The 57,163-nt window shown below is 52.4% G+C and carries 56 protein-coding genes, 1 other RNA gene and 3 pseudogenes; 34 read left to right on the top strand and 26 right to left on the bottom strand.

The window, feature by feature from the left end:
• The first annotated feature begins 66 nt into the window (after positions 1–66).
• From nlpI to mtr, 4 genes are all read left to right on the top strand, one after another.
• The gene (nlpI, locus tag C3432_RS24135) at positions 67–951 is read left to right on the top strand and encodes a lipoprotein NlpI (protein ID WP_103779692.1); all 885 of its coding nucleotides are present in this window, start codon (positions 67–69) and stop codon (positions 949–951) included.
• A gap of 105 nt (positions 952–1,056) precedes the next feature.
• Positions 1,057–1,137, top strand: a complete 81-nt coding sequence (gene yrbN, locus C3432_RS27570) for a protein YrbN (protein ID WP_010723222.1) — start codon at positions 1,057–1,059, stop codon at positions 1,135–1,137.
• Positions 1,130–3,043, top strand: coding sequence for an ATP-dependent RNA helicase DeaD (gene deaD, locus C3432_RS24130; protein WP_146050965.1), 1,914 nt, complete (start codon positions 1,130–1,132; stop codon positions 3,041–3,043). The genes yrbN and deaD overlap by 8 nt, the downstream gene beginning before the upstream one ends.
• 154 nt (positions 3,044–3,197) lie before the next feature.
• Positions 3,198–4,442 carry a tryptophan permease gene (gene mtr / locus C3432_RS24125; protein ID WP_103779688.1) on the top strand — a complete coding sequence of 415 codons (1,245 nt, stop codon included), beginning with the start codon at positions 3,198–3,200 and terminating at the stop codon, positions 4,440–4,442.
• 84 nt (positions 4,443–4,526) lie between these two features.
• Here mtr and C3432_RS24120 read toward each other — a convergent pair whose 3' ends face one another.
• The 3 genes from C3432_RS24120 to ubiU all read right to left on the bottom strand — a co-directional run bounded on the left by C3432_RS24120 (position 4,527) and on the right by ubiU (position 7,497).
• On the bottom strand, positions 4,527–5,534 hold the full coding sequence (locus C3432_RS24120; RefSeq protein ID WP_103779686.1) for a luciferase-like monooxygenase: 1,008 nt from the start codon (positions 5,532–5,534) through the stop codon (positions 4,527–4,529).
• A gap of 80 nt (positions 5,535–5,614) precedes the next feature.
• A complete protein-coding gene (locus C3432_RS24115; RefSeq protein ID WP_103779684.1) occupies positions 5,615–6,493 on the bottom strand; it encodes a U32 family peptidase in 879 nt (292 codons plus the stop codon).
• Between the two features lie 8 nt (positions 6,494–6,501).
• Entirely contained in the window at positions 6,502–7,497 is a 996-nt protein-coding gene (gene ubiU, locus C3432_RS24110; RefSeq protein ID WP_103779682.1) for a ubiquinone anaerobic biosynthesis protein UbiU, read from the bottom strand.
• 220 nt (positions 7,498–7,717) lie between these two features.
• Between ubiU and ubiT the strand changes: the two genes are divergently transcribed.
• Positions 7,718–8,242, top strand: coding sequence for a ubiquinone anaerobic biosynthesis accessory factor UbiT (gene ubiT / locus C3432_RS24105; protein WP_103779888.1), 525 nt, complete (start codon positions 7,718–7,720; stop codon positions 8,240–8,242).
• On the top strand, positions 8,236–8,739 hold the full coding sequence (locus C3432_RS24100) for a GNAT family N-acetyltransferase (protein ID WP_103779680.1): 504 nt from the start codon (positions 8,236–8,238) through the stop codon (positions 8,737–8,739). The genes ubiT and C3432_RS24100 overlap by 7 nt, the downstream gene beginning before the upstream one ends.
• Here the strand turns inward: C3432_RS24100 and C3432_RS24095 are convergent.
• Complete coding sequence (locus C3432_RS24095) at positions 8,726–9,028, bottom strand: GIY-YIG nuclease family protein (RefSeq protein WP_103779678.1); 303 nt, start codon at positions 9,026–9,028, stop codon at positions 8,726–8,728. The two genes, C3432_RS24100 and C3432_RS24095, sit on opposite strands and share 14 nt — an antisense overlap.
• A gap of 50 nt (positions 9,029–9,078) precedes the next feature.
• Between C3432_RS24095 and C3432_RS24090 the strand changes: the two genes are divergently transcribed.
• Positions 9,079–9,522, top strand: a complete 444-nt coding sequence (locus C3432_RS24090) for a YhbP family protein (RefSeq protein WP_103779676.1) — start codon at positions 9,079–9,081, stop codon at positions 9,520–9,522.
• Here C3432_RS24090 and C3432_RS24085 read toward each other — a convergent pair.
• The gene (locus C3432_RS24085; RefSeq protein ID WP_103779674.1) at positions 9,502–10,020 is read right to left on the bottom strand and encodes a type 1 glutamine amidotransferase domain-containing protein; all 519 of its coding nucleotides are present in this window, start codon (positions 10,018–10,020) and stop codon (positions 9,502–9,504) included. The genes C3432_RS24090 and C3432_RS24085 overlap by 21 nt on opposite strands.
• Positions 10,021–10,148: 128 nt before the next feature.
• Here C3432_RS24085 and C3432_RS24080 point away from each other — a divergent pair, with 128 nt between their 5' ends.
• Positions 10,149–10,796: an NAD-dependent epimerase/dehydratase family protein gene (locus tag C3432_RS24080; protein ID WP_103779671.1), complete on the top strand. Its 648-nt coding sequence runs from the start codon at positions 10,149–10,151 to the stop codon at positions 10,794–10,796.
• A 72-nt stretch (positions 10,797–10,868) separates the two neighbouring features.
• Entirely contained in the window at positions 10,869–11,906 is a 1,038-nt protein-coding gene (locus C3432_RS24075) for a permease (protein ID WP_103779669.1), read from the top strand.
• A 49-nt stretch (positions 11,907–11,955) separates the two neighbouring features.
• Here the strand turns inward: C3432_RS24075 and dolP are convergent, their stop codons facing one another.
• The 4 genes from dolP to C3432_RS24055 form a co-directional block, all read right to left on the bottom strand.
• Positions 11,956–12,531, bottom strand: coding sequence for a division/outer membrane stress-associated lipid-binding lipoprotein (dolP, locus tag C3432_RS24070; RefSeq protein WP_103779667.1), 576 nt, complete (start codon positions 12,529–12,531; stop codon positions 11,956–11,958).
• A 9-nt stretch (positions 12,532–12,540) separates the two neighbouring features.
• A complete protein-coding gene (diaA, locus tag C3432_RS24065) occupies positions 12,541–13,131 on the bottom strand; it encodes a DnaA initiator-associating protein DiaA (RefSeq protein WP_048213380.1) in 591 nt (196 codons plus the stop codon).
• Between the two features lie 215 nt (positions 13,132–13,346).
• The gene (locus tag C3432_RS24060) at positions 13,347–13,742 is read right to left on the bottom strand and encodes a YraN family protein (protein ID WP_103779665.1); all 396 of its coding nucleotides are present in this window, start codon (positions 13,740–13,742) and stop codon (positions 13,347–13,349) included.
• Positions 13,700–15,742, bottom strand: a complete 2,043-nt coding sequence (locus C3432_RS24055; protein WP_103779662.1) for a penicillin-binding protein activator — start codon at positions 15,740–15,742, stop codon at positions 13,700–13,702. The genes C3432_RS24060 and C3432_RS24055 overlap by 43 nt, the downstream gene beginning before the upstream one ends.
• 64 nt (positions 15,743–15,806) lie before the next feature.
• Here C3432_RS24055 and rsmI point away from each other — a divergent pair, with 64 nt between their 5' ends.
• A complete protein-coding gene (rsmI, locus tag C3432_RS24045; protein ID WP_103779660.1) occupies positions 15,807–16,667 on the top strand; it encodes a 16S rRNA (cytidine(1402)-2'-O)-methyltransferase in 861 nt (286 codons plus the stop codon).
• A 17-nt stretch (positions 16,668–16,684) separates the two neighbouring features.
• On the opposite strand, the gene agaD is transcribed toward rsmI, so the two are convergent.
• The 11 genes from agaD to kbaZ all read right to left on the bottom strand — a co-directional run bounded on the left by agaD (position 16,685) and on the right by kbaZ (position 26,509).
• The gene (gene agaD / locus C3432_RS24040; protein WP_103779658.1) at positions 16,685–17,476 is read right to left on the bottom strand and encodes a PTS galactosamine transporter subunit IID; all 792 of its coding nucleotides are present in this window, start codon (positions 17,474–17,476) and stop codon (positions 16,685–16,687) included.
• Positions 17,466–18,269 (bottom strand): PTS galactosamine transporter subunit IIC, encoded by an 804-nt coding sequence (gene agaC, locus C3432_RS24035; RefSeq protein ID WP_103779656.1) that lies wholly within the window; start codon positions 18,267–18,269, stop codon positions 17,466–17,468. Before agaC ends, agaD begins: the two co-directional genes overlap by 11 nt.
• A 54-nt stretch (positions 18,270–18,323) precedes the next feature.
• The gene (agaB, locus tag C3432_RS24030; protein WP_103779654.1) at positions 18,324–18,800 is read right to left on the bottom strand and encodes a PTS galactosamine transporter subunit IIB; all 477 of its coding nucleotides are present in this window, start codon (positions 18,798–18,800) and stop codon (positions 18,324–18,326) included.
• Positions 18,801–19,135: 335 nt separating this feature from the next.
• Complete coding sequence (gene kbaY, locus C3432_RS24020; protein WP_103779650.1) at positions 19,136–20,011, bottom strand: tagatose-bisphosphate aldolase subunit KbaY; 876 nt, start codon at positions 20,009–20,011, stop codon at positions 19,136–19,138.
• Between the two features lie 12 nt (positions 20,012–20,023).
• Positions 20,024–21,178, bottom strand: a complete 1,155-nt coding sequence (locus C3432_RS24015; protein ID WP_103779648.1) for an SIS domain-containing protein — start codon at positions 21,176–21,178, stop codon at positions 20,024–20,026.
• A 301-nt stretch (positions 21,179–21,479) separates the two neighbouring features.
• Positions 21,480–22,613 (bottom strand): N-acetylglucosamine-6-phosphate deacetylase, encoded by a 1,134-nt coding sequence (nagA, locus tag C3432_RS24010; RefSeq protein WP_103779646.1) that lies wholly within the window; start codon positions 22,611–22,613, stop codon positions 21,480–21,482.
• Entirely contained in the window at positions 22,610–23,044 is a 435-nt protein-coding gene (gene agaF, locus C3432_RS24005) for a PTS galactosamine/N-acetylgalactosamine transporter subunit IIA (RefSeq protein WP_103779644.1), read from the bottom strand. Before agaF ends, nagA begins: the two co-directional genes overlap by 4 nt.
• A gap of 17 nt (positions 23,045–23,061) precedes the next feature.
• Positions 23,062–23,940 (bottom strand): PTS N-acetylgalactosamine transporter subunit IID, encoded by an 879-nt coding sequence (gene agaE / locus C3432_RS24000; protein ID WP_103779642.1) that lies wholly within the window; start codon positions 23,938–23,940, stop codon positions 23,062–23,064.
• Positions 23,930–24,709: a PTS N-acetylgalactosamine transporter subunit IIC gene (gene agaW, locus C3432_RS23995; protein ID WP_103779640.1), complete on the bottom strand. Its 780-nt coding sequence runs from the start codon at positions 24,707–24,709 to the stop codon at positions 23,930–23,932. The genes agaE and agaW overlap by 11 nt, the downstream gene beginning before the upstream one ends.
• Before the next feature lie 10 nt (positions 24,710–24,719).
• Complete coding sequence (gene agaV, locus C3432_RS23990) at positions 24,720–25,193, bottom strand: PTS N-acetylgalactosamine transporter subunit IIB (RefSeq protein ID WP_103779638.1); 474 nt, start codon at positions 25,191–25,193, stop codon at positions 24,720–24,722.
• A gap of 20 nt (positions 25,194–25,213) precedes the next feature.
• Entirely contained in the window at positions 25,214–26,509 is a 1,296-nt protein-coding gene (kbaZ, locus tag C3432_RS23985) for a tagatose-bisphosphate aldolase subunit KbaZ (RefSeq protein WP_181012976.1), read from the bottom strand.
• Positions 26,510–26,759: 250 nt separating this feature from the next.
• Here kbaZ and C3432_RS23980 point away from each other — a divergent pair, with 250 nt between their 5' ends.
• Entirely contained in the window at positions 26,760–27,563 is an 804-nt protein-coding gene (locus C3432_RS23980; protein ID WP_103779634.1) for a DeoR family transcriptional regulator, read from the top strand.
• A 184-nt stretch (positions 27,564–27,747) separates the two neighbouring features.
• Here C3432_RS23980 and garD read toward each other — a convergent pair whose 3' ends face one another.
• Positions 27,748–29,319 (bottom strand): galactarate dehydratase, encoded by a 1,572-nt coding sequence (garD, locus tag C3432_RS23975; protein ID WP_103779632.1) that lies wholly within the window; start codon positions 29,317–29,319, stop codon positions 27,748–27,750.
• A 525-nt stretch (positions 29,320–29,844) separates the two neighbouring features.
• On the opposite strand from garD, the gene garP reads away from it, so the two are divergent.
• The 5 genes from garP to rnpB all read left to right on the top strand — a co-directional run bounded on the left by garP (position 29,845) and on the right by rnpB (position 34,536).
• Positions 29,845–31,179 carry a galactarate/glucarate/glycerate transporter GarP gene (garP, locus tag C3432_RS23965; RefSeq protein ID WP_103779628.1) on the top strand — a complete coding sequence of 445 codons (1,335 nt, stop codon included), beginning with the start codon at positions 29,845–29,847 and terminating at the stop codon, positions 31,177–31,179.
• 15 nt (positions 31,180–31,194) lie between these two features.
• Complete coding sequence (gene garL, locus C3432_RS23960; protein ID WP_103779626.1) at positions 31,195–31,965, top strand: 2-dehydro-3-deoxyglucarate aldolase; 771 nt, start codon at positions 31,195–31,197, stop codon at positions 31,963–31,965.
• 28 nt (positions 31,966–31,993) lie between these two features.
• Positions 31,994–32,884 carry a 2-hydroxy-3-oxopropionate reductase gene (gene garR, locus C3432_RS23955; protein ID WP_103779624.1) on the top strand — a complete coding sequence of 297 codons (891 nt, stop codon included), beginning with the start codon at positions 31,994–31,996 and terminating at the stop codon, positions 32,882–32,884.
• A gap of 97 nt (positions 32,885–32,981) precedes the next feature.
• A complete protein-coding gene (garK, locus tag C3432_RS23950) occupies positions 32,982–34,127 on the top strand; it encodes a glycerate 2-kinase (RefSeq protein ID WP_103779622.1) in 1,146 nt (381 codons plus the stop codon).
• A 32-nt stretch (positions 34,128–34,159) separates the two neighbouring features.
• Positions 34,160–34,536: RNase P RNA component class A (gene rnpB, locus C3432_RS23945), an RNA gene on the top strand.
• Positions 34,537–34,892: 356 nt separating this feature from the next.
• On the opposite strand, the gene C3432_RS23940 is transcribed toward rnpB, so the two are convergent.
• Entirely contained in the window at positions 34,893–35,888 is a 996-nt protein-coding gene (locus C3432_RS23940; protein ID WP_103779620.1) for a hypothetical protein, read from the bottom strand.
• Positions 35,889–36,212: 324 nt separating this feature from the next.
• On the opposite strand from C3432_RS23940, the gene C3432_RS23935 reads away from it, so the two are divergent.
• On the top strand, positions 36,213–36,854 hold the full coding sequence (locus C3432_RS23935; RefSeq protein WP_103779618.1) for a hypothetical protein: 642 nt from the start codon (positions 36,213–36,215) through the stop codon (positions 36,852–36,854).
• 122 nt (positions 36,855–36,976) lie between these two features.
• Here the strand turns inward: C3432_RS23935 and C3432_RS23930 are convergent.
• A pseudogene (locus C3432_RS23930) lies at positions 36,977–37,386 on the bottom strand (transposase); the annotation flags it as partial.
• A 100-nt stretch (positions 37,387–37,486) separates the two neighbouring features.
• Here C3432_RS23930 and C3432_RS28485 point away from each other — a divergent pair.
• From C3432_RS28485 to C3432_RS23855, 15 genes and pseudogenes are all read left to right on the top strand, one after another.
• Positions 37,487–37,573, top strand: a pseudogene (locus tag C3432_RS28485) (HNH endonuclease signature motif containing protein); the annotation flags it as partial.
• 1 nt (position 37,574) lies between these two features.
• A complete protein-coding gene (locus C3432_RS23920; RefSeq protein ID WP_103779616.1) occupies positions 37,575–37,832 on the top strand; it encodes a bacteriocin immunity protein in 258 nt (85 codons plus the stop codon).
• Positions 37,804–38,013 carry a bacteriocin immunity protein gene (locus tag C3432_RS28480; protein ID WP_103779614.1) on the top strand — a complete coding sequence of 70 codons (210 nt, stop codon included), beginning with the start codon at positions 37,804–37,806 and terminating at the stop codon, positions 38,011–38,013. Before C3432_RS23920 ends, C3432_RS28480 begins: the two co-directional genes overlap by 29 nt.
• A pseudogene (locus C3432_RS28475) lies at positions 38,007–38,109 on the top strand (recombinase family protein); the annotation flags it as partial. The gene C3432_RS28480 and the pseudogene C3432_RS28475, both read left to right, overlap by 7 nt.
• Positions 38,110–38,834: 725 nt before the next feature.
• A complete protein-coding gene (gene tdcA / locus C3432_RS23910) occupies positions 38,835–39,773 on the top strand; it encodes a transcriptional regulator TdcA (protein WP_103779886.1) in 939 nt (312 codons plus the stop codon).
• A gap of 151 nt (positions 39,774–39,924) precedes the next feature.
• Complete coding sequence (gene tdcB, locus C3432_RS23905; protein ID WP_103779612.1) at positions 39,925–40,914, top strand: bifunctional threonine ammonia-lyase/L-serine ammonia-lyase TdcB; 990 nt, start codon at positions 39,925–39,927, stop codon at positions 40,912–40,914.
• Between the two features lie 34 nt (positions 40,915–40,948).
• The gene (tdcC, locus tag C3432_RS23900; protein WP_103779610.1) at positions 40,949–42,280 is read left to right on the top strand and encodes a threonine/serine transporter TdcC; all 1,332 of its coding nucleotides are present in this window, start codon (positions 40,949–40,951) and stop codon (positions 42,278–42,280) included.
• 31 nt (positions 42,281–42,311) lie between these two features.
• The gene (gene tdcD, locus C3432_RS23895) at positions 42,312–43,520 is read left to right on the top strand and encodes a propionate kinase (RefSeq protein WP_103779608.1); all 1,209 of its coding nucleotides are present in this window, start codon (positions 42,312–42,314) and stop codon (positions 43,518–43,520) included.
• Between the two features lie 32 nt (positions 43,521–43,552).
• On the top strand, positions 43,553–45,847 hold the full coding sequence (gene pflB / locus C3432_RS23890) for a formate C-acetyltransferase (protein ID WP_103779606.1): 2,295 nt from the start codon (positions 43,553–43,555) through the stop codon (positions 45,845–45,847).
• Positions 45,848–45,860: 13 nt separating this feature from the next.
• A complete protein-coding gene (locus C3432_RS23885; protein WP_103779604.1) occupies positions 45,861–46,256 on the top strand; it encodes an enamine/imine deaminase in 396 nt (131 codons plus the stop codon).
• 88 nt (positions 46,257–46,344) lie between these two features.
• Positions 46,345–47,709 carry an L-serine ammonia-lyase gene (tdcG, locus tag C3432_RS23880; protein WP_103779602.1) on the top strand — a complete coding sequence of 455 codons (1,365 nt, stop codon included), beginning with the start codon at positions 46,345–46,347 and terminating at the stop codon, positions 47,707–47,709.
• Between the two features lie 637 nt (positions 47,710–48,346).
• Entirely contained in the window at positions 48,347–49,534 is a 1,188-nt protein-coding gene (locus C3432_RS23870; protein ID WP_103779598.1) for a trans-sulfuration enzyme family protein, read from the top strand.
• The gene (locus C3432_RS23865) at positions 49,527–50,945 is read left to right on the top strand and encodes a Na+/H+ antiporter NhaC family protein (protein WP_103779596.1); all 1,419 of its coding nucleotides are present in this window, start codon (positions 49,527–49,529) and stop codon (positions 50,943–50,945) included. Before C3432_RS23870 ends, C3432_RS23865 begins: the two co-directional genes overlap by 8 nt.
• A 25-nt stretch (positions 50,946–50,970) precedes the next feature.
• Positions 50,971–51,357 carry a RidA family protein gene (locus C3432_RS23860; RefSeq protein WP_103779594.1) on the top strand — a complete coding sequence of 129 codons (387 nt, stop codon included), beginning with the start codon at positions 50,971–50,973 and terminating at the stop codon, positions 51,355–51,357.
• A 63-nt stretch (positions 51,358–51,420) separates the two neighbouring features.
• Entirely contained in the window at positions 51,421–52,413 is a 993-nt protein-coding gene (locus tag C3432_RS23855) for a D-cysteine desulfhydrase (RefSeq protein ID WP_103779592.1), read from the top strand.
• A 170-nt stretch (positions 52,414–52,583) separates the two neighbouring features.
• Here C3432_RS23855 and C3432_RS23850 read toward each other — a convergent pair whose 3' ends face one another.
• The 3 genes from C3432_RS23850 to C3432_RS23840 all read right to left on the bottom strand — a co-directional run bounded on the left by C3432_RS23850 (position 52,584) and on the right by C3432_RS23840 (position 55,279).
• Positions 52,584–53,894: an L-cysteine desulfidase family protein gene (locus tag C3432_RS23850; protein WP_103779590.1), complete on the bottom strand. Its 1,311-nt coding sequence runs from the start codon at positions 53,892–53,894 to the stop codon at positions 52,584–52,586.
• A gap of 495 nt (positions 53,895–54,389) precedes the next feature.
• A complete protein-coding gene (locus C3432_RS23845; protein WP_103779588.1) occupies positions 54,390–54,554 on the bottom strand; it encodes a hypothetical protein in 165 nt (54 codons plus the stop codon).
• Positions 54,555–54,577: 23 nt separating this feature from the next.
• Positions 54,578–55,279 (bottom strand): pirin family protein, encoded by a 702-nt coding sequence (locus tag C3432_RS23840; protein ID WP_103779586.1) that lies wholly within the window; start codon positions 55,277–55,279, stop codon positions 54,578–54,580.
• 104 nt (positions 55,280–55,383) lie between these two features.
• On the opposite strand from C3432_RS23840, the gene yhaJ reads away from it, so the two are divergent.
• Positions 55,384–56,280 (top strand): DNA-binding transcriptional regulator YhaJ, encoded by an 897-nt coding sequence (gene yhaJ, locus C3432_RS23835; RefSeq protein WP_103779584.1) that lies wholly within the window; start codon positions 55,384–55,386, stop codon positions 56,278–56,280.
• Positions 56,281–56,932: 652 nt separating this feature from the next.
• The coding region (locus tag C3432_RS23830) for a hypothetical protein (protein ID WP_146050989.1) at positions 56,933–57,163 on the top strand (231 nt) is incomplete at its 3' end.

Genomic DNA, 57,163 nt, shown 5'->3' with positions numbered 1-57,163 from the left:
GCTGGATGCCTTGTTGAGCTGCCGGGAACAGGACGTTCATTCAACCGTTGTCTTCGGGAGTGGGAAATGAAGCCTTTTTTGCGCTGGTGTTTCGTTGCGACAGCACTCACGCTTGCAGGATGCAGTAATACTGCCTGGCGTAAAAGTGAAGTCCTCGCGGTACCATTGCAACCGACTTTACAGCAAGAAGTGATTCTGGCACGTATGGAACAAATTCTTGCCAGTCGGGCTTTGACCGATGACGAACGCGCACAGCTTTTATATGAGCGCGGAGTGTTGTATGATAGTCTCGGTTTGAGAGCATTAGCGCGAAATGATTTTTCACAAGCGCTGGCAATCCGACCAGATATGCCTGAAGTATTCAATTACTTAGGCATTTATTTAACGCAGGCAGGCAATTTTGATGCTGCCTATGAAGCGTTTGATTCTGTACTTGAGCTTGATCCAACTTATAACTACGCGCACCTGAATCGCGGTATCGCATTGTATTACGGCGGTCGCGATAAATTAGCGCAAGATGATCTGCTGGCGTTTTATCAAGACGATCCCAATGATCCTTTCCGCAGTCTGTGGCTTTATCTCGCTGAGCAGAAGCTCGATGAGAAGCAGGCTAAAGAAGCGTTGAAGCAACGTTTCGAGAAATCGGATAAAGAGCAATGGGGATGGAACATTGTCGAGTTCTACCTGGGCAACATTAGCGAATCAACGCTGATGGAAAGGCTCAAGGCGGACGCAACGGATAACACCTCGCTCGCTGAGCATCTCAGTGAAACCAACTTCTATTTAGGTAAGTACTACCTAAGTCTGGGGGATTTGGACAGCGCTAAGGCTCTGTTCAAACTGGCGGTGGCTAACAACGTTCATAACTTTGTTGAGCACCGATATGCATTGTTGGAATTATCGCTCCTGGGCCAGGACCAAGATGACCTGGCAGAATCGGACCAGCAATAGCTGACGAATACATCAGCCCGTAATCTTTTTGATTGCCATCACCTTTGCGGGTGAGGGCGTTGTTGTTCGTTAATACACCTACTTTGAGCCGGTTCACACTTTTCAATGAAAATTGCAGATCAATTTCATGATGAGTTATGTAGACTGGCCGCCATTAATTTTGAGGCACACGTACTACATGGCTGAATTCGAAACCACTTTTGCAGATCTGGGGCTGAAGGCTCCTATCCTTGAAGCCCTTAACGATCTGGGTTACGAAAAACCATCTCCAATCCAGGCAGAGTGCATTCCGCATCTGCTGGGCGGTCGCGATGTTCTGGGTATGGCCCAGACAGGTAGCGGCAAAACTGCAGCATTCTCCTTACCGCTGCTGCAAAATCTTGATCCCGAGCTGAAGGCACCTCAGATTCTGGTGCTGGCACCGACCCGCGAACTGGCGGTTCAGGTAGCAGAAGCCATGACGGATTTCTCTAAACATATGCGCGGCGTGAACGTGGTTGCCCTGTACGGCGGCCAGCGTTATGACGTGCAGTTACGTGCCCTGCGTCAGGGGCCGCAGATCGTCGTCGGTACGCCGGGACGTCTGCTTGATCACTTAAAACGTGGCACGCTGGATCTCTCTAAACTGAGCGGTCTGGTTCTGGACGAAGCCGATGAAATGCTGCGTATGGGCTTCATCGAAGACGTTGAAACCATCATGGCGCAGATCCCGGAAGGTCATCAGACCGCCCTGTTCTCTGCCACCATGCCGGAAGCCATTCGTCGTATTACCCGTCGCTTCATGAAAGAGCCGCAGGAAGTACGCATTCAGTCCAGCGTGACGACCCGTCCGGACATCAGCCAGAGCTACTGGACTGTCTGGGGTATGCGTAAAAACGAAGCGCTGGTGCGTTTCCTGGAAGCGGAAGACTTTGATGCGGCGATTATCTTCGTTCGTACCAAAAACGCGACCCTGGAAGTGGCTGAAGCGCTGGAGCGTAGCGGTTACAACAGCGCCGCACTGAACGGCGACATGAACCAGGCGCTGCGTGAGCAGACCCTGGAGCGCCTGAAAGATGGTCGTCTGGATATCCTGATTGCTACCGACGTTGCGGCCCGTGGTCTGGACGTTGAGCGTATCAGCCTGGTTGTGAACTACGACATCCCGATGGATTCTGAGTCTTACGTTCACCGTATCGGTCGTACCGGTCGTGCGGGCCGTGCGGGTCGTGCACTGCTGTTCGTTGAGAACCGCGAGCGTCGTCTGCTGCGTAACATCGAACGCACCATGAAGCTGACCATTCCGGAAGTTGAACTGCCGAACGCAGAACTGCTGGGCAAACGTCGTCTGGAAAAATTTGCCGCGAAAGTTCAGCAGCAGCTGGAAAGCAGCGATCTGGATCAGTACCGTGCACTGCTGGCGAATCTGCAGCCGACTGCGGAAGACGAAGAGCTGGATATGGAAACGCTGGCAGCCGCTCTGCTGAAGATGGCCCAGGGTGAACGTCCGCTGATCCTGCCGCCGGATGCGCCGATGCGCCCGCGTCGCGAATCCCGCGATCGTGATGACCGTGGTCCGCGCGATCGTAACGATCGTAGCCCGCGTGGCGACCGTGAAGATCGTCCGCGTCGTGAACGTCGTGATGTTGGCGATATGCAGCTGTACCGCATTGAAGTGGGTCGTGATGATGGTGTTGAAGTTCGTCATATCGTTGGTGCGATTGCTAACGAAGGCGATATCAGCAGCCGCTACATCGGTAACATCAAACTGTTCGCTTCTCACTCCACCATTGAGCTGCCAAAAGGTATGCCTGGTGAAGTACTGCAGCACTTTACGCGTACTCGCATCCTGAACAAGCCAATGAACATGCAGCTGGTCGGCGATGCACAGCCACACACCGGTGGTGAGCGTCGTGGCGGTGGTCGCAGCTTCGGCGGCGAGCGTCGTGAAGGCGGTCGTAGTTTTGGCGGTGAGCGTCGCGAGGGTGGCCGTGGTGATGGTCGTCGTTTCAGCGGCGAACGTCGTGAAGGTCGTGCCCCGCGCCGTGATGATTCTTCTGCCCCACGCCGCGATGATTCCGCTGGTCGCCGTCGTTTCGGTGGTGATGCGTAATCCATGCGAAATCACGGTTTAATACCGTAAAGTAAAATATACAGCCCCGATAACACTCATCGGGGCTTTTTTTTATTTCTTTTGTACTCGTGTACTGGTACAGTGCGACACATTAAAATGCGATAGCAAAATAATTGACTGGAGAGAAGGCGGAATGGCAACACTAACCACCACCCAAACGTCACCTTCGCTGCTTGGCGGCGTGGTGATCATCGGCGGCACCATTATTGGCGCGGGGATGTTCTCCCTGCCGGTGGTTATGGCGGGTAGCTGGTTCTTCTGGTCAATGGCGGCGCTGGTCTTTACCTGGTTCTGCATGCTGCATTCCGGGCTAATGATTCTTGAAGCAAACCTTAACTACCGGATTGGCGCCAGCTTCGACACCATCACCAAAGACCTGCTGGGTAAGGGCTGGAACGTGGTGAACGGTATTTCAATTGCCTTCGTGCTCTATATCCTGACCTATGCGTACATTTCTGCGAGCGGTTCGATTCTGCATCATACCTTTGCTGAAATGTCACTGAATGTGCCTGCGAGAGCGGCAGGTTTTGCGTTTGCCTTACTGGTGGCGTTTGTGGTGTGGCTGAGTACGAAGGCGGTCAGCCGGATGACGGCGATTGTGCTGGGGGCGAAAGTGATTACTTTCTTCCTGACCTTCGGTAGCCTGCTGGGGCATGTCCAGCCTGCCACGTTGTTCAACGTTGCGGAAAGCAACGCGTCATATACGCCGTATCTGCTGATGACGCTGCCATTTTGTCTGGCATCATTCGGCTATCACGGTAATGTACCAAGCCTGATGAAGTATTACGGTAAGGACCCGCGTACCATTGTTAAGTGCCTGATCTACGGTACGCTGCTGGCGCTGGTGCTGTACACCGTCTGGTTATTGGGCACGATGGGTAATATCCCACGCCCGGCGTTTATCGGTATTGCACAGAAGGGCGGTAACATAGATGTGCTGGTGCAGGCGCTGAGCGGTGTGCTGAACAGTCGCAGTCTGGATCTGCTGTTGGTGGTATTCTCCAACTTTGCGGTGGCGAGTTCTTTCCTCGGCGTAACGCTCGGTCTGTTTGATTATCTGGCGGATCTGTTTGGTTTTGATGATTCCGCAATGGGACGTTTTAAAACCGCGCTACTCACCTTTACACCGCCGGTTGTGGGCGGTCTGCTGTGGCCGAACGGATTCCTCTACGCTATTGGTTACGCAGGGCTGGCGGCAACGATCTGGGCGGCGATTGTTCCGGCGCTACTGGCACGTAAATCACGCCAACGCTTCGGTAGCCCGAAATTCCGCGTCTGGGGTGGCAAGCCGATGATTGTCCTGATTCTGGTGTTTGGCGTGGGTAACGCGCTGGTGCATATCCTTTCGAGCTTTAACCTGTTGCCGGTGTATCAGTAAATAAAAAGCCGGATGGCGGCTACGCCTTATCCGGCCTGCTCGATCCTGTAGGCCCGGTAAGTGCAGCGCCACCAGGCAAAATATCTACCCCAGCAATTCCTCCCTGACCTGCATCGCCAGGTCAAACGAATGCAGCCGCGCCTGATGATCGAAAATCTGTCCGTTAACCATTATTTCATCCGCCTGCGTCTCGCGCAGAATTGATTCCAGTCCGTGGCGAACTTTTGTTTTGTCACCCACCAGGGACATGCTCAGCGCTTGCTGCACACCGTACTGCTCGGAGGCAGACCATAGCTGATGCATATTGTCTACCGGAGGCGGAAGCTGACCTGTTTCTCCTCGACGCAGTTTCACAAACGCCTGCTGCATGGAGGTAAACAGGAATTCCGCATCGCGGTTACTGTCGGCGGTAATGATGTTGATGCACACCATCGCGTACGGTTTTTCCAGTCGCGCAGACGGCCTGAACTGTGTGCGATACAGATGCAATGCCTGATGCAGCATGTCCGGCGCAAAATGGGAGGCGAAGGCAAATGGCAGGCCGAACTGGGCCGCCAGCTGCGCACTATAGAGACTGGAGCCTAACAGCCATACCGGGATTTTCTCGCCATAGCCCGGAACCGGGCGCACGTGCGGATTGGGATCGGTGGCATCGAACCAGTCCACCAGTTCTGCAACGTCGCGTGGGAAATTATCGATATCACCGCTCATGTGACGGCGTAGCGCCATCATGGTGCGCTGGTCGCTGCCCGGTGCGCGGCCTAAACCCAGATCGATACGTCCCGGATAGAGCGTGTTCAGCGTGCCAAACTGCTCGGCGATCACCAGCGGGGAATGGTTGGGCAGCATAACGCCGCCAGAACCAAGATGCAGCGTGGTGGTATTGGCAGCCAGATAGCCAATCAGCACAGAGGTCGCAGCGCTGGCAATACCGGTCATGTTGTGATGTTCCGCCAGCCAGTAGCGGTGATAGCCCCGCTTTTCCGCGAGGCGAGCGAGATCCAGAGAGTGCGAGAAGGCCTCTTTCGCGCAGGTACCTTCGGGAATCGGCGCCAGATCCAGCACCGAGAACGGAATGGTTTTGTCAGTCATAATGGCTCACTTTGTTGCCCGTTAATCTTGTCATACTGCATTAAAGAATAGCGAGTGTTGTTAACAAAGTGAGCTATTAATCACGGCTGTAGTTCAAGACCAGCCAGCCGTTTCCAGTAACCGTTGCAGTCGCTGTGCGCAGCAAGCGTCAGCGGCGCATTGCCACTTTCATTGGCGCGGAAGGCGTCGAGCATGGCGAACGTGTCGCTGCCTGAAGGGGACAGACGCACAATATCAACCAGACCCTGCATCGATGTCAGCTCGTTACCCAGGTTATAGACATAGCCGCTCATGGTCTGGATGCCGTTGAGGACAAAGACCTGTTGATTCTCCTGCGACAGCACGTTGCGACCATTCGGGTATTTGATGCAGCAGGTTTCACACTCATCTTTTGGACGGTCTTCAGAGCGTGCGGTAAAGCAGCGGGCAGAGTACGCCAGCGGCAGATGCCCGTAGCTCAGCACCTCTACTTCAAACTGATTGCGAATACCCAGCTCTTCACACTGGTTGAGCAGATTGACCAGCCAGTCGCGCGAAAGCTCTACCGGCATACACCAGCGCATCATACCCTGTCTGAGCAGTAAACGCAGGGTTACCGCGTTGTAGCAGTTAAGCGCATGCCCGGCGACAAACGGCAGCTTGCGGTCGGCACACATGTTCACCACGCCCAGATCGCTGGCCTCCAGTAAAAAGTCGCCATTCTCCACGTAGCGTTTCAGCTCGTTCAGTTCAGAAGAGGCTTGCACCAGTGCCAGCGTGGAGAGCACAACCTGCTTGCCGCTGCCGGCGAGCGATTTGGCCATATCCAGCCAGTCGCTGACTTTGGTGGCCCGACGCTTGCTGCATACGGCCTCACCAAGATAGATAACGTCGGCGCTGCTGGTGGCTGCCTGCTGATAAAAATCTTCCAGCGTCTCTTTTGGCCAGTACCAGAGCACCGGCCCTAAGGAATATTTCATTGCTTCCCTCACTGCCATTTACGGTGGTATGCGCCAAGCGTGGTTTGCGTGCCTTCGGACATGGAGCCCAGCGTCTCCATCCACGCGCTTTGCGGAACGAAATTTTGCGGGTCGGCCATGCAGCGGTCGATCGCCTGACGCCACACCTTCGCCACCTGACTGACGTACGCCGGGCTGCGCTGGCGACCTTCTATTTTCACGGAGGCGATATTCGCTGCCAGCAGTTCTGGCAACAGTTCCAGTGTGTTGAGGCTGGTCGGCTCTTCCAGTGCGTGATAGCGCTCGCCGTCGACCAGATAGCGGCCCTTACACAGCGTCGGGTATCCGGCGTTTTCTCCATCCAGATAACGGTCAATCAGCACTTCGTTCAGGCGAGATTCCAGCCCTTGTGGGGTTTGCTGCCAGCGGACAAAACGGGCAGGGGAACAGGCGCCCACGGTATTTGGCGATTCGCCTGTCAGGTAAGAGGAAAGATAACAGCGGCCTTCCGACATAATGCACAAGCTGCCAAAGGCGAATACTTCCAGCGGCACCGGCGTGACCCTGGCGAGCTGTTTTACCTGATGAATAGAGAGTACACGGGGCAGAACAACGCGGGCGACGTCGAAATTGCGATGATAAAAGTTTACTGCTTCTTCATTGGTTGCGGATGCCTGAACAGAGACATGGCGCTCAATATGTGGATAGCGCTCTGCGGCATACTCTAACATAGCGAGGTCGGCAAGGATCAGGGCGTCGGCGCCAAGCTGTGCTGCCATATCCACCGCTCGTTGCCAGCGCGTGTAGCCGTCGGGATGGGCGAATGTGTTGATCGCGATGTGTAATTTGCGGCGGTGTTGGTGGACAAAATTTACCGCCTCCTGCAATTTCTTCTCGGTAAAATTAAGGCCAGCGAAGTGGCGGGCGTTTGTATCATCTTTAAGCCCGATGTAAACGGCGTCAGCGCCGTTCTCGATGGCCGCCTTAAGCGCCGGGAGATTTCCGGCAGGGCAGAGCAGCTCCATAATTTATCCTGAAGATTGCGCCGCCTGGGACGCATAATTGTTAACGAACAGGGATTTTAGTTAACCTTGCTGCGACAATTTTTGATTTAAGGCAGTTAAAGTCGTATTGATATCAGTAATAAAGAGGTACAGATTTCGCACGTAATTGTTGATTTACGCCGCTATGTCGTTTATCTGATATGGCAAAATGGCAGGACTAATGAAACAGGGAGTAAAGCTCGTGTTAGATAAACTGCGTTCACGCTTAGTACATTTTGGTCCGTCTCTGATGAGCGTGCCGGTTAAGCTGACGCCCTTTGCGTTGAAGCGCCAGGTTCTGGAACAGGTTCTGAGCTGGCAATTTCGCCAGGCGCTGGCAGATGGGGAGCTGGAGTTCCTCGAAGGCCGTTGGTTAAGCATTACTGTTCGCGATATTGATCTCCAATGGTATACCTCTGTAGAAAACGGCAAACTGGTCGTCAGTCAGAATGCACAAGCCGACGTGAGTTTTAGCGCAGACGCCAGCGATCTGCTGATGATCGCGGCGCGCAAGCAGGATCCTGATACGCTCTTCTTCCAGCGCCGTCTGGTGATTGAAGGCGATACGGAGCTAGGGTTGTACGTCAAAAACCTGATGGATGCCATCGAACTGGAGCAGATGCCGAAAGCTTTACGCGTTATGCTGCTGCAACTGGCAGATTTTGTTGAGGCGGGGATGAAGCACTCGCCAGAAACCAAACAGACATCGGTAGGTGAACCATGCTAATTCGAGTAGAAATTCCCATTGATGCACCCGGTATCGATGCCCTGTTGCGTCGTTCATTCGAAAGCGATGCGGAAGCTAAACTGGTTCACGATTTGCGTGAAGATGGTTTTCTGACGCTGGGTCTTGTTGCCACCGACGACGAAGGTCAGGTGGTGGGATATGTGGCGTTTAGTTCGGTTGACGTCCGGGGTGAAGATCTGCAGTGGGTTGGTATGGGGCCGCTGGCGGTCGATGAAAGTTACCGTGGGCAAGGGCTGGCGCGTCAGCTGGTCTATGAAGGGCTGGATTCACTCAACGAATTTGGCTATGCCGCGGTAGTCACCGTGGGCGATCCGGCGCTCTATAGCCGTTTGGGTTTTGAACTGGCAGCCCATTACGATCTGCACTGCCGCTGGCCAGGTACTGAAAGCGCGTTCCAGGTACATCGCCTGGCGGAAGACGCGCTGGATGGCGTCACGGGGCTGGTGGAGTATCACGACCACTTCAATCGTTTTTAAGCGCTGGGGTTTGCAGGCTGCTGACTAAGGCCGCAAACCCTTCACCTTCAGCTACAAGCTGCTCTTTCTGGCGCTTTGTGAGTTTCTTAATGCGATATTCTACGCGCAGAGCCAGCGAACGATCGCCAACCGGTGCGGAAAATGCCAGGGTCAGTTCCCCTTTTCCGCGTAGCGCTTTGGCACCTTTCCCGCTTTGATGCTGCTTATAGCGACGCTCTACGTCGGTGGTGATCCCGGTGTAGAGCATGTTGTCTGCGGTACGGATCAGATAGAGATACCAGGATGTCATCGAATTATCATATGTTAACGTTCAGACGCTCAGTATAAGAGAGAACAGAGATGGAAACACTCACCGCCGTGAGCCGATGGCTGGCGAAACAGCACGTTGTGACCTGGTGCGTACACCACGAGGGGGAACTCTGGTGCACCAATGCGTTTTATCTTTTCGATGCGCAGAAAGTGGTGTTTTATGTGCTGACGGAGGAGAAAACCCGCCATGCGCAGATGTCTGGCCCGCAGGCGCCCGTCGCCGGAACGGTAAACGGCCAACCGAAAACGGTGGCGCTGATCCGCGGCGTGCAATTTAAGGGGGAGATCCGTAAGCTTGCCGGGGAGGAGAGCGACATGGCGCGTAATGCCTGGAATCGCCGCTTTCCGGTTGCCAGAATGCTGTCTGCGCCGGTGTGGGAAATCCGTCTGGATGAGATAAAATTCACCGACAACACGCTGGGTTTTGGCAAAAAGATAATCTGGTTACGTGACTCACGCTCCGAGGATGCGTAACGCTTCACGGTTAAATGCCGGAAGATCGTCAGGAGTACGGCTGGTCACCAGCTGATCTTTGTCGACCACCACTTCCCGATCGTAGAACTCCGCGCCCGCGTTCTTCACATCAATCACGATAGGTTTCACCGCGGTGAGTTTACGACCGCGAATAACCTCCGCGCTGATGAGCAACTGCGGGCCGTGGCAGATAGCAAAAACCGGTTTGCCGCTGTTAACAAAATCCCGCGTGAAAGTCACGAAACGCTCGTCCCCGCGCAGATAGTCGGGCGAATGACCTCCCGGTAGCAGAAGGGCATCAAAGTCGGCAGGACGCACATCATCGATCGCTTTATCGATAATTACGCTGGCTTCGCCTTTTTTCCCTTTCACCGTTTTACCCGCCCGTTTCTCAATGGTGATAACCTCATGCCCGGCCTGACGGAATTCTGCTGCGGGTGACGTAAATTCTGAATCTTCAAATTCGTCAGTAATTAAAACGGCAATCTTCTTACTCATGCTTCCTCCGCTGTGTTTGCTTTGGATAAGGCAATTTTTCCATGATGGTGGATAATTACCTGGTGAACGATTAAGTCTGGTCGATGAGACCGGAAGTGCAATGCGGATAATTCTGCAAAGGGGCGAGGATGAGTCAGGTACTGATTACAGGGGCGACGGGACTGGTGGGGGGTTATCTGCTGCGAATGCTGCTCAATGAACCGAAAATTCACTCAATTGTTGCGCCGACGCGTCGTCCGTTGGCGAGTATCAGCGGCGTTTATAATCCCCATGATCCACAGTTGACTGATGCTCTGGCGCAGGTTACTGACCCTGTCGATATCGTGTTTTGTTGCCTGGGCACGACCCGACGTGAAGCGGGAAGCAAAGAGGCGTTTATCCATGCCGATTACACGCTGGTGGTGGATACGGCGTTAACAGGCCGTCGGCTTGGCGCTCAGCATATGCTGGTGGTCAGTTCGATGGGGGCAAACGCGCACTCCCCATTTTTCTATAATCGGGTTAAGGGTGAGATGGAAGAGGCCTTGATTGCGCAGAACTGGCCGAAATTGACGATAGTGCGTCCCTCTATGCTGCTTGGCGAACGGACGAAACAGCGTATGAATGAAAAACTTTTTGCGCCGCTGTTTCGTCTGCTGCCGGGGAACTGGAAATCGATTGATGCCAGGGATGTGGCGCGTGCAATGATGCAGGAGGCGATATCGCCGGAAGGCGAAGGCGTTACCATCCTGACTTCATCCCGGCTGCGCGAGAAGGCCGCATTACAGCCCGATTAAATATTTCCAATCATTTCCGGAAGGCGTAGTATTCACCCGCTTAATTATCTCAACCACTCCCTGGGGAATGCTATGGCTGGTCAGTCTTCATCTCAGGCGGCAGCACCATTTCAATGGTGGAAACCCGCGCTTTTCTTTCTCGTCGTTATCGTTGGCCTCTGGTATGTAAAATGGCAGCCCTATTACGGTAAAGCTTTCACCGCCGCTGAAACCCATAGCATAGGCAAATCTATTCTGGCGCAAGCCGAAACGAATCCGTGGCGGGCGGCCTGGGATTACGCGATGGTCTATTTCATCGCGGTCTGGAAGGCGGCTGTGCTGGGGGTGATCCTCGGTTCGCTGATTCAGGTTCTGATCCCTCGCAACTGGCTGCTGCGTACGCTGGGGCAGTCCCGCTTTCGCGGTACGTTGTTTGGTACCTTGTTCTCTCTGCCGGGCATGATGTGTACCTGTTGCGCCGCTCCGGTAGCGGCGGGGATGCGCCGTCAGCAGGTTTCTATGAGCGGGGCGCTGGCATTCTGGATGGGGAATCCGTTACTGAACCCGGCGACGCTGGTATTTATGGGGTTTGTGCTGGGCTGGCATTTTGCAGCTATTCGTCTGATCGCCGGGCTGGCGATGGTGCTGGTTGTCGCGACGCTGGTACAAAAATGGGTTAAAGAGTCACCGCAAATGGACATCCCTCAGGAAACTCTCTCTTTGCAGGCGCAGGGGGGATTCTTTATCCGCTGGGGGAAAGCGCTGTGGACGCTGTTCTGGAACACCATTCCCGTCTACATTCTGGCCGTGCTGGTATTAGGGGCGGCGCGCGTCTGGTTGTTCCCCCACGCCGATGGCGCGACTGGTAACACTCTGATGTGGACGATCGCGATGGCGGTTGTCGGGTGTCTGTTTGTGATCCCAACGGCAGCAGAAATCCCGATAGTGCAAACCATGATGCTGGCGGGGATGGGGACGGCACCTGCACTGGCGCTGTTAATGACGCTGCCGGCGGTAAGCCTGCCGTCGCTGATTATGCTGCGTAAAGCCTTTCCGACAAAAGCGCTGTGGCTTACGGGTGTGCTGGTGGTGATTTCTGGCGTGATAGTGGGAAGTATGGCGCTACTGTAAGACGCGAGTGCTGCCCGGTAACGTAAGTGTCACCGGGCAACTCATCTTGTTACTTAATAAACGTAAAGGCGGTGGTGACGCGTTTCACGCCGTTGACCCGGCTGGCGATATCCGCCGCCGCTTTGGCTTCACGGTCTGTCACCAGGCCCAGCAGGAAGACTTCGCCATTCTCGGTGGTAACTTTCACATTCGACGATTTCACCTGGTCGGTGGTCAGTAGTTGAGAGCGTACTTTGGTGGTGATCCAGGTGTCGTTAGACGCAGCTCCCAGACCGATGGGTTGCCCCTCACGGATCTCGTTATATACCTCGGTTGTACCATCGACGCCCATTGCAATCTGTTTTGCTCGCGAGGAGAGTTCACTGTTTGGCGACTGACCCACCAGTAAAACCTTGCCCTGATAGGCAGTGACGTTTACACGGGCTTCTTTCTTGATTTGTTCATCTTTCGACAGCGCGCTGTTTACGCGCAGTTCCAGGGTTCCATCATCCACCTGGGTGCCGACGCTGCGTGGGTCGGTTGCCGCTTTTGTTCCAACCGCAGCGGTACCGACGACCGCAGCAGCGATGCAACCTTGCAAGAGCAACGCAGAAATAAGGACTGCGATTGGCGCTAAAGCCTTCATGTGTACTCCTTAATCATCCTGGTGAGGAAAAAGCGTATTATCGATCAGATCGCACAGGCAGTTTACCGTCAGCATATGCATTTCCTGAATGCGCGCGCTGTGGTGTGAAGGGATGCGGATTTCAACGTCCTGCGGCCCAAGTAAACCGGCCAGCTCACCCCCGTCATAACCCGTCAGCGCCACAATGGTCATGTCACGTGTGACGGCGGCTTCAACGGCTTTTACGATATCGCGACTATTACCACGTGTAGAAATTGCCAACAATACGTCTCCCGCATGTCCCAGCGCACGGACCTGTTTTGCATAAACTTCATCATGCAGGCGATCGTTAGCAATCGCAGTTAAGACCACATTATCGGTATTAAGTGCAATGGCAGGTAAACTTGGCCGTTCTGTCTCAAATCGGTTGATCATGCTGGCAGCAAAATGCTGTGCGTTGGCTGCGGATGTCCCATTACCACAGCAGAGAATTTTGTTGCCATTGAGCAGGGATTGAACCAGCGTCATGGCCGCGCGGGAGATGGCATCCGGAAGAGCTTCTGCCGCCGCGATTTGAGTTTGAATGCTTTCGGTAAAGCAGACTTTAATTCTGTCTAACACGCTAATCCTTAAGTACCTGGTCATCAGGCTATTTTATTTGCCATTTTGAATCCGGACGGTGCTCACGCAAAACTCGTCGAGTTTTGAACACCCTTCAGGGGGAGCGAAGCGAACCATCCTCACGCACTGCGTGTACGCTCCGGTTATTCCGCGCTGTCCGTATCCAAACCGGCTGCAACAATAAACGCCTCATGGGCAAGTTTTGTTGTACCTGTTTATGAGTGGTCGTTAAAGGCATCCTTAATCCACTCAACCTCATTTCCGGTGAAGGCTAACACATCGAACCGGCAATCCACAGTATCAAAACTCCCATTATGACGTGCGAGCCACAAACAGGCGGTCCGCAGTACTTTGTGCTGCTTGCTGCGGGTTACGCTGGCCGCCGCGCCACCATACAGAGCAGATTGCCGATAACGAACCTCAATGAAGACCGTGGTCTTTCCTTCACGCATTATCAGATCGATTTCGCCGCCTCGCTCACGCACGTTAGCGGCAATAAAACGCAGTCCCTTGCTCTCCAGCCAGCGACGCGCGGTGGTTTCCCACGCGTCTCCGGTCTGTTTGCTTGTTAACTGGCGGGGACGAGCTGTCCTTGCTGGTATTTGAGCCATGATAACTTCCTGTTAATGACGCAATCCTGCGTGGCGGTCAACGCCCCGGTATTTCCATTGATCTCAAAGCCCTGAACCTGGCGCATTTGCGAGAAGTGGTTCGCCAGTGACCAGGCATCAACGCCCATTGCGTACATGCGGGCGAGAGAGTAGTCGTTGCGTACGGCGCTGAGCGCCTGCTGCATCAGCGACGGATTGCCGCCTGCCAGCATCGGAATTTCGCTGTATTGCAGGCCTTCCATCTCCAGACGGAAGTCCGGGCCAGATGTGCCCTGTGCGCTGCGCGAGCTGGCGTACAGCGTGGCGCCGTTCTGACTGCCGTTACGCATGGCAATCATCGGCTTAATGAAGGCGATCTCTTCCGGGGTTGCCAGAATGTACACCGCATCCACACGGCCACCGCCGCCGGTGATTTGCGCATCCGTCGGCGGGGCCGGAATCGTTAGTCCGCCAATGGTGACACCAGGCTGGGAGGGTTCGCTTGCGGCTAACGGGCTGCCGGTCAGCGCAATGCCGGAGCCGCCGTTAACGCCCATCCTCAGTTCAGCCGTAGAGCCAAATTTCTGTTGCAGGACGGTACCACCGCCAAGTTTTTGCCACTCCTGGGCAAAGGCATTTGCGACGCGATCGCCTAACGAACTGCGCGGAATTAACAGCAACGGCGCCTGTTTCCCCTGATCGCGGATATGGCGTGCGGCATCGCGCGCTTCATCTTCCGGTGAGAGCGCGAAGTAGCAGATATTGGCGCGGTTTTGCACCGTTTCTGGCTGGTTCAGCGCCAGTACGTTCAGCGGAGTATTGCTCTTAATCAGCTCCTCAACGTTATTTTTCAACAGCGGACCGACAACGATGCTGGCGCCGTCCTGCTGAACCTGAGTCAGGATCTGGTCCAGCGGCTGTGCCGTGGTGTCGTAAATTTTCAGTTCCGCTGAGGGATTCGCTGGCACACTTGCCGTAGCTGGCTGTGCAGCCGTTGTTTGTGGGGTGTTATTCGGGACAGACTGCTGCGCCTGCTCGTCATCGGTCAAATCGTTCACCGATGCCTGCGCCGGACTGGTAACATCGTCCGCATTTAGTGGCCGATCGGGATCGGTTGGGGTGGCGAGTGCTGCCGCTGGCTGAGCGTCTACCGGCTGCGTACCCCCGTTTTTCGCTGCTTCAAAGCCCTGCTGGATCGTGCGACCGAAAACCGCCGCCTGACCGTTCAGCGGTATCAGCAGGGCGATTTTACCGGTGGAGGCGGGCTTAAAGCTTTGAACGTTAACCAACTGCGTTGGCAGCATTTTGGCCCCCGGATTCTGCGGATAGCGTTTTTGCCAGTCGGCAATTCCCGCTTTCATCATGTCCGGATCGCTACGGTTATCGAACCAGACGCGCTGCAGATCCAGCCATCCCTGCAGGACATTTTCATCCGCATTGATAACCAGCGTCCTGGCCTGCTCCTGGGACATTGACGCCAGCGCCTGCCAGGTGGCGTCGATATTTTTTTGCTTATCGTTGGCAGCGAGCAACGGTTCCTGCGCGATTAATGCACGCAGCAGAGAGAGGGATGGGCGGCCCTGGCTGGCGGTAATGCCTGCCTGCCAGAAACGCGCCTGTTGATTGCTATCCAGCCCGGCGATATCAATTTCGCCGAGCAGCTTTTGCGCACTGGCATAATCTTTCTGCGCGACCTTCAGCTCAGCGGCCAGCAACGACTGTTCGCGACGCTGGGCGTCGTTCAGATTTTGCGGCAGCTGATTGAACAGATCGGCAGCCTGCTGGCTTTTGCCTTCCTTCAGGAGTGCACGAATGGCGAGTAATTGCCAGTTGCTCTTGCTATCATCGGAGCTTTGCTGCATTTGTTGCAGATAAAAGCCGGAATCAGCCTGTGCTGTGCCCTGCATATGGGATGCACTCTGATCGGGCGCCTGGGTGCCACAACCGGCGAAAATCAGTGCTGCCAGAATGACAGGCAGACAGCGCGCGGCTTTCAAACGAGAAAATGTTGAGGGTACCATACTGTATCCAGTGATATTTTTTTTACGCAATGCTCAATATTAAATCGGCAATACGGACGACACAATGAAACAACACGAATCGGCGGATAATTCTCAAGGCCAGCTCTTTATTGTACCTACTCCTATCGGGAATTTGGCTGATATTACCCAACGAGCGCTCGAAGTTTTACAAGCCGTTGATTTAATTGCCGCTGAAGACACTCGCCATACCGGATTATTGTTACAACATTTTGGGATTAACGCCCGTTTATTCGCGCTGCATGACCATAACGAGCAGCAAAAGGCCGAAACGCTGGTGGCGAAGCTGAAGGAAGGGCAGAACATTGCGCTGGTTTCAGACGCCGGAACGCCGCTGATTAACGATCCGGGATACCATCTGGTACGCACCTGTCGGGAAGCGGGAATTCGCGTGGTGCCGTTGCCTGGGCCTTGCGCGGCGATTGCCGCGTTAAGCGCCGCCGGGCTACCTTCAGATCGCTTCTGCTATGAAGGTTTTTTGCCCGCGAAATCGAAAGGGCGTCGTGACGTGCTGAAATCCGTTGAGGCCGAACCGCGCACGCTAATCTTCTATGAATCGACCCACCGCCTGCTTGATAGCCTGGAAGATATGGTCGCCGTCTGGGGCGAATCCCGTTATGTGGTACTGGCGCGCGAGCTGACCAAAACCTGGGAGACGATTTACGGTGCTCCGGTTGGCGAACTGCTGGCGTGGGTGAAAGAGGATGAAAACCGACGCAAAGGCGAGATGGTGCTGATTATTGAAGGACACAAAGCGCAGGAAGCCGATCTCCCCGCCGACGCGTTGCGTACCTTAGCGCTGTTGCAGGCTGAATTGCCGCTGAAAAAGGCCGCCGCGCTGGCGGCTGAAATTCATGGTGTGAAGAAGAACGCGTTATATAAGTATGCGCTGGAGCAGCAGGGGTAATCCCCTGCTATCACGTATTACAGAATACCGAGTGCGGAACAGACAATAGAGAGCACGAAGGTCACACCGATTAACAGTACCGGATGCGCTTTTTTCACCCGTAATAAGTAGTACATCAGCAGCGTGTAGCCCATTGGTAAAATATTGGGAAACACCTTGTCAAAGAAATCTTTCTGTAGCGCCACGCTGTGCGTGCTGTCGATGGCAAAAGAGGTCACGACATCAATATGCACATAAGAGGCAATAAGACCGCCGATGACCGTGATCCCGAGGATTGTCGCCGAGCGGGCGATCCTCTGTGAGTTTTCCCTCACTTTGTCGATCGCTTTGACCCCTACCGAATAACCTATGTGGGTCCAGCCGACGCGAAGGAAAAAGATCATCAGATAGACGGCGAAAAACAGAATGGGGCCGAGTAAGTTTCCCTGGCTGGCGAAAGAGGAACAAATTCCTGCCATAATGGGCAACAAGGTGAACCAGAATATCGCATCGCCAATCCCGGCAATAGGCCCAAACAGCGCGACTTTCAGGCCTTTAATGGTGTCGCGATTTTCTCCTTTCTCTTCCATTGAGATCAGCAAGCCCATCAGAAAACCGACCAGATTCGGGTGAGTGTTAATGAACTCCAGATGATCTTTCATGGCTGCGCTCAGGCTTGGCTTATCATCTTTATAGATTTTTTTCAGAACCGGGAGCATCGCCCAGGTAAAACCTCCCGCCTGCATCCTTTCATAGTTAAAGCTGGCCTGAAGAAGGGACGAGCGAAAGCCCAGACGGGTAATATCTTTTTTGCTGATTTCAGATCCCATTGCTGTAATCCTCTTCATCACTTTTGTTAGCGACAGGCTGGGGTTGCGCCTGCTGTTTAGCTTTGGCATTGAAAAATTCATACACGGCGAAGCCTGCGCCGAGCACGGCAACCGGGAGAAGGTTGTTGACCTGGATGTAGCAAACAAAGAGGAAACCGGCGATCAGGTAAGGGATGTACTGCGCCTTAAACATCACGCGTAGCAGCAGCCCAAAACCGACGGCAGGCAGAATGCCACCCGCGACTTCGAAGCCGTGCGTTAGCCAGGCGGGCATGGCTTTAACCAGCGCCTGCATCGCCCCTTGCGCCAGATACGTACACAGGAAAGCGATAATGGCGTAGGAGCAAGCGACAATCAGCGTAGTCAGCCAGTTCAGACGAGCAAATGCGCGGATATTCGCCTCTTTAGCGCAGTTATCGGCTTTCGCCATAAACAGTGAAAAGGCGGAATAGAAGAACAGAATGACATATTGCATCAGCAGGCTGAACGGCAAGCCAAGGCCGATGGCGGTTTTGGCATCGACGCCGGTGGTCCAGGCGATAACCGTGGTCATTAAGCCTGCCATAATGGGGTTAGGAGGCTGCACGCCTCCCGCGGGCGTCAGACCGGCAAACGCCAGTTCGGTCAGGCCGCCGGTTATTAAACCGATATGAATGTCACCGAGGATGGCGCCGGTGAGCGTACAGACAATAATTGGTCGGAATAAAAACAGGGCTTCCAGCCAAAAATCGATACCCAGAAAGAACACTAATGCAGCCAGGGATATCCCCTGAAGAAGGGTTATTTCATGCATTTTGAGCACCTCAAATAAATAATTCCCTTTACGATAAAAATATTGACCTGTTCTTTATTCCGGGATCTGTTCTTTTTGATCGCCAGGCACATCCTGAATAAACAGATTCACACCGTGGTGTTTAATAAACCGCAGATCCTGAAGATCCCGTTCATCAACATAAACCTTGCTGCTGATCTGTTTTTTACCTTCGGAGAAATGCATGTTGCCGACGTTAACATCGTTTAGCATGATCCCCCCTTCGAGCACTTTTCTGACCGTTTGCGGGGTCCGACAGATCAGAAATATTTTCTGATGCGGGGCAGCTTTGCTGATTACGTTGATTGTTTTTTCTATAGAAAAGAATCGGATACCAAAGCCATAGGTTTCAGCGGTAATGCCCATTAATTTCTGCTGGATCTCATCCTGTGCGACATCATCATCGACGACAACCAGCAGGTTAGCGCCAATCGTGGATGTCCAGGTGACGCCAACCTGACCGTGAACTAATCGGTTATCAATACGGGTTAATAGAATATTTGGACTGCTCATATTTAAAACCTCACCATTAAGAGTCTGGCCCATCAGGCTATTTTACTTGCCATTTTGAACCTGCGCAGTGCTCGAAATCCTCACGTATTACGTGTACGCTCCGGTTTCTCCGCGCTGTCCTTGTTCAAACTACCTGCAACAATAACGCCTGGTGGGCAGGCTCTAAATATTTGAATAAAATAAATTATTGATATATATTATTATCGCAGCATAACATTCATGAATTTATTCAGTGCGATCGACTCAATAATATTTTCTGGCCATTTCCTCAGAGAACGTTACCCGATATTTATCAGGTAACGCTCATAAGTAAAAAGACTGAATTCCGGCTGTTTCTACGCTAAATTATGATCAGCTAAAATTTTGTTTGCCGAACCGCAAACCTGAATTTTGCTCCGTACCACTTCTTTCATCGCATCCATGCCAACGCGCATGTAATAACGCGGATCGTTACCCTGCGGATTTTCGGCGAACCACTTTTTGACCGCGTCGGCAAAGGCGATTTTCAGTTCGGTGGCGACGTTGACTTTGCATACGCCCAGCTCAATGGTGCGGCGAACGTATTCATCAGGCACATCGCTTGCGCCATGCAGCACCAGCGGGATATCAACCACTTCACGAATTTCCGCCAGACGCCGGAAATCGATTTTGGGTTTTTTGGCGTAAAGGCCGTGCGCGGTACCGATAGCCACGGCAAGGCTGTCCACGCCTGTCAGCTCGACAAAGCGTTTGGCTTCCTGCGGATCGGTCAGGAAGGCGCTTTCCGCATCGACGCTCATGTCATCTTCCACCCCGCCCAGACGTCCCAGCTCGGCTTCCACGCTGCAATCGCGAGCGTGACAAAAATCCACTACCGATTTCACCAGCTGCACATTTTCTTCAAATGGGAAGTGGCTGCCGTCAATCATGGCGCTACGCACGCCGGCATTCACCTTACGGCGAATATCCTCCAGTGATTCATGGTGATCGAGGTGCAGCGCCAGCGGCAGACCGAAGTGGGTGGAGTAGGCGCTGCACAGCGCGTAGATCTCTTCCAGCGCGATATGCTTAAAGGTTCCCGGCGTCCCGGCGAGGATCACCGGGGACTGCATTTCGCAGCACACTTCAAGGATCGCCTGGATCGTCTCGGCGTTATGGATGTTGAAGGCAGGTACCGCGTAGCCTTTTGCCTGGGCATCCTGCAGAAGATATTTCGTGGAAATAATGCTCATGATCGGCTCCTCTTAAGCCTGCCAGGGATGAATAACGACGCCCTGCACCACGCGGTTGACCGTTCCGCTGGCAGAGGGGGTATCCGGCGTATTACCGACGCTGATTGACTGTGTGAGCGCAAAAACCTGGGCGTACATCAGGAAGCAGAAAGCCAGTTCCATATCGATGAAATGACGTGCTGGCGGCAGCAGAATATGCGGGCCAGCCTCAATAACCGCATCGCTCTGTGCGGCAATCGCCACCACGCGCATGGCCTGCCGATCGCGACGCAGCTCATCCAGAAGATCGAGATCGTACTGACGGGTGTAAGGGTGGCTGGAGATATACACCACGATCAGCGTTTCGTTATTCACCAGTGATTTTGGACCGTGGCGGAAGCCGGTCGGCGAGTCGTAAAACGCCGCCAGCTTGCCTGCCGTCAGCTCCAGAACTTTCAGCGATGATTCACGTGCCGCACCCTGCAATCCGCCGCTACCGAGGTAAACGATCCGTTGCCAGGCTTCATTGCCAAACACGCCGTGGCTGAAATCGCCGAGTGAGGTCAGGATCGACTGGCAGCGATCGGCCACGTCACGAAACGTCCGGCTGTTAATCACGTCCGGAGCGAAGACCGCCAGGCAGCTGGCCATCATGGTGGTAATACTGCTGGTCATCGCAAATCCACGATCGTGGGTTTCTGCGGGCATCAGCAGGGCAAAAGCGTTGTCGCTCCCGACCGCGTTCTGATACAGGCTGCCCGCTTCGTTGCAGGTGATCGAAAGGTGATAACACTCAGGGACGAACTGATTTGCCAGCTCAACGGCGGCGACGCTCTCCGGGCTGTTACCGGAACGGGCGAAAGAGATCAGCAGCAGCGGATGCGCCGGGTTCAGGTAGTCCATCGGGTTGGTGACCAGATCGGTGGTTGGCACGGCGCTGATGTTTTTTCCGGTGTGGCTGGCAAGCCAGGGGGCAACGATCTCGCCGATAAATGCCGAGGTACCTGCGCCAGTCAGGACGATCCGCAACCCGTCTTTACGCAGTAATGGGGTGAGAAAACCGTCGATCGCGGGGCGAATATTATCGATGTTATTCAGGGCGCGCAGCCAACTGGCTGGCTGTTGACGGATCTCTTTTTCTGTCCAGGTTCCGGTCGTCGCGGCAGCAGGGGTATAGGTTTCTGGCATAACGTAAGTCCTTAGTCTTGTGAATTCCACATCAGACGCTGGCAAAATGTCGCTATCTTTCGTTTCGTTTCACTTGTTCATATGTTCGATTGATTAAAATTTATAGCAAAGAAAACGAAAGTTCAATGATGCAAAATGAAATAAAACGAAATTTGTGAGCAATGAAGGGAAAATGTTTTCTATCTCGTTGATCTGTAGAGAATAGCGTTGCAGGAAGGAAGGTGAGGATTTTCTTAAACGAAAGGAAAAGAAAGGCCTTGCGACGGCTAACCGAAGGCCAGTATGACGCGCAATGAAAGGGCTACAGGGGGAGGGCCTGGCCCTGAATCCAGATCTGCTGTAAATGAAGCCCGCTATCGAGAGCGATGATGTTGGCGCGCTTGCCCGTGCTTAACGATCCCAGCTGACGATCGATCCCCAGCAGGCGAGCCGGATGTAGCGAAGCCATATGGATCGCTTCTTCCGGGGCGATCCCGGTGAGTTCGACCATATTACGCACCGCCGCATCGACCGATAGTGTACTGCCCGCCAGGCCGCCGGCAGCGGTTCGCACGATACCGCCGCGCATCTCCACCTTTTCGCCGCATAACGTGTAGCCCCCGTCGGGCATTCCGGCTGCCTGCATCGCATCGGTGATCAGCACCACCCTGTCTTTTGCACAGCAGCAGCAGAGCTTCATGGCTGCGGGATGAACGTGATGACCGTCGGCGATAAGTTCCAGCCATGCGCGCGGATCGGTTAATCCCGCGCCGACCATCCCCGGCTCCCGATGATGCAAACCGGTCATGCCGTTATAGCAGTGCACTAACCCGTCAGCGCCTGCGTCAAAGGCGGCACGGGTTTGCTCCCAGGACGCCGCGCTATGCCCCAGCATCACCCGCACGTCCTGTTGTTTCAGATGCCTAATCGCCTGTAATGCGCCGGGCTTTTCCGGTGCCAGAGCGACCACGCGCAGGGTATGCCGGGAGATGGCTATCAGCTCATCCAGTTCAGCAAGATTCAGATCCCGGAACAGTTCCGGGGGATGCGCCCCTTTGTTCTGCGGGGTGAAGTACGGGCCTTCCAGATAACTTCCCAACACCTGCGCGCCTGGCCCGCCGGAATAGCAGCGTTGCGCTATGCGTTCCAGCGCGTGGTGAATCGTTTTCAACGGCGCGGTGACGGTGGTGGGGAGCCAGCCGGCGACCCCTTCACGCGCTTTATGCATCGCCAGTTTATCGAGCGCATCCGGTGCGTCGTCCATCACATCAACACCTGCGCCGCCGTGGACGTGCATATCGATATAAGCAGGACACAGCAGCTCGGCATCGCGTGGGGCAACTCCCGCCGGAACAGGCTCTATCGCAGTAATGACGCCATCTTCAATACGCAGTTGGCGATCGTCCAGCCAGCCCTCTTCTGTCAGCAGACGTCTGGCCCGCAGAATTTGCGTCATATCCCTTCCTCAATGGGGTTCTCTTCCCGACAGCGCCCCAGCTCGTCGACCAGACTGGTCAGGCCGCGATGCCCGCACTCCAGTGCCTGCACGCGAAACGCTTCGCTGTTGAGTTCGTCGCGATCCAGCACCATTTCCAGCAGTAGCTGCAGGTTGGTGCCGGTGATCACCTCGCGTCCCGGTTTTTGCATCGCCAGCGTCGACGCAACGCGAAACGGCGTGCCGCCGAGCAAATCGGTCAGAAAGATGAGACCTTCCTCATCGTCCAGCTCTGCAACTGCCTGCTCCAGCTGTGAGGTGAGCAGCGCCGTGGTGGAGGTCTCCGGAAAGTCGATAGCGATAAACTGCGACTGCTCGCCAAGGATCTGCTTCATCGCTTTTTCCATTCCGCTGGCAAATCCACCATGCCCCGTCAAAATAATACCTAACATCTCAGACCTCTTTTGCTTTACAGGAAGTGGCAGAACTTACCGACTACGCCCAGAACCACAGTGATACCGATGAGGCGCAGTGGACTCCAGCCGCGGCGTACCAGCCAGAACATGGTCAGGGTATAGACCAGCGGTAAAAACGCGGGCATCAGCTTGTCGATAACGTCAGCCTGGAGTTTGACGACCGCATCACCGGCTTTGATTTCGAGCGTGGTGTTCAGGCGGACATAGGTTGCCACCAGCGCGCCAATAACCGTCATCCCGATGACAGACGCCGCGTGACCGACCTTTTTGGTGTTGGCTTTAATCAGCGGAATGGCCGCGACGCCCATGCGATACGCATAGTGCGCAAGGCCAAAACGCAGCCCGAGATGCACCACGTTAAACAGCACAATAAAGACCACTGCACCCAGGATAGAGCCTTGCAGCGCCAGACTGGCCCCGATGCCGCCGCAAATGGGGAGTAGCGTCAGCCAGAACATGGCATCACCAATCCCGCCGAGCGGGGCGCCCACGGCAATTTTGGTGCTCTGAATGCTGTTTACATCCTGCTTGGAGCGCTCCATTGCCAGAATGATGCCGACAACAAACGTCACCAGGAACGGGTGAGTGTTGAAGAAGCCCATATGGCCTTTCATGGCGCGCGCCAGATCGCGTTTGTTGGTATGGATCTTTTTCAGCGCGGGCAGCAGACCGTACAGCCAGCCGGATGCCTGCATACGTTCGTAGTTAAACGAAGCCTGCAACAGCATGGAACGCCAGGCCACGCGGTTGATATCCTTTTTGGTTAGCTCTGCGCCAATACGCTGATCTTCATAGACGTTTTCGTTCACGCCGGTGAGCAGCGTTTCTTCATTGTCGGACACATTCGGCAGAGTCTGTTGATTAGATGCCATCTTCGAATTCCTCTTTTTGTGCCGCAGGTTGAGTGGGTTCCGGAGATTTACGCAGCAGGTCGATCAGCGCCATTGCCAGCGCAGCGGCGGCAATAGCCAGCACCGGAAGCTTGAGCCAGGCTGCGGCCACAAAACCGATAATGAAATAAGGGATGTAGACGTTTTTCATCATGATCTTCAGCAGCACGGCGAAGCCGATCGCTGGCATGATGCCGCCCGCGACGCCCAGACCGTCGATCAGACGTTCCGGCAGGACATCAATCGCGGTTTTCGCGTGTTCAGCGCCGAAGTAGATCGGCAGGAACGCGCACAGAAAATAGAAGGTACCGAGCGCCAGTAGCGCCAGATAGTTGACCCGTTCAATACCGTTGGTATCGGCGTTGGCCGCCATGCGATCGCAGCGGGACATCACGCCGGACATGACGGAGAACAGGAAGGTAATGCCCATTTGCACTGCGACGGCAAACGGGACGGCGACGCCCACGGCGACATCAGGCTTCACGCCCGTGCTGATGGCAAAGGCGGTGCCGACAATGGTGCCGATAATGACGTTCGGCGGCTGTGCGCCCGCCAGCGGCGCCAGCCCCATCCAGACCAGCTCTAACGTACCGCCGGTCAAAATACCGGTGTGTAAGTCGCCCAGAATCAGACCGACCAGCGGTCCGAGCACCACCGGGCGGTGCATGTGTGTTAACCCGTTAAACATATCCAGGCCTGCGATAAAGGCGAGAATGCCCAACGCAAATGCCTGCAACAGACTGATTTCCATTATGAATCCCTCAGAGCAGTTTAAAGAGATCCAAAGCAGGTTCTGTCGGAACGCCCTGAACGAAGCATTCCACCCCGGCGGCCTTCAGGCCGTTAAACGCACTGATATCGTTCGCGTCGACAGAAACCGTTTTGGCAATTTGTTGTTTACCTTCGGCGAAGTGCATGTTTCCTACGTTAATGCGCGTGACGGGAACGCCGCCTTCAACCAGCCTGAGGAAATCGGCCGGCGTTCTGCATACCAGTAAAATTTTCTGCCGGTCTGCGGCGCGGTGGATGTTGTCGATCACTTTTTGTAGCGACCAGAAGCGCACGGCAATCCCTTCTGCCAGCACCATCTCCATCAGGTTCTGCTGGACGGTGTCTTCCGCCACTTCATCGTTGGCGACCAGCACCAGATTTGCCCCCGCAAATCCGACCCACTGCACGCCGACCTGACCGTGAATGAGCCTTTCGTCGATGCGGCTTAATACAATGTTTGGCATAGCGTTTTCCTCTTTTTTAATTATGCATTTTGAGTTCTCAGGCCTTCGCAGGCGGCGTGGTACTGCTGAAGTATGTCCTGAATGTGGTCGATGATGAGCGCCCGCGGCGTTGACTTGAGAGCCCCCTCGCGAACTTTGCTGTACTGCAACGGCAGATACTGGCTGATCAGCGGCAGCGGGACTGGTTCGTCTGCCAGGTTGCGTACCAGTCGCGCAAAGGCGTCATCAATCTGGCTGTCCGGCCAGTAATAGCGCACGCGGTCAGAGTAGCTATAGCCGCGCGCGAGGCGGCGTGCGTTGCCATCGCCGTGGTAGTGGCTTTGCCAGTATTCCGGGCGATCGAGCATCACGTTTTCCAGCACCTGGCGCAGGCCGGAGCTGGCTTTGGCTGGCAGTAACTCCTCTTCAATGGCGGCCAGTGAGAACAGCGCTTCGCGCAGGGCGAAAGTCAGGGCCGGGCCGACTTTCAGGATGGCGAAGTGATCTCTGACTAACTGACGCAGGGACTGCGGAGTCTGGTAATCCGTGGAGTGCGCTTCAAATACCAGCGTGTCATAGGCTTCAACCATTTTGCTCAGGGCGACGGCTTTCTGCGGCTGATAATCAATGATGTGAGTGTGGTCAAATTCAACGCCGGGTTGCACGACCAGCGCGATGATGCGAGGCCAGATGGCGCTTACACCTTGTTTTTCAAAGGCATGGCGGTGCGCTTCCAGCGTGGCGCGGGCCGCATCGGGCGTGGTGATCGCCAGCCCGGTTAACGTCTCATGAGCGCCGCCAGGCACTGGCACTTCGGTGCCAATGACGTAGACGAGATCCGCTTCGCCAAACTGTGCCACGCAGGTTTCTTCGGCAATTTTCGCCAGACGTGCGGCGCGTCCGGCGACGATGGTGTCGGTTAATGGAACCGGATCGCCCTGACAGGACATGCTGCAATCAAGGTGGATCTTTTTAAATCCGGCGGTCACGTAGCTTTTGATCAAATCGTCCGCATTGGCCATGGCCTGCGCAGCGGGCAGATGCTGCCAGCGGTTAGGACCCAGATGGTCCCCGCCCAGAATCAGTTGCTCCTGGGGAAAATCAAGCGTGTCGGCGAGTTGACAGACGAAGCGGCGAAAATCGGCGGGGGTCATACCGGTATAGCCGCCAAACTGGTCAACCTGATTCGACGTTGCCTCAATCAGCAGCGGTGTGCGGTTGGCGTGGGCGTAGCGTATTGCCGATTCCAGTACCAGTGGATGTGCGGAACAAACGGCATAAATCCCGATTGCTTCGCCGCGTTTATGCTGCTCAACCCTATTGATCAGATGTTTCACTTTCCTCTCCAGATCAGATAATCGTGATGCCAATCTTTCGTTTTGTTTCATTTGATACTGCATCATGGTCTTGTAAAAATAAAACGAAAGATAATAGTTTTCCGATCTGTTTCACAAAAGAAACGTAATGAAAGTGTTTTATGGTGAATTCAGGGGCTGCGGCCCGCATTATGGGACTTGCATTCCGACAAAAGAAAGGCGTTAATAGACAAAACGAAATGAAACGAAAGAATTAATCAAAGGATTTCTTATGAGCAACACCGACCCTTCTGCAGATAAGCGGGTGTCCGGAACCAGCGAAAGACGCGAGCAGATCATCCAGCGGTTGCGTCAGCAGGGAAGCGTGCAGGTGAACGATCTCTCGGGGTTGTTCGGCGTTTCCACGGTGACGATCCGTAACGATCTGGCGTTCCTGGAAAAGCAGGGGATCGCCGTTCGGGCATACGGTGGCGCATTAATTTGCGACAGTAATACACCAGGCGTGGAACCTTCTGTTGAAGACAAAAGCGCGCTGAATACGGCGGTGAAACGGCGTATCGCCAGCGCCGCCGTCGAGCTTATCAAATCGGGACATCGCGTGATTCTCGATTCCGGCACCACGACGTATGAGATTGCCCGTCTGCTGCGTCAGCATACCGATGTGATTGCCATGACCAACGGTATGAACGTTGCCAATGCGTTGCTGGAGGCGGAAGGCGTTGAGTTGCTCATGACCGGCGGGCATCTGCGCCGTCAGTCGCAGTCATTTTATGGCGATCAGGCGGAGCAATCTTTACAGAATTATCACTTCGACATGCTATTTCTCGGCGTCGATGCGATTGATTTAGAGCGCGGCGTCAGTACGCATAATGAGGACGAAGCCAGGCTGAATCGTCGGATGTGTGAAGTGGCGGAGCGGATAATCGTGGTCACCGATTCCAGCAAATTTAACCGCTCAAGCCTGCACAAAATCATTGATACTCAGCGCATTCATACCATCATCGTCGATGAAGGTATTCCGGAAGAGAGCCTGAAAGAGTTACATCGGAGTGGCGTTGAGGTGGTTATTGTGTGAATGCTCATCGGGTAAGGCTGGCCGGGGCCAGCGCAAGCGCTGTTCAAAGCCACTGCGCCTTTTTGTCCCGCGACTCGAATTATTGAGAGTATAAGTAATTCAACAATATGATTTTGTTCTGAATAAAAAGAAAAAGTCAGCGGGTTTTATCACGAACCCGCTTTCGTTATTGAGACAGGGAAAATCAGGTCACCGGCGCCGGGTTAAACACGGCCAGCTGATTATGCAAACCCCATTGGTCTGAGAAGGTTTTCTTACGCCCGCTGGCGACCTCCAGAATAAATTCAAACAGCTTCAGACCCACGTCTTCAATCGTCTCTTCCCCGGTCGCAATGGTTCCGGCGTTGATATCCATTAAGTCATACCAGCGGTTGGCCAGCTCGGTACGCGTTGCCATCTTAATAACCGGTACTGCCATCAGACCATACGGTGTGCCGCGACCGGTGGTAAACACCTGTACCGTGATCCCGGAAGCTACCTGCTGGGTGCCGCAAACAAAATCGCTGGCTGGCGTGGCGGCGTAAATCAGCCCACGCTTCGTGGGGCGCTGACCCGGAGAAAGTACTTCAACAATGGCGCTCTTCCCGGATTTAGCGATGGAACCCAATGCTTTTTCCACCACATTCGCCAGACCACCTTTCTTGTTGCCTGGAGAAGGGTTGGCGCTGCGATCGGTTTTCCCCATGTCGAGATAGTTATCGTACCAGGCCATCTCTTCCAGCAGACGTTTCCCCACCTCTTCGTTTACGGTGCGTGGCGTGAGGAGATGGATGGCATCGCGGACTTCGGTGACTTCCGAGAACATCACGGTTGCCCCGCAGCGCACTAACAGATCTGAGGCATAACCGACAGCCGGATTAGCCGTGACGCCAGAAAACGCGTCGCTGCCGCCGCACTGCATGCCGACCACCAGTTCAGACGCCGGGCATGTCTCACGCTGGCGCTGATTGAGTTTTTCCAGATGACGTTTGGCAACCTGCAGAATGTCATCAACCATCGATTTAAAACCAACGTGTTTTTCGTCCTGCAGGCTCACAATGCTGGCGCTGTCCACCGGAATACTCTGCACATCTGCCGTGCCCTCCAGCAGGCGTTCCGGCTGAAGTTTCTCGCAGCCGAGGCCGATGACCATGACTTCACCGCCAAAGTTCGGATTCAGCGAAATGTTATGAATGGTGCGAATCGGGACAACGGCCGCCGGGGCGTTGATCGCCACGCCGCAGCCGTACAGGTGGTTCAGACCTACCACGCCGTCCACGTTCGGGTATTCAGGCAGCAGATCTCGCTCAATGATTTTCACCACATAATCCACCACGCCCGCCACGCAGTGCACGCTGGTGGTGATGCCAAGCAGGTTCTTGGTGCCAACGCTGCCGTCAGCGTTACGATAGCCTTCAAAGGTATAACCTTCCAGCGGTGGTAGTGGCTCAGGTACGCGGGTCGCCAGCGGCAGCGTGTTCAGCGGCGGCGCTTTCGGCAGTTCAACCATGGACTCGTCAATCCAGCTGCCGCGCGGAATGTCGCGAACGGCATAGCCGATTACTTCACCGTAACGGATGATTTCTCCGTGAACGGGAATTTCGACCAGCGCCACTTTATGGCCCTGGGGAATATGTTCAATTAACTCCAGTCCATCCGGGAAACGGGTCCCGGCTTTCAGACCATTGTCATTAACAATAATCGCCACATTATCGGTGTCGTGTACTTTAATATAAAACGCCGTTGGCGATTCTTGTCTTATTTCGATGTCGGCCATTGTTCAGTATTCTCCAGGCGGGGATGATATTAAGATCCTGGCCCATAGGCTATTTTACTTGCCATTTGAACCTGGGCAATGCTCGCCATCCTCACGTACTCCGTGTACGCTCCGGCTGCTGCGGGCTGTCCGTGTTCAAACTGCCTGCGCCAATTACGCCAGGTGGGTCAGTCTCTAATTTATCTAATTATAAAAATAGTGAATTCATGCAGTGAAATAAGAATGTCAGGAGATGAAAAACAAGAATGTGATCAAGATCACTCCTTGTCATGAAGGCCCGTCCACAGGGGCGGTTAAAGCGTAAATATGTGCATCAACGCCCAGTATTATGTGCATATGCCTGAAATGAAGTTGAAAATAAATTTCTTTAATGAGCATCCGCACAATGCCTGATGACTTCAGGCTGATTATACTGAATCACGAAATTATGACATCTTATCCGTTATTTTTTAATAACGAACATTCTGTTTTTTATGCTGTAAATAATAACAAGAATATTATTTTCTGGTGCCTGAGGTAAATAAAATGATACTGGATACGGTTGAAGAGAAAACAAAGGGTACGCATACTCGATATTTAATATTGCTGATCATTTTTATTGTGACAGCCGTTAACTATGCGGATCGGGCGACGCTATCCATCGCCGGTACTGAAGTGGCAAAAGAGCTACAGCTAAGCGCCGTTTCAATGGGTTATATCTTTTCCGCCTTCGGCTGGGCCTATTTGCTGATGCAAATCCCCGGTGGCTGGCTGCTCGATAAGTTTGGTTCGAAGAAAGTCTACACTTATAGCCTCTTCTTCTGGTCATTGTTCACCTTCCTGCAGGGCTTTGTCGATATGTTCCCGCTGGCCTGGGCGGGTGTCTCGATGTTCTGTATGCGCTTTATGCTGGGCTTTTCAGAAGCGCCTTCCTTCCCGGCTAACGCCCGTATTGTGGCGGCCTGGTTTCCAACCAAAGAGCGCGGCACTGCATCGGCAATCTTTAACTCAGCCCAGTACTTCTCTTTGGCGCTGTTCTCGCCGTTACTGGGCTGGTTAACCTTCGCCTGGGGTTGGGAGCATGTGTTTACCGTTATGGGCGTGATTGGTTTTGTGCTGACCGGCCTGTGGGTGAAATTGATTCATAACCCGACCGATCACCCACGTATGTCCGCTGAAGAGCTGAAGTTCATTTCTGAGAACGGCGCGGTGGTCGATATGGACCATAAAAAACCGGGGAGTACAGCAGCCAGTGGGCCAAAACTTCACTACATCAAGCAGCTGTTGACCAACCGCATGATGCTGGGCGTGTTCTTCGGACAGTATTTTATCAACACCATCACCTGGTTCTTTCTGACCTGGTTTCCCATTTACCTGGTACAGGAAAAGGGGATGTCAATTCTGAAGGTAGGTCTGGTGGCTTCGATCCCGGCGCTGTGCGGTTTTGCTGGCGGAGTACTGGGTGGGGTGTTCTCTGATTTTCTGATTAAGCGTGGTTATTCCATCACGCTGGCGCGTAAGCTGCCCATTGTGGTGGGGATGCTGCTGGCGTCGACCATTATTCTGTGTAACTACACCGATAACACCGTGCTGGTGGTGGCGCTGATGGCGCTGGCGTTCTTTGGTAAAGGTTTTGGCGCCCTGGGTTGGCCGGTGATTTCTGATACTGCGCCGAAAGAGATTGTTGGGCTGTGTGGTGGCGTGTTTAACGTCTTCGGTAACGTGGCTTCGATTGTGACTCCGCTGGTCATTGGGTATCTGGTTAGTGAGCTTCACTCTTTCAATGCGGCACTGATCTTTGTGGGTTGTTCGGCGCTGATGGCGATGGTGTGCTACCTCTTCGTGGTCGGTGACATCAAACGTATGGAATTGCAGAAATAAGCAAAGGTATAAGTGATGAATAACGATATTTTCCCGAATAAATTTAAAGCTGCGCTGGCAGCGAAACAGGTTCAGATTGGCTGCTGGTCTGCGCTGGCAAGCCCCATCAGTACGGAGGTGTTAGGCCTGGCGGGGTTCGACTGGCTGGTGCTGGATGGCGAACATGCGCCGAACGACGTCTCTACCTTTATCCCGCAGCTGATGGCGCTCAAAGGCAGCGCCAGCGCGCCGGTAGTGCGTGTGCCGACCAACGAGCCGGTCATTATCAAGCGTCTGCTGGATATCGGTTTCTATAACTTCCTGATCCCGTTTGTTGAAACACAAGAAGAGGCGATGAACGCGGTCGCCTCAACGCGCTATCCGCCGGAAGGTATTCGCGGAGTTTCTGTCTCCCATCGCGCCAACATGTTTGGCACCGTGCCGGATTATTTCGCCCAGTCGAACAAGAACATCACCATTATCGTGCAGATCGAAAGCCAGCAGGGCGTCGACAATGTTGATGCGATTGCCGCGACCGACGGTGTGGATGGGATATTCGTCGGCCCGAGCGACCTGGCTGCGGCATTAGGCCATCTGGGGAATGCGTCACATCCTGACGTACAGAAAGCCATTGGACACATCTTTGCCAGGGCGAAAGCGCACGGTAAACCCTGCGGGATTCTGGCACCGGTTGAGGCCGATGCGCGCCGTTACCTGGAGTGGGGCGCAACGTTCGTCGCCGTAGGCAGCGATCTGGGCGTGTTCCGTTCCGCCACGCTGAAGCTGGCTGATTCCTTTAAAAAATAACCACCATCGAAAAAAGAGAGAGATCGTTATGACTATGAAAGTTGGTTTTATTGGCCTGGGCATCATGGGTAAACCAATGAGTAAAAACCTCCTGAAAGCAGGCTACTCGCTGGTGGTTTCTGACCGTAACCCTGAAGCGATTGCTGACGTTATTGCTGCAGGCGCAGAAACCGCGACCACGGCGAAGGCGATTGCCGGGCAGTGTGATGTCATCATCACAATGTTGCCGAACTCCCCGCATGTTAAAGAGGTCGCGCTGGGCGAAGGCGGCATTATTGAAGGCGCGAAACCGGGCACGGTGCTGATCGACATGAGCTCCATTGCTCCGTTGGCAAGCCGTGAAATCAGCGAAGCGCTGAAAGCGAAAGGCATTGATATGCTGGACGCGCCGGTCAGCGGTGGCGAACCCAAAGCGATTGACGGGACGCTGTCGGTGATGGTTGGCGGCGATAAGGCAATTTTTGACAAGTACTACGATCTGCTAAAAGCGATGGCAGGCTCCGTGGTTCATACCGGTGACATTGGCGCGGGCAACGTGACTAAGCTGGCGAACCAGGTGATTGTAGCGCTGAACATTGCCGCAATGTCTGAAGCGCTGACCCTGGCAACCAAAGCCGGTGTTAATCCGGATTTGGTCTATCAGGCGATTCGTGGCGGCCTGGCGGGCAGCACCGTGCTGGATGCGAAAGCGCCGATGGTGATGGATCGGAACTTCAAGCCTGGTTTCCGTATCGACCTGCATATCAAAGATCTGGCGAATGCGCTGGACACCTCTCACGGTGTAGGCGCGCAGCTGCCGCTGACCGCGGCGGTAATGGAGATGATGCAGGCGTTGCGTGCAGATGGGCTAGGTACGGCCGATCATAGCGCGCTTGCTTGCTACTACGAAAAACTGGCGAAAGTAGAAGTCACTCGTTAATGACGTCCTGCCCGGATGGCGTATAGCGGTCCGGGCCGGGATTCCATGCCGGATAAGTAAAGTGCCATCCGGCGTTGTGCAGTAACAGGCTATCACTATGAAAATCGTAATTGCCCCAGACTCTTATAAAGAAAGCCTTTCTGCCACCGAGGTTGCTCGGGCGATAGAAAAAGGATTTCGGGAAATCTTCCCCGATGCTCAATATGTTTCTGTTCCGGTCGCTGATGGCGGTGAGGGGACGGTTGAAGCAATGATTGCCGCCACGCAGGGGACTGAATATACCGCTCTGGTTACCGGACCGTTAGGGGAAAAAGTGAATGCCACCTGGGGCATGTCTGGGGATGGTAAAACTGCTTTTATTGAAATGGCGGCAGCCAGCGGCCTGGCACTCGTTCCCCCTGAAAAACGTAACCCATTGGTAACGACTTCGCGCGGTACCGGGGAACTCATTTTGCAGGCGCTGGAAAGCGGGGCGAGAAGCATTATTATCGGCATTGGCGGCAGTGCGACCAATGACGGTGGAGCGGGCATGATGCAGGCGCTGGGAGCCAGACTTAGTGATGCAAACGGAGCTGAGATCGGTTACGGGGGCGGCAGTCTGAGCGGCCTGAACGCGATAGATATCTCTGGTCTGGATCCGCGTCTGAAGGGCTGCTCTATTCGTGTTGCCTGTGATGTCACTAACCCGCTGGTCGGTGAAAAAGGCGCATCGCGCATCTTTGGGCCTCAGAAGGGGGCGACAGAAGCGTTGATTGTGGAGCTGGACAGCAACCTTGCTCACTATGCCGATGTGATTAAAAAATCACTGCGGGTGGATGTGAGAGATGTCCCCGGCGCTGGCGCGGCGGGGGGGATGGGGGCGGCGTTAATGGCGTTTCTCAATGCCGAATTGCGCAGCGGAATTGAGATTGTTACCACCGCGCTGAATCTGGAAGAACATATTCATGACTGCACGCTGGTGGTTACCGGCGAAGGGCGTATCGACAGTCAGAGTATTCATGGCAAAGTACCGGTCGGCGTGGCGAGCGTTGCGAAAAAATACCATAAGCCGGTGATTGGTATTGCCGGCAGCCTGACGCGCGATGTGGGCGTGGTGCATCAGTATGGTATTGATGCGGTATTCAGCGTGTTGACCAGCATTGGTACGCTGGAGGAGGCCTTCCGGGGGGCATTTGATAATATTTATCGGGCATCACGGAACATTGCGGCAACGCTGGCGGTTGGAATGCGCAGTGCAGGGTGACAAAGGCGCGCGAACCCTCTATACTTCGCGCCGAAGCTGACCAGACAGTCGCCGCTTCGTCGTCGTCCTTTTCGGGGGAGACGGGCGGAGGGGAGGAAAGTCCGGGCTCCATAGGGCAGGGTGCCAGGTAACGCCTGGGGGGGAAACCCACGACCAGTGCAACAGAGAGCAAACCGCCGATGGCCCACGCAAGTGGGATCAGGTAAGGGTGAAAGGGTGCGGTAAGAGCGCACCGCGCGGCTGGTAACAGTCCGTGGCACGGTAAACTCCACCCGGAGCAAGGCCAAATAGGGGTTCATAAGGTACGGCCCGTACTGAACCCGGGTAGGCTGCTTGAGCCAGTGAGCGATTGCTGGCCTAGATGAATGACTGTCCACGACAGAACCCGGCTTATCGGTCAGCTTCAACTTCTTCTAAAACAATACGTTGGTGTATCTCAGGTGCTCAAAAGCATAAACGGGATACACCAACGGTTGCAACATCCCTCATACGCTCTGCCGCAACGACATTTACTATGTCTACTTTCACCTTTCTAAACACCAGTTTTTTCGCTGTTCTTTGGGTACTGATAGCCCTCGTCGTTGCCGGTTTATCATTTCTCGTCTTAGCCCGTAAATATCGCTCTTCAGACTGGGTAGGATAGGGCGCGCATATGCTCCCTATTTGTGAGACCATCGGATACTTTCCCGTATCAAATACCCGAAATACACGCAAAAAAAAGCCCCGCATATAGCGAGGCTATTATAAAAATTAGCGAGAGGGGGTCTAACCCACGAAAGCGTTTCGACGCTGGAATCTGTCGGAAATCTGGTTTTTTCTGACAAGTTTGCCGTCAAACTGTTTCTCTATACGTTCCTTTATCCGTCTCAGCCGAAGATTGATATGCCCTTCACTTGATACTTTCGCACCAGTGATAGCCATGATTGCCCTAGCTGCAAGGAACTCCTCGTCGTAGTCATCACATGCGTAGATTAAAGTTTCCAGACTCCTTGGCTCAACGAAGGCAAAAACATCTCTGTGTAGAGCTGAGCTGGTTTTCTTAATCTCTTCTTTTTCATTAAGAATTTCGATTATCTTTTTTAATTTTGGTGTTTTGACATCTTCAGGATTGATCTGGCACGCCTCGTCATACGTAGCCGACAGAACTTTCACTTTATTCATTAATCCAATGATTTCATAGCTATATGGCAATGCCTTTACTTTACCCAATGTACCTGGCACCCATTTAGCTTCGCCATCATCGGCGTATCCTTCTTGCACATCGACTTTCAGCTCCCAGTTTTTAGTTCTCTGAGCGCTTTCGATAAAAATAAGGACCGCATTTGGAAAATGCTTGTGAACTTGGTCGAGTTTTACTCGGGTATCAATGATTTCTTGTCGCAAGCAGGACAGCTCATCACCGATGCTCATTTTATTTTTTCTGTACTCTTCCAACTTATACAAGGCGATCTTTCTATCAATTTCTTTTCGAACACGCTTTCGTTCGAGTGCAAATGATTTATCCGCTTTGAAATAGTTACGGGCACAGTGACCGCCGATTAGAACTTCTTGCCCATCATTGGTTACCCCTAACCAGCCGCTTCTATGCTTTTGATGGCAAATTCCTTTGTGGCCTTTGACTTGGCAAATGACATCTTCATCCAATCGGTACTCACCAACTAGCGTTTTGAAGTTTTCAGGACTGATTTCACATTCAGAGGAGAAGCGCGGACGCTTTTCAATATCGAAGAAACTGGAAAAAAACTCAGACTGTTCAGCCATTTACCCACCTTAGTTATTAATAACCTGTTTTAGTGTCCAGCCTGTACAAATATACAACTCAATAACCATCTGATCAATGATGTTTTTATATGCAAAACGAATTTAAATAAACATCTCAGTAAGACAATGGTAAGTAATTCAAGCATATGATATTTAATGTTTTATTCTGCAATTCAGGCTGTTTATCTTTAAGTATTCCAATTACGCTTAATCGTTGGCAGACTCAAATCTAGTTCAAGCGCCGCTTACCTAATGTACCAACTACTTGCTCCCAAGTTTGCGTGGTAGCATGTGCCTGCCACGCTGAACTGAGGTGCATCATCAATGAACAATCCCCACCGTTTTATGAGCGGCGATGAAGATAAGACTGAAGAAATAATAAACACCGTTCTTCGCTTCGGAATAAAGGAAGAAATGCTTACCAGAATTAGCGGATTGATGATTTTGCAGCTTTACGGTTCTTTCATGTCCAGAAGCGAAAACCCGTTCATTATTGTTGATGAAATTTCTTGCCTGGAGGGCAATCCCTTACGAGGTGAAAGCAGAACCAAACCACCGACAATGTTTAACCGAAAACCTTATCTTCGGGGACTATGGCATAAGCACTATCACGGTGCTGGTGTAGATGTTATGGCCCGGAATATACAAATTGCACTGAAAAATTACGGTTTACCTCGATTAGAAGCAGAGGTTGAAAAAGTCATGAAATCAGGTGAGGAACGGTATTTTACAGCTGAAGATGCAGCTCTGATCGCCCATGAGGCTGTAAGGGAAAATTGGTTGCGGCGTTCCAACGAACAGAAAATCACTGGGCACTGGATTATCTATGCTATCCATGAAGGTAAAAATTACTATCTGAGCCTTGGTCGGCATACCGATGATGAAGCAGAGCTTAGGCGACAAATCGAAACCGCTTGTCTTTATCAATTCCCTTTTTTGTCAGAAATACTTTGCCCTCTCACGTAATGAGTTTGTAGATTGTTCACTACAGCCATCAGCCCTACCTTGCAGATATTTGCTAAAGATCCGCTGGTTGGGATGCAAGCGATGTAAGCCAGCTAGGCCGTGCTGAGAATACGGCTGTGATATTTTTCGACTATTGCCCTGTCATCACGCCGACTCTGCCAGTGGTACACCGTTCGGCTCTGCATCAACAGTCCGCATCCCCGGCGAACGCTGATACGGTAAGCCTCCCGCAGAAAATGCACCGCCTGGCGCTTCTGAGCCGGCCTCAGAACTTTTGCTTCAGTACCTCCTGCAGCATCTCCTTGTCCAGACTCAGATCGGCGACCAGTTTCTTGAGCCGCTGATTTTCATCCTCCAGCTGGCGCAGACGACGCAGCTCCGTCACGCCCAGCCCGGCAAATTTCTTCTTCCAGTTATAAAAAGTGGCTTCAGAAATCCCCATCTTTCTGCATACTTCCCCGACGCGGGTGCCAGTTTCGGCCTGTTTCAGGGCAAATGCTATCTGTTCTTCGGTATAACGGGTCTTTTTCATGGCTGGATGGCCTCTTTGTCAGGCGAAAGAAAGACCGGATACTCCAGTTTAGCCTGGTACTGTTTTCAGGGAGGAGATCAAACTTCATCATATCGAAGAGATCAGAAATGGTGGTGCAGTTTATGACGTAGATAATTTGGGTGTCACTACACCAAAGCAGCACATCGAAATTCATCAAGGAAAATAAAATGGTAACGCATAAAGAAATCACTGATTTTACTGAAGCTGAGTTCCTCAGTTTTGTTGAAGATATTTGTAACGATACCTATCCATCTGAAAAGGCTCATATGGCTGCTGTAGCAGAGTTTGAGCGGCTTTCTGAACATCCGTCAGGTTCTGATTTGATATATTACCCAGAAGAAGGGAAAGGTGGTCCGATCGCGGTTGTTCAAGAAATCAAAGAGTGGCGTAAAGCCAATGATAAACCCGGCTTCCGTAGTGAGTAAATTGCTCAGTGATTATACAAAAAGCGATTTCATCAGCTTAATCGCCGAGATTATCGGCGGCCAAGGGACTGAAGCCCATCAAGACAATCTTTTAGAATTGTTCATTCTACTGACTGAACATCCTGAAGGTTCAGACCTAATTTACTATCCTCAATCGGCTGCGGACGCAACAATCCTGTGAACCCGATGGGGAAGATGTTCTTTAATAATGTAGCTGGCTACCTTTGCCGGGTTTGCAGGGGATCTGGTACGACTGCGTATTCGCGAAGGTATGGCCAGATGCCATCAATGCCATCGACTTTGGCCGAATTAACGCAAAAGCGGTGCTCGAACATGCCCTCTCGCTGATGCGTACCTGATTGACCGTTGCTCACCTTTCCCCCTTGTCATTCATCCCGATGGCTGAGAGATTTCCTGTTTTGTGATAAGTAACACAAAAAGCTATTTTATGCTTTTATTTCAGAAGAAAGAAAAAGCAAACGATCGCTATCTCAAAATTACACTCTGATAATTCGGAAAAACAAGCTGTTAATATATTGTTGATATTGATAATCATTTGTACGTAATGGTTTGAATATTAATAGCGTAAATGTTTCTTTACATACAAATAAGCCGTAAAAATGTGATGTGTACCATTCTTTAGCCATAATTATGATTCATTTGTAACTATATTTGATAAATTACGCATTAAATTTAAGGCGCTTTTTGATTGTTAATTGATCGGTAATTGCTTGAAATATAGTCTTTCATCGTTTTTGAAAATAAATCATGAAGTGGCGATGTTATCGCCATAAAATATCGTTATCCCCCCCATTTTTTTTGATTAAAATCAGAGTAAGGTGCGATTAGTTTCATTTAACTATATGATATATAACAAATTTATATTTATAATATAATCTTACAAAATGTTAATGAAGGTAATTTGTGAGTGGTCGCACATATCCTCTTTCTCTTAATTTGGTACACTTCAGGCCGTCAATAAAGTAATTAATGCAGGTCGATATGAATACTTTTCTTCTCCCTAAAACACAGCACCTGGTGGTCTTTCAGGAAGTAATCAGAAGCGGTTCTATCGGCTCGGCTGCAAAAGAATTAGGTTTAACTCAACCCGCCGTGAGCAAAATCATTAACGATATTGAAGCTTATTTTGGCGTTGAGCTTGTCGTAAGAAAAAATACCGGCGTCACGCTGACCCATCCGGGCCAGGTGTTGCTCTCCTGGTCTGAGTCGATCACCCGCGAGATGAAGAACATGGTCAATGAGATGAACAGCATGACGGATAACGCCGTTGTCGATGTCTCGTTCGGCTTCCCTTCGCTGATTGGTTTCACCTTTATGTCCGGTATGATTCAGAAATTCAAAGAGGTTTTCCCAAAAGCTCAGGTCTCCATGTACGAAGCGCAGCTCTCCTCGTTCCTGCCCGCGATTCGCGACGGACGCCTGGATTTCGCTATCGGTACCTTGAGTGACGAAATGAAACTGCAGGATCTGCACGTGGAGCCGCTCTTTGAGTCAGAGTTTGTCCTGGTGGCCAATAAGTCCCGAACATGCACCGGCACCACCACACTGGAATCGTTGAAAAACGAACAGTGGGTGCTGCCACAAACGAATATGGGCTACTACAGCGAACTCCTCACTACGCTACAAAGAAACGGCATCAGCATCGAAAACATTGTAAAAACAGATTCCGTTGTCACTATTTATAATCTTGTTCTCAACGCCGATTTTCTGACCGTTATTCCCTGTGATATGACAACTCCGTTTGGTTCAAATCAGTTTATTACGCTCTCGGTGGAAGACGCGCTACCTGTCGCACGTTATGCGGCGATATGGTCAAAAAATTATCGGATTAAAAAAGCAGCATCGGTTTTGGTCGAATTAGCTAAAGAATACTCATCTTATAATGGATGCAGGCGAAAGCAATTAATTGAAATCGATTAATTGAGTTTATTATCAATGCCATCGAACTGAATATCATTCGTTGGTTACGGCTATCTATGCTCTAAATAATTCGAGTTGCGGGAACGCTAATGCATCAGCAACGTGAAATACGACGAGTATATTAATTTTATACGCAGGTTAAGAGGTTATAATGCACATTACATACGATCTCCCGGTTGCAATTGAAGATATCCTTGAAGCGAAAAAAAGACTGGCAGGGAAAATTTATAAAACTGGCATGCCTCGTTCAAACTATTTCAGCGAACGTTGCAAAGGGGAGATATTCCTCAAGTTCGAAAATATGCAGCGTACAGGTTCATTTAAAATTCGCGGTGCGTTTAATAAACTCAGTTCGTTAACTGAAGCCGAAAGAATGAAGGGTGTGGTCGCCTGCTCTGCCGGGAATCATGCTCAGGGGGTTTCTCTCTCCTGCGCCATGCTCGGTATTGACGGCAAAGTGGTGATGCCGAAAGGCGCGCCGAAGTCGAAAGTGGCGGCAACCTGCGACTACTCTGCGGAAGTGGTGCTGCACGGTGATAACTTCAACGACACGATTGCGAAGGTTAGCGAAATTGTCGAAATGGAAGGCCGTATTTTTATTCCACCGTATGACGACCCGAAGGTCATTGCCGGACAAGGCACGATCGGTCTGGAAATTATGGAAGATCTGTATGATGTCGATAACGTTATTGTTCCAATTGGTGGTGGTGGATTAATTGCAGGTATTGCCATTGCGATTAAATCAATTAACCCGACTATCAAAGTCATTGGCGTACAGTCTGAAAACGTTCACGGCATGGCGGCATCTTTCCATGCTGGAGAAATAACCACGCACCGAACGACCAGCACCCTGGCGGATGGTTGTGATGTCTCCCGTCCGGGTAACTTAACTTACGAAATCGTTCGCGAATTAGTAGACGACATTGTCCTGGTTAGCGAAGACGAAATTCGAAACAGCATGATCGCATTAATTCAGCGCAATAAAGTCGTCACTGAAGGGGCTGGCGCACTGGCATGTGCAGCATTATTAAGCGGGAAATTAGATAGCTATATTCAGAACAGAAAAACAGTCAGCATTATTTCTGGCGGCAATATTGATCTCTCCCGCGTTTCGCAAATTACGGGTTTAGTTGACGCTTAATCCCGGCTATTAATCTTTTCGTTGAGGATAGGATATGAGTACTACCGATAGCATTGTATCCAGCCAGACAAAACAGTCGTCCTGGCGTAAATCGGACACCACGTGGACACTGGGTTTATTTGGTACCGCCATCGGCGCCGGGGTGCTGTTCTTCCCGATTCGCGCAGGGTTTGGCGGGTTGATCCCCATTCTTCTGATGCTGGTGCTGGCATACCCCATCGCCTTTTATTGCCACCGGGCGCTGGCGCGTTTGTGTCTGTCCGGTTCGAACCCTTCCGGCAACATCACGGAAACGGTAGAAGAGCACTTTGGTAAGACGGGCGGCGTGGTCATCACCTTCCTGTATTTCTTCGCGATTTGTCCGCTGCTGTGGATTTATGGCGTCACCATTACCAACACCTTTATGACCTTCTGGGAAAACCAGTTGCAGATGCCTGCGCTGAACCGTGGCTTTGTTGCCCTGTTCCTGCTGTTGCTGATGGCCTTCGTCATCTGGTTTGGTAAGGATCTGATGGTTAAGGTGATGAGTTACCTGGTATGGCCGTTCATCGCCAGCCTGGTGCTGATCTCCCTGTCATTGATCCCTTACTGGAACTCTGCGGTGATTGACCAGGTGGATCTCAGTAATATTGCACTGACCGGGCATGACGGCATTCTGGTGACCGTGTGGCTGGGGATCTCCATCATGGTGTTCTCCTTTAACTTCTCGCCTATCGTCTCTTCCTTCGTGGTTTCTAAACGCGAAGAGTATGAGAACATTTATGGACGCGACTTCACCGAGAAAAAGTGTTCGCAGATTATCTCCCGCGCCAGCATGCTGATGGTGGCCGTGGTGATGTTCTTCGCCTTTAGCTGCCTGTTCACGCTCTCTCCGCAAAACATGGCGGATGCGAAAGCGCAGAACATTCCGGTGCTCTCCTATCTGGCGAACCACTTCGCGTCGATGTCCGGTACCAAATCCACGTTCGCGACCGTGCTTGAATACGGGGCTTCTATCATCGCGTTGGTTGCTATCTTCAAATCTTTCTTCGGCCACTATCTGGGAACGCTGGAAGGTCTGAACGGTCTGGTGCTGAAGTTTGGTTACAAAGGCGATAAAACCAAAGTGTCGCTGGGTAAGCTCAACACCATCAGCATGATCTTCATCATGGGTTCCACCTGGGTGGTAGCGTACGCCAATCCGAACATTCTGGATCTGATTGAAGCGATGGGCGCGCCGATTATCGCCTCGCTGCTCTGCCTGTTGCCGATGTACGCCATTCGTAAAACGCCGTCACTGGCGAAATACCGTGGTCGCCTGGATAACGTGTTTGTCACCGTCATTGGCCTGCTGACCATTCTGAATATCGTGTACAAACTGTTTTAATCCTTAAGCTCGGGATGAGCGGAGTAGTGAGATGACTGAATTCCCGGTAGTGTTAGTAATTAACTGTGGATCGTCTTCAATTAAATTTTCAGTACTGGATGCCGCTAACTGCGATGTATTAATGGCAGGAATTGCGGACGGTATTAATACTGAAAATGCGTTCTTATCGGTAAATGGAGGAGAGCCAGTAACGCTGGCTCACCACAGCTACGAAGGCGCGTTAAAGGCGATTGCATTTGAACTGGAAAAACGCAATTTAAACGACAGCGTGGCCATAATTGGCCACCGTATCGCCCACGGCGGAAATATCTTTACCGAATCAACGATTATTACTGATGAGGTCATTGAAAATATCCGTCGGGTATCTCCACTGGCACCGCTACATAATTACGCGAATTTGAGCGGCATTGAATCTGCCCGGCATCTTTTCCCTGGCAGTATGCAGGTGGCGGTATTTGATACCAGTTTCCACCAGACAATGGCGCCAGAGGCCTACCTGTACGGGCTGCCGTGGAAATATTTTGAAGAGCTGGGCGTGCGCCGTTACGGCTTCCACGGTACGTCGCACCGTTATGTTTCCCGGCGCGCCTGTGAACTTCTCGAGCTGGCAGAACAGGACTCCGGTCTGGTGGTGGCGCATCTGGGTAACGGCGCATCAATCTGTGCGGTGCGAAATAGCCAGAGCGTCGACACCTCCATGGGGATGACGCCGCTGGAAGGGCTGATGATGGGGACCCGCAGCGGTGACGTGGATTTCGGTGCGATGGCGTGGGTGGCTAGTGTTACCCAGCAGACCCTCGGCGATCTGGAACGCGTCGTTAACAAAGAGTCCGGTCTGCTGGGGATTTCCGGCCTGTCCTCTGACCTGCGCGTGCTGGAAAAGGCCTGGCACGAAGGGCATGAGCGTGCGCAACTGGCGATTAAAACCTTTGTCCATCGCATTGCCCGCCATATTGCCGGACACGCTGCGTCATTGCATCGTCTGGACGGTATTATTTTCACCGGTGGTATTGGTGAGAACTCGGTATTAATACGTCGCCTGGTGATTGAACATCTGGCCGTGCTGGGGGTGAATATCGACAACGATATGAATAGCCTGTCTAACTCCCACGGCGAAAGAGTGATTTCCGGAAAAGACTCCCGCGTTATTTGCGCCGTCATTCCAACGAATGAAGAAAAAATGATTGCCCTCGATGCGATTCATTTAAGCAGAATTAACGCACCCGTAGAATTTGCATAATTAACTGTTGTTCTGTAGAGAGATTTTTTTTCATGAAGGTAGATATCGATACCAGCGATATGCTGTATGCCGAAGCCTGGCTTGGCTTTAAAGGTACGGACTGGAAAGAAGAAATTAATGTCCGTGATTTTATTCAGCACAACTATACGCCTTATGAAGGGGATGAGTCTTTCCTCGCCGAAGCGACGCCCGCGACCACCGCACTGTGGGAAAAAGTGATGGCGGGTATCCGTATTGAAAACTCGACGCACGCGCCGGTAGATTTTGATACCAATATTGCGACGACGATTACCGCGCACGACGCGGGTTATATTGAACAAGAGCTGGAAAAGATCGTCGGCCTGCAAACCGATAAGCCGCTTAAACGTGCCCTGCATCCGTTTGGCGGGGTAAATATGATCAAAAGTTCGTTTGATGCTTACGGTCGGGAAATGGATCCGAACTTTGAGTATCTGTTCACCGAACTGCGGAAAACGCATAACCAGGGCGTCTTTGACGCCTATTCCCCGGATATGCTGCGCTGCCGTAAGTCAGGCGTACTGACCGGTTTACCGGACGGTTATGGCCGTGGGCGAATCATTGGCGACTATCGACGCGTGGCGCTGTACGGCATCCGTTATCTGGTTCGCGAGCGCGAGCTGCAATTTGCCGATCTCCAGTCAAATCTGGAGTGGGGGCAGGATCTTGAAGCCACCATGCGCCTGCGTGAAGAACTGGCGGAGCATCGTCGCGCCCTGCTGCAAATGCAGGAGATGGCTGCGAAGTACGGTTGCGATATCTCCCGTCCGGCGCGTAACGCCCAGGAAGCGGTGCAGTGGGTCTATTTTGCCTATCTTGCGGCAGTGAAATCGCAGAATGGCGGGGCGATGTCGCTGGGCCGTACCGCGTCGTTCCTCGATATCTATATTGAGCGCGATTTCAACGCGGGGATCCTGACGGAGCAGCAGGCGCAGGAGCTGATCGATCACTTCATCATGAAGATCCGTATGGTGCGCTTCCTGCGCACGCCGGAATTTGACACGCTGTTCTCCGGCGATCCGATTTGGGCAACGGAGGTGATTGGCGGCATGGGGCTGGACGGTCGTACGCTGGTGACTAAAAACGCCTTCCGCTACCTGCATACGCTGCACACCATGGGGCCAGCGCCGGAGCCAAACCTGACCGTGCTGTGGTCAGAAGCATTGCCGGTTGCCTTCAAAAAATATGCTGCTCAGGTCTCTATCGTGACCTCCTCTTTGCAGTATGAGAATGACGATCTGATGCGCACAGATTTCAACAGCGATGATTACGCTATTGCGTGCTGCGTCAGCCCGATGGTCATTGGTAAACAAATGCAGTTCTTTGGCGCACGCGCCAACCTTGCCAAGACGTTGCTGTATGCGATCAACGGCGGTGTGGATGAGAAGTTGAAAATCCAGGTCGGCCCGAAAACGGCGCCATTGATGGACGACGTGCTGGATTACAACACGGTGATGGAAAGCCTGGATCACTTTATGGACTGGCTGGCGGTGCAGTACATCAGCGCCCTGAATATCATCCACTACATGCACGACAAGTACAGCTACGAGGCTTCGCTGATGGCACTGCACGATCGCGACGTCTATCGCACGATGGCCTGCGGGATCGCCGGACTGTCGGTGGCGGCAGATTCGCTCTCTGCCATTAAATACGCGAAGGTGAAACCGGTACGCGACCATAACGGGCTGGCGGTCGATTTTGTTATCGAAGGTGACTATCCGCAGTACGGGAACAACGACGAACGCGTGGACAGCATCGCCTGCGATCTGGTTGAACGCTTTATGAAGAAAATTAAAGTGTTGCCGACCTACCGTAACGCGGTCCCGACGCAGTCCATTCTGACCATCACCTCCAACGTGGTGTACGGTCAGAAAACCGGGAATACCCCGGATGGTCGCCGCGCCGGTACGCCTTTTGCGCCGGGTGCGAACCCGATGCACGGTCGCGATCGTAAAGGCGCCGTCGCGTCGCTGACGTCGGTGGCGAAGCTGCCCTTCACCTACGCCAAAGATGGGATCTCCTACACCTTCTCAATTGTGCCAGCGGCGCTGGGCAAAGAGGATTCGGTGCGTAAAACCAACCTGGTGGGGCTGCTGGATGGTTACTTCCATCACGAAGCGCATGTGGAAGGCGGGCAGCATCTGAACGTTAACGTGATGAACCGCGAGATGTTGCTCGACGCCATTGAACATCCGGAAAGCTATCCCAACCTGACGATTCGCGTCTCCGGCTATGCCGTGCGTTTCAACGCGCTGACCCGCGAGCAGCAGCAGGATGTGATTTCACGTACTTTTACCCAGGCGATATAACGCCGGAGGAATAATGAGAAAGATTATTGAAACTGAACGCGCACCGGGGGCTATCGGTCCCTATGTACAGGGTGTGGATCTTGGCAGTCTGGTGCTGACCTCTGGTCAGATCCCGGTATGTCCGCAAACGGGCGCTGTGGCTGAGAACGTAGCCGATCAGGCGCGTCAGAGTCTGGAAAATGTAAAGGCGATTGTGGAGTCTGCGGGTCTGAAAGTGAGCGATATCGTGAAGACGACCGTATTCATTACCGACCTGAACGATTTCACCGTCATCAATCACGTATACCAGCAATTTTTTGACGAACATCAGGCTATTTACCCAACGCGCAGTTGTGTACAGGTTGCACGTCTGCCGAAGGATGTGAAGCTCGAAATTGAAGCCATTGCCGTGCGAGGCGATACGCTGTAATCCCTGTGGGGCGATCCCGCGATCGCCCCGATCCCAATAATGAGTGTGAAACCTGGTCTTCACTGAACGGCGATCCGAGGGTGTGGATATGATTAGCGCATTCGATATTTTCAAGCCTGGCATTGGTCCTTCCAGCTCCCATACCGTAGGGCCAATGAATGCAGGAAAACGTTTTATAGATCAACTGGTAAACAGCGGTGATTTGCTGCGCACGACGCGTATTACGGTTGATTTGTATGGATCCTTATCATTGACCGGAAAAGGTCATGCGACGGACACCGCCATCATGATGGGGCTGGCAGGAAACAGCCCACAAAGTGTAAATATTGACGCGATCCCCACGTTTATTGACGACGTGACGCGCAGCGGACGACTGCCGGTGGCCGAAGGGGCGCATGTCGTTGATTTCCCGGTTGCCGACAATATTATTTTTCATACGACAACCCTGCCGCGTCATGAAAATGGGATGCGTATTACCGCCTGGGAAAACCAGGAGCATCTGCTAAGCAAAACCTACTACTCCATCGGCGGCGGATTTATCGTCGAAGAAGAGCACTTTGGGCAGGTGCATGATGTTGAAACGCCTGTCCCTTATGATTTCCGCTCCGCAAGCGAACTGCTGAAGCAGTGCGAGCGTAACGGTCTGTCCGTTTCCGGCCTGATGATGCAAAACGAACTGGCGCTGCGCAGTAAAGCGGATATTGATGCCGGTTTTGCGCGCATCTGGGACGTGATGCTCGCAGGCATTGAACGTGGCATGAACACCGAAGGCGTACTGCCGGGGCCGCTAAACGTTCCGCGCCGGGCAGTGGCGTTACGTCGTTTGCTGGTTTCCAACGATAGTCTTTCCAGCGATCCGATGAACGTTATCGACTGGATCAACATGTTTGCCCTCGCGGTCAGCGAAGAGAACGCCGCCGGTGGGCGAGTGGTTACCGCGCCGACCAACGGGGCCTGCGGCATTATTCCTGCCGTACTGGCCTACTACGATAAGTTTCGTCGCCCGGTGAATGCGAATTCAATTGCCCGTTATTTGCTGGCGGCAGGCGCTATTGGCGCGTTGTATAAGATGAATGCGTCGATTTCCGGTGCGGAGGTCGGCTGTCAGGGAGAGATTGGCGTGGCCTGCTCAATGGCCGCGGCGGGGCTGACGGAGCTGCTGGGCGGGAGTCCGGTACAGGTCTGCATTGCCGCGGAAATCGCGATGGAGCATAACCTGGGCTTAACCTGCGATCCGGTGGCGGGGCAGGTGCAGATTCCGTGCATCGAGCGTAACGCCATCAATGCGGTAAAAGCGGTCAACGCCGCGCGTATGGCGCTGCGCCGGACCTCCGAACCGCGAGTCTCGCTCGATAAGGTAATCGAGACAATGTATGAAACGGGCAAAGATATGAACGACAAATACCGTGAAACGTCGCGGGGCGGGCTGGCGATTAAGGTGGTCTGCGGCTGACTGTCTTTGTGTTTGTTTCTCCTTTCGGGCGCACCTGGGTGCGCCCTTTTTTTGGCCTGTCGTGTTTTGAAACTCATGGTGTAATCCGAAACGGTCATTCCAGCTCTGGGGGGCGCTTTATCGCGGTAATCGCAGCCTGAAGACCTTTCAGTTTACGTATCGCTACATCAACCACTAAATCTGCGTCACAGCCGGAAATTCGATGTGGATACCGGAACTCATTGTGGCTGGTTCGCTGAGAGATCCATTCACAAGACGCAGTGTCTCAGTGTCGATACCCTGAACGTTACGTGTCAGGAAAAGAGTATATTTTTCCCCATTTTTTTGTGATTAACATCAACATTTTAAATTATTTTACCATTTATCAATCATTTACTGATATCCACTGTTTTAATATGGAGAATGTTTTTCTCCATTTTTGCCTGATTAGAGAGAAAATAGGTAAGATTTTCTTCCCTGCCTAATATACATTTTAACTGTGGTTGAAGGACGTAAATCACGATGTTGATGATGAAATGGCCATCTATTCTCTGGCTATTAAACGAGGTTTTGGCTGTTGTTTTATTCGCCCTCTTCGTTGACCACATAAATATAAGCTCACGATATTTTATGACTAATAATAGTTTGGGTGTACTCTATGAAAACCAGAACTAAAGATATTGCAACCCTGGCCGTTCACGCAGGAAGCCAATCCGATCCGGTAAATAACGCTATATTTACCCCAATTGTCACAGCCAGCTCATTTATACAACCTAATCTTCACGAAGGCGGTGATTTTTGTTATTCCCGCGTTTCCAATCCAACGCGCAAAGCCTATGAATCTGCTCTGGCAGAACTGGAGGGAGGAATTTATGCTACCGCCACGGCTTCGGGAATGGCGGCTACGAATATCGTGATGGAATTATTGCCTAAAGATGCCCATATTATTGCAATGAAAGGCGTCTATGGCGGAACCTGGCGGTTGTTTGAGAAGCTGAAAACCCACACCACCGGCGCAACGATTTCCTATATTGATCTTAATGATGAGCAAAGCCTGGTTAACAGTATTCAGGAAAATACGGCCTTAATCTGGATTGAAACGCCAACTAATCCATTGCTGGAACTGGTCGATATCGCGAAGGTTTGCCGTATTGCGAAAGAACACGCAATCACCACCTGTGTCGATAATACTTTTGCCAGCGCCTGGAACCATAAACCACTCGAAATGGGAGCGGATATGGTGATGCTCTCTACCAGTAAATATGTTGGCGGGCATTCAGATTTAATTGGCGGCGCGGTAATAACCAATAATGAAGCTTTAGCATCCCGACTCGATTTTATTAAAACGACTATCGGTTCTATTGCGTCACCTTTTGATGCTTATCTTGCCCTGCGCGGTATGAAAACGCTGGATCTGCGCATGGAACGCCAGTGCAGCAACGCTCATCGTGTTGCGGAATATCTGGAAAACCATCCGGCGATTGCCAGCGTCTATTATCCTGGCCTGCCATCGCATCCTCAGCATCAGCTGTGCAAGGCGCAAATGCGCTCAGGTGGCGCGGTGGTAACGGCAACATTGAAGGGGGATCTCCAGAGTCTTAAGCGTTTTATCGGCGGGCTGCACTATTTTGTGCTGGCGGAATCGCTGGGTGGGGTGGAGAGCATGATTAACCATTCGGCTTCCATGTCCCATGGGTCGATGTCAAAAGAAGAACGGGAAGCCATCGGGGTTTATGACACTACGCTGCGTTTTTCCGTGGGTATTGAACATATCGATGATCTGCTACAAGACCTGGACATAGCCTTCGCCGCTATGGACATCACACAGGGTAACCATCATGCATGATTATGGCATCTGGACGATTATCACCCCACTGGTCACCATTATTCTGGCGATCCTTACCCGCCAGGTGATCCTCTCGCTGCTTACCGGTATTTTCGTCGGCTACGCGGTGATTAACCACAGTATTATTCAGGGGGTTGGCGGCACCCTGAACGGCATCATCGAAACATTCGCTTCCGCCGGTAATACGCGAACGATTGTGTTTATGGTTATGATCGGCGGTATTATGCGGCTGATTGTGGTGACTGGCGGCGTGCGTAAGCTGGTGCAGTTTCTCTCGGAGAAAAATGATTTTGTCACTAATAAAAAGTCGGTACAGCTGCTGGCGATGGTGGTGACATCGTTAATATTTATCGAGAGCTCAATAAATCAGCTGATCGCTGGGGCATCCACGAAAAACCTTGCCCGACGCTATAAAGTTTCGCCAGAAAAGATGTCCTATATTATCCAGACTTCCTGCGTTTCCGTCTGCTCATCAGTGATGATCAACGGCTGGGGAGCGGCGATGATGGGGGTTATCGGCGTACAGATTGCGCAGGGGTACCTGACCGGCGAACCTTTTGAGGTGCTGGCCAGTTCGATGGTCTGGAATATCATGGCCTGGTTCTCATTAGGGTCCGTTCTCTTTTACATCCTCTCTGGCTGCACCTGGGGACCGATGAAAAAGGCTGAAGTGAAGTTTGAAACGGCGCTGACGGAAATAGAACAAGAGCATGGCGAAGAAGATGCGGATCCGGTGATTGACCACCCGGCATGTAATTCATTGCTGAACTTTTTTATCCCGATTCTTTCCACGGTATTAATGGTTCCTGTTGTTCTGTATATCACCGGTGACGGGCAGTTCTCCAAAGGCAGCGGCTCGATGTCGGTCTATTCCGGCGTAATGTTCGGTACCATGGTTTCATTTATCTGGTTCAGAGTGCGCGGCATTCTTAACGTTGAGAACTTTTTCAAAGAGCTGTATATCGGCTATGCCAGCATGGTTAAAATTAGCTCAATCATGATTCTGGCCTTCCTGATGGGGCATATTTCTGCGGAGCTTAATACCGGGCAGTATATTGCTTCTATAACCTCCGGTGTTATTCCATCCGGCTTTGCCATCGGCTTTATCTTCCTGATTGCGGCGGTAATGTCTCTGGCAACAGGTACCTCATGGGGAACCTTTGCCATTATGATTCCGATTGGCGTTCAACTGGGCGTGTCATTAGGCATTGACCCGCACTTTATGATTGGTGCAGCTATTTCAGGATCAATTTTTGGCGATATGACTTCTCCCATCTCCAGCGATGCTATCGTCGCCTCAATGGCGACCAACTGTGACCATATTGAACATATTCGTACTCAGATGCCTTATGCGCTGGTGACCGGGGGACTTGCTCTTATTGTCTATTTAATTGTCGGTTTTACTCTTTAACCCAAACATTATTTAAGGATTGGCTATGACTAAGGTTATTGCGACAGAAAATGCTCCACAAGCAATTGGCCCCTATATCCAGGGTGCGCGAACCGGTAATTTTATTTTTACTTCTGGCCAGTTGCCTATTAATCCGCAGACGGGAAGCATTCCTGAGTGTGCCGAAGGCCAAACCCGGCAGAGCCTGGAAAATATTCAAGCCATTATTGAGGCCGGAGGACTGACGGTCGACAATATTTGTAAGATTACTATTTTTGTGAAAGATCTGAATGAGTTTGCCGTAATCAATAATGCTTATGCTGAATTTTTCACCCAGCGTAACGCTTCTTTCCCGGCGCGTTCTTGTGTGGAAGTCTCCCGGCTACCGAAAGATGTGAAAGTAGAAATTGAAGCCGTGGCCTGGCGAAGCTAATTCAAGGTAAATACGACTTTACGGCGGCTCATCAGCCGCCGTTTTTATTTGAAGGGAAGGTTTATGTCTGTAAAAAACTATTTGCATAGCTTATCGCGCGTCGCACTGGTGGGGGGCGTCACGCCCGTTCAGCATCTGAAGCGACTGTCGGAATATTTACAGCGCGATATCTATATCAAACGCGACGATGTTTCGCATCTTGGTATGGGCGGTAATAAGCTCAGAAAGCTGGAATTTCTGGCGGCAGATGCCATTAATAAAGGTTGCGATACACTGGTGACCGCCGGGGCAATTCAGTCCAACCACGTACGACAGACCGCGGCAGCGGCCGCACATCTTGGGCTAAAATGCGTGGCGTTGCTGGAAAATCCGATTCAAACCGCAGAATCTAACTATCTCTGGAACGGCAATCATCTGCTATATAGCCTGATGGGCTGCAAGGTTGAAATAGTTGATGAACTTAACGATCCAGACGCGCAGCTACAGCAGTTTAGCGCCAGGCTTTCGGCAAAGGGAGCGAAGCCCTATATTATTCCCGTCGGTGGTTCAAACGCGCTCGGTTCACTAGGCTACGTTGAATGTGCGCTGGAGATAGCGGAACAGTGCGACCGGATGAATCTTAATGTGCAGTCCGTGGTGGTACCTTCCGGGAGTGCAGGAACGCATGCCGGGTTAGCCGTTGGTTTTGCCCATTGCCAGCCTGAGATGGAGGTCGTAGGTGTGACCGTTTCCCGCATTGTTGGCGATCAGCAGCCCAAAGTGGAGAAGCTACAGCGCGAATTATCCACGATGCTGGATGTGGCGGCATTGTCGCCGCTGACGCTGTGGGATGAATACTTTGCACCGCGCTACGGTATGCCGAATACCGAAGGGATGCATGCAGTGGAGCTGCTGGCGCATCTGGAAGGCATTATGTTAGACCCGGTATACACCGGCAAGGCGATGGCCGGTCTGATTGATGGTGTGAAAAAATCGCGCTTCAACGGTAGTGGGCCGGTGATGTTTATCCATACCGGCGGCGCACCGGCGCTTTTTGCTTATTATCCTCACGTCTGATTTACTGCTTTAAACGCGAATTCAAACCACTCCAGCGGCAGCGGGCCGGAGTGGTTTTTTACATGTCATGGGCAGGGAATATAAAGCGGGGACGTCCGGGGGCGTATTTCTGCCGGGCGGCGACTGGCGCCTTGCCCGGCCGGTGGAACCTTTAGTGTCGTGTAAACAGTCTAGTAACGCTTGTGCGCCATGATTTCGATAATTTGTCGGTCGGTGTGCTGCATGGCCTGTCCGGCGATGGCGCAAAGATTACGAATGGAGTTTTCTACATCATGTTCGACAATCCCGTCGTTTCCGGAAACGACAGAATTATCCAGCGCCAGCAGAATTGCTTTCCAGGCAGAAGAAATACTGGTGGATACTTTCATTGAACAACTGCCAGAAGCACCATCGCAAATTATGCCGCTGACGTCGCCAATCATATTATTGAGCGCCATAGTGATGTTTTCGTAGCTGCCGTCCATTAACCAGAGAATCCCCGCCGCAGCGCCCATCGCGGCGGTAGTGGTGGCGCACAAAGCCGACAGTCGCGGAAGTTTACAGTGGATATAGATAGCCACCAGGTGCGAGAGCGCCAGCGCACGGGCCAGCTGCTGCTGGCTGGCGTTAAGACGTTCAGCGGCCACCACCACCGGCATGGTTGCCGTTATCCCCTGATTGCCTGAACCAGAGTTGGTCATTGCCGGTAGCGTTGCACCGCCCATTCGGGCATCAGACGCGGCGCTGGTCCGGTAGAGGATCTCGGTAAACATATCATCGGAAACCAGTCCCTTATCGACCTGGCGCTTCAGCGTCGGGCCGATATGCAACCCCCACTCCTTCGCCAGACCTTTTTTTGAAAGAGCGTTGTTCATCGATCCGGCGTCGAGAATAAAATTGAGCTCTTGCGAGGGAACATCACAAATGAAATCGTAGATATCACGCAGCGAGCTGCCAGCGACCTTGTCCAGCGGGTCAATCGTATCTTCACAGGTATTGTTTTCTGGCTTGATAAACAGAGACTGACCCATCTTTTCAATCGCCACCACGTTGGTGTGGTCACCAACGATAGTTACCGTGGCGTGCAGATCCCCGGCGTAGACTTTGGCACGAACGAAGAGGATTTCATCACAGGGTTCCTGCAACGACACGCGCACGGCACCGACCTCCAGCAGAGCTCTGGCAGCGTTAATCTCACGGGGGGACGCTTTTTTGAGCACTTCGAGTTTAGCCTGTGGATCGCCTGCAATAGCGCCTAAGGCGGCTGCGATGGGCAGACCGGTCATTCCCGTGCCAGGGATTGTCACACCCATACCGTTTTTCATTAAGTTCGGCGAGACCGCTACTTCGATACGCACAATTGCGCCTGACAGCTGCTGTGCCGCCACGGCGCAAGCGAGGGCGACCGACACGGGTTCGGTACAGCCTAAAGCGGGTTTGACTTCCTGTTTCAGAGCATTAATAAACGTATTCCATTCAACATGGCTTTCCCGGTGTGACATGACTGAGCCTCTGGGTCGGTACAGAAAAATGTCCGTCGAGTTATTGAAAGTGTTCTCGACCTTGATTTGCATTTGCGTCTGCGGCCCGAGTTTGTCAGAACGACACAGCTCCGAACGACAGAAACGATAGTAAGAATGTTACCGCACCCGGCAGAGAAAAAAGTTGCATCTTTAGTTTGTAAAACTGCGTTGAGAGAGAAAAATTTTCTTTTTTTATGGCTTTTTAGAGTCGGGACGCAGATTGGCTCTGGGGGCATTAACAGCAACAACTATCCCGACAGAATAGTCTGCGCATGTCGGAATGATTTGAATCCGTCATCAGCTTTATTTTGCGCTTAACGTTGCGATGAGCGCAGGTTCGTAGAGGCGTGGGCACGCAGAGGTACAATGTCGACGGGAAACGCAGGTGATTGAAGGTTTTTCTGGTCAGAAGCATCGTCAGGTTACAACCTGTAAATCTGACGACGGCTTAATGTAACAGACCCCGATTAATCGTCAGGCGGCGGCTTCTTCCTCAGCCAGCCGCACTTCGGCATCTGTCACAATGGCTTCCAGCTCGGTCAGCATCTCTTCGTAACCAAAGCGAACGGGGGAGCCTGACTCCTCCTGGACGATGGCTTTCCTGACGGGCTGACGTTTTTTTGTCGATTTTTTGCTCACGTGAATACTCCCTTTTTAGCTGGCTATACCGGTAAATCTATCAGCAATGCGCGCAGCGGCGTATCGGCAACCAGCGTTATGTTAGCTTCATCACGAATAAATGCGCCATCCCCGCAGGTCAACGCTTCCCGCTCTTTATTGTGGGTTACCGCGTGGAACGTCCCATGAATGGATTGCAGGTAGGCACGCGGCCCGTGCAGCTGAAAATCCACGGATTCGCCTTTTTCCAGCGTAATGTGATGCACCCACGCCTGCTGACGAAGTTGCAGGCTCTTCTGCACGCCGTCAGGGGAGGCGATAAGTTGCTGTTTATCCAGCGTCAGCGAGACTTTTTGTACCCGGGCGTTTTCCCGCTGAGGACACGCATCCAGCCACAGCTGCATACGGGTTAACGGCTTATCTTTGCTGATATTATGTTCGCTGTAGTTGATACCCGGCTGGGCGGCGAGCAGTAATGCCTCTCCCGCTTTTGCCTGCACATGGTTGCCTTCGCTGTCCCGATACTCAGCAACACCTTCCAGAATCAGGTTTAACACATCCACCTTCGGCCAGGTGCGCGGCTGGAAGCAGGCGCCGGGAGCGAGTACCTCTTGATTGAGCACGCGCAGCGATGCGTAGCCCAGCAGTTTTGGGTCGAAATAGTGTCCAAAGGAGAAGGTATACCGGGCCTGCAGCCATCCGTAGTCAGCTTGTCCGCATTGTTTGGCTGTTCGGGTTGTAATCATAATTATGGACCTCTCTTTACTTCCTTTTATGTTAAGGGGCTGGACGCTGCATTGTTAGCCAGATATTCTGCCCGGTATGTTCAAATTTCCTGAATGAGAACGCGATGGCTAAAGAAAGAGCATTGACGCTTGAGGCGTTACGCGTCATGGACGCGATCGACCGCCGTGGCAGCTTCGCCGCGGCGGCAGATGAGCTGGGACGCGTGCCGTCTGCGCTCAGTTACACCATGCAAAAGCTGGAAGAAGAACTGGATGTGGTGTTGTTTGACCGTTCCGGGCACCGCACTAAATTCACCAACGTGGGCCGTATGCTGCTTGAGCGTGGGCGGGTACTGCTGGAGGCGGCGGACAAGCTGACCACCGATGCTGAGGCGTTGGCGCGCGGCTGGGAAACGCATCTGACCATCGTCACCGAAGCGCTGGTGCCAACGCCGGCCTTTTTCCCGCTGATTGAGCGGCTGGCGGTCAAAGCGAATACGCAGCTTTCGGTGATCACCGAGGTGTTGGCTGGGGCATGGGAGCGACTGGAGCAGGGGCGGGCTGATATCGTGATCGCGCCGGATATGCATTTTCGTTCGTCGTCAGAAATTAACTCACGCAAGCTGTATACCCTGATGAATGTCTACGTGGCAGCACCCGACCATCCGATCCATCAGGAGCCTGAGCCGTTGTCGGAAGTGACCCGCGTGAAATATCGCGGCGTCGCGGTGGCGGATACCGCCCGTGAACGCCCCGTGCTTACCGTACAACTGCTGGATAAACAGCCGCGTCTGACGGTGAGCACTATTGAAGATAAACGTCAGGCGCTACTGGCGGGATTGGGCGTGGCAACGATGCCGTACCCGCTGGTGGAACAGGATATTGCCGAAGGACGGCTGCGCGTGGTCAGCCCGGAATCGACCAATGAGATCGACATTATTATGGCCTGGCGGCGGGACAGCATGGGTGAGGCAAAATCATGGTGCCTGCGCGAAATCCCTAAGCTGTTTGTCGGGAAATAAATTCCGTTAAGGGCTACAGGCCGGACAAGGCATTTATGCCGCCATCCGGCATCTGTATGACCGCCTGATGGCGACGCAGAGGCGATTTATCAGGCCTGCGCCATCGGGCATTTCAAGCGTTATTATTACTCTCAACTGCCAGAGTCATTCCAGCGGTTTATTAATATTCAATGGTAAATCGAATTTGCGCTGATTCCGGGTAAATTAAAGAGCTATGCGTATTATTATTTATTTTAAATAATATTTGTTGCGATAAATGTGAATAATAAGTGAATATATTCATATGGAGTATTTGTTTTTCATATTCATATAATAAAAATTATAATTTATAAGATATGCCTTAGTCTCCCCCCGCCATTCAGCCCGCTAAAATGGCGCGTATTAAAAAATTTACAGACAAATCCATGTTTGTAATGTGTTGTATTTTATCAATTTTCAATGACGAACTTGTTCTGTTTTTTATCCGTACTCATAAAAAACAATGTGTTATAGAATGTATTCATGGTGGTGATTCGTTGTCAGCAAATATGTCTTTCGATATACTCCGTTTTTATATAATTTTATTTTTATGGCGTCGCTGTCTCCCGGATTCGGAGAATCTGTGACGGTGTGGTTATGTCGTTTTATTTCGCTCACATCAGAGAGTCACATTATGCAAAGGAAAGCTATCTCATTTTGTATTGCCCTGGCATTAAGCGGTAATACATTTGCCGCCGAACTTAATGACAATGAAGACAAAAAAAAGCAGTGTCCTGCTAATATCAGCAGCCTTTCTCAGACTGAACTTGCCAGACTGTCGCCAGAGTGTCAGAAAGCCACGGAAAGCGTTTTAGAGCAGAACCTGGCATGGGCGGTGGGCGGTATCGCTGCCGTGGCCGCCACG

Origin of the sequence: Citrobacter amalonaticus (genome assembly GCF_002918555.1) — a bacterium.
Taxonomy (GTDB): domain Bacteria; phylum Pseudomonadota; class Gammaproteobacteria; order Enterobacterales; family Enterobacteriaceae; genus Citrobacter_C; species Citrobacter_C amalonaticus_A.
The sequence above is the reverse complement of the archived record's forward strand: the minus strand, read 5'-3'. Positions and strand labels throughout refer to the sequence as shown.

Bases quoted from the DNA above. Each gene is read 5' to 3' on its own strand.
- deaD (WP_146050965.1), top strand. From the start codon at position 1,130: ATGGCTGAATTCGAAACCACTTTTGCAGATCTGGGGCTGAAGGCTCCT.
- C3432_RS24115 (WP_103779684.1), bottom strand. From the start codon at position 6,493: ATGAAATATTCCTTAGGGCCGGTGCTCTGGTACTGGCCAAAAGAGACG.
- tdcC (WP_103779610.1), top strand. From the start codon at position 40,949: ATGAGTACTACCGATAGCATTGTATCCAGCCAGACAAAACAGTCGTCC.
- rsmI (WP_103779660.1), top strand. From the start codon at position 15,807: ATGAAACAACACGAATCGGCGGATAATTCTCAAGGCCAGCTCTTTATT.
- dolP (WP_103779667.1), bottom strand. From the start codon at position 12,531: ATGAAGGCTTTAGCGCCAATCGCAGTCCTTATTTCTGCGTTGCTCTTG.
- C3432_RS23840 (WP_103779586.1), bottom strand. From the start codon at position 55,279: ATGATTACAACCCGAACAGCCAAACAATGCGGACAAGCTGACTACGGA.
- C3432_RS23920 (WP_103779616.1), top strand. From the start codon at position 37,575: ATGGTAACGCATAAAGAAATCACTGATTTTACTGAAGCTGAGTTCCTC.
- garR (WP_103779624.1), top strand. From the start codon at position 31,994: ATGACTATGAAAGTTGGTTTTATTGGCCTGGGCATCATGGGTAAACCA.
- mtr (WP_103779688.1), top strand. From the start codon at position 3,198: ATGGCAACACTAACCACCACCCAAACGTCACCTTCGCTGCTTGGCGGC.
- agaE (WP_103779642.1), bottom strand. From the start codon at position 23,940: ATGGCATCTAATCAACAGACTCTGCCGAATGTGTCCGACAATGAAGAA.
- C3432_RS24085 (WP_103779674.1), bottom strand. From the start codon at position 10,020: ATGAGTAAGAAGATTGCCGTTTTAATTACTGACGAATTTGAAGATTCA.
- agaF (WP_103779644.1), bottom strand. From the start codon at position 23,044: ATGTTAGGTATTATTTTGACGGGGCATGGTGGATTTGCCAGCGGAATG.
- C3432_RS23940 (WP_103779620.1), bottom strand. From the start codon at position 35,888: ATGGCTGAACAGTCTGAGTTTTTTTCCAGTTTCTTCGATATTGAAAAG.
- C3432_RS23980 (WP_103779634.1), top strand. From the start codon at position 26,760: ATGAGCAACACCGACCCTTCTGCAGATAAGCGGGTGTCCGGAACCAGC.
- garK (WP_103779622.1), top strand. From the start codon at position 32,982: ATGAAAATCGTAATTGCCCCAGACTCTTATAAAGAAAGCCTTTCTGCC.
- C3432_RS23855 (WP_103779592.1), top strand. From the start codon at position 51,421: ATGTCTGTAAAAAACTATTTGCATAGCTTATCGCGCGTCGCACTGGTG.
- C3432_RS23870 (WP_103779598.1), top strand. From the start codon at position 48,347: ATGAAAACCAGAACTAAAGATATTGCAACCCTGGCCGTTCACGCAGGA.
- agaB (WP_103779654.1), bottom strand. From the start codon at position 18,800: ATGAGCAGTCCAAATATTCTATTAACCCGTATTGATAACCGATTAGTT.
- garD (WP_103779632.1), bottom strand. From the start codon at position 29,319: ATGGCCGACATCGAAATAAGACAAGAATCGCCAACGGCGTTTTATATT.
- C3432_RS24080 (WP_103779671.1), top strand. From the start codon at position 10,149: ATGAGTCAGGTACTGATTACAGGGGCGACGGGACTGGTGGGGGGTTAT.
- C3432_RS23885 (WP_103779604.1), top strand. From the start codon at position 45,861: ATGAGAAAGATTATTGAAACTGAACGCGCACCGGGGGCTATCGGTCCC.
- C3432_RS24095 (WP_103779678.1), bottom strand. From the start codon at position 9,028: ATGACATCCTGGTATCTCTATCTGATCCGTACCGCAGACAACATGCTC.
- C3432_RS23935 (WP_103779618.1), top strand. From the start codon at position 36,213: ATGAACAATCCCCACCGTTTTATGAGCGGCGATGAAGATAAGACTGAA.
- C3432_RS24055 (WP_103779662.1), bottom strand. From the start codon at position 15,742: ATGGTACCCTCAACATTTTCTCGTTTGAAAGCCGCGCGCTGTCTGCCT.
- kbaY (WP_103779650.1), bottom strand. From the start codon at position 20,011: ATGAGCATTATTTCCACGAAATATCTTCTGCAGGATGCCCAGGCAAAA.
- C3432_RS23865 (WP_103779596.1), top strand. From the start codon at position 49,527: ATGCATGATTATGGCATCTGGACGATTATCACCCCACTGGTCACCATT.
- agaC (WP_103779656.1), bottom strand. From the start codon at position 18,269: ATGCATGAAATAACCCTTCTTCAGGGGATATCCCTGGCTGCATTAGTG.
- C3432_RS23860 (WP_103779594.1), top strand. From the start codon at position 50,971: ATGACTAAGGTTATTGCGACAGAAAATGCTCCACAAGCAATTGGCCCC.
- agaV (WP_103779638.1), bottom strand. From the start codon at position 25,193: ATGCCAAACATTGTATTAAGCCGCATCGACGAAAGGCTCATTCACGGT.
- C3432_RS24090 (WP_103779676.1), top strand. From the start codon at position 9,079: ATGGAAACACTCACCGCCGTGAGCCGATGGCTGGCGAAACAGCACGTT.
- C3432_RS28480 (WP_103779614.1), top strand. From the start codon at position 37,804: ATGATAAACCCGGCTTCCGTAGTGAGTAAATTGCTCAGTGATTATACA.
- yrbN (WP_010723222.1), top strand. From the start codon at position 1,057: ATGAAAATTGCAGATCAATTTCATGATGAGTTATGTAGACTGGCCGCC.
- C3432_RS24120 (WP_103779686.1), bottom strand. From the start codon at position 5,534: ATGACTGACAAAACCATTCCGTTCTCGGTGCTGGATCTGGCGCCGATT.
- agaD (WP_103779658.1), bottom strand. From the start codon at position 17,476: ATGGGATCTGAAATCAGCAAAAAAGATATTACCCGTCTGGGCTTTCGC.
- pflB (WP_103779606.1), top strand. From the start codon at position 43,553: ATGAAGGTAGATATCGATACCAGCGATATGCTGTATGCCGAAGCCTGG.
- ubiU (WP_103779682.1), bottom strand. From the start codon at position 7,497: ATGGAGCTGCTCTGCCCTGCCGGAAATCTCCCGGCGCTTAAGGCGGCC.
- C3432_RS24060 (WP_103779665.1), bottom strand. From the start codon at position 13,742: ATGGCTCAAATACCAGCAAGGACAGCTCGTCCCCGCCAGTTAACAAGC.
- tdcG (WP_103779602.1), top strand. From the start codon at position 46,345: ATGATTAGCGCATTCGATATTTTCAAGCCTGGCATTGGTCCTTCCAGC.
- tdcB (WP_103779612.1), top strand. From the start codon at position 39,925: ATGCACATTACATACGATCTCCCGGTTGCAATTGAAGATATCCTTGAA.
- garP (WP_103779628.1), top strand. From the start codon at position 29,845: ATGATACTGGATACGGTTGAAGAGAAAACAAAGGGTACGCATACTCGA.
- C3432_RS24075 (WP_103779669.1), top strand. From the start codon at position 10,869: ATGGCTGGTCAGTCTTCATCTCAGGCGGCAGCACCATTTCAATGGTGG.
- nagA (WP_103779646.1), bottom strand. From the start codon at position 22,613: ATGACGCAAATTCTGCGGGCCAGACGTCTGCTGACAGAAGAGGGCTGG.
- C3432_RS24015 (WP_103779648.1), bottom strand. From the start codon at position 21,178: ATGCCAGAAACCTATACCCCTGCTGCCGCGACGACCGGAACCTGGACA.
- yhaJ (WP_103779584.1), top strand. From the start codon at position 55,384: ATGGCTAAAGAAAGAGCATTGACGCTTGAGGCGTTACGCGTCATGGAC.
- tdcD (WP_103779608.1), top strand. From the start codon at position 42,312: ATGACTGAATTCCCGGTAGTGTTAGTAATTAACTGTGGATCGTCTTCA.
- C3432_RS23850 (WP_103779590.1), bottom strand. From the start codon at position 53,894: ATGTCACACCGGGAAAGCCATGTTGAATGGAATACGTTTATTAATGCT.
- agaW (WP_103779640.1), bottom strand. From the start codon at position 24,709: ATGGAAATCAGTCTGTTGCAGGCATTTGCGTTGGGCATTCTCGCCTTT.
- tdcA (WP_103779886.1), top strand. From the start codon at position 38,835: ATGAATACTTTTCTTCTCCCTAAAACACAGCACCTGGTGGTCTTTCAG.
- garL (WP_103779626.1), top strand. From the start codon at position 31,195: ATGAATAACGATATTTTCCCGAATAAATTTAAAGCTGCGCTGGCAGCG.
- C3432_RS24100 (WP_103779680.1), top strand. From the start codon at position 8,236: ATGCTAATTCGAGTAGAAATTCCCATTGATGCACCCGGTATCGATGCC.
- nlpI (WP_103779692.1), top strand. From the start codon at position 67: ATGAAGCCTTTTTTGCGCTGGTGTTTCGTTGCGACAGCACTCACGCTT.